Raw genomic sequence first — 56,625 nt, 5'->3', positions numbered from 1 at the left:
AAGCTGACATTATTATTTCGTCATAATATTTTCCATCTTTAAATATTTCATCTTTCAAAATTCCTTCTACTTCAAATCCACACTTCTCATAACTTTTTCTAGCTCTTACATTAAATGAAAATGTGCTTAATCTTATTTTGCGAATATTCATATTATTAAAGATAAAATTCATTAATACTTTCATTGCATCAGCACCATATCCTTTTCCCCAATATTCCTTATCTCCAATCATTATTCCAACCGTCGCCACACGAGATAACCAGCTGACTTCTTGAATACCACAGCCACCAATATATTTTTTTGTTTCTATATCTTCTATGGCAAAATTATAGCTACAATCTTGACTACTTTTCTGCGATCTTACCCATTCTTCCTCTTCCCATAGAGTCATTGGAAAAGGAATATTTGTAACTAAAAATTTTTTAAGTTCCTCATCATTTACAAATGATGTTGCTATTGGTATATCTTCTTCTCTATAAGCTCTCAAGCAGACTTTTTCTCCATAATACATTTACAATTCCCCCTTTATAAATTAGAGTTTTCTCATATCAGATCTATATTTACATTAAAGTAAATTCAACTTCCTCAATACTCTCAAGCTTTATATCATTAAATATAAAGCACAAGATATATGGCATTTTATCGACAATTCTCCAAAAATCAGCATGTCCAAAGTTAGGATTAAAATAGTTTATAATTGTACTTAATGCAGTGCCATGAGTTCCAATAACTACATTTTCCCCAAAATTATTTCTTATTACATCAAAAAGTGCAGCGATATTGCGTTCTTGGACTTCTCTTAAGGATTCTCCTCCTAAAAGTTTAAAATCAAAATCTTGCCACTGTTTTTCAGAAAATCCTCTAAAATCTTCTACCCATTCACCAACCTTACGTTCACAAAAATCATTGTTAGTTATTATTTCAAGCCCACTATTCTCTGCAAAATCTTTTATCGTATCAATAGCTCTTTTATATGGACTAGAATAGATAGCAGTAATATCCCTATTCATCAATGCATTCGTAACCTTTTTTGCATCTGCAACCCCTTGTTCTGTCAAAGGACGTGTCAAATCATCCTTAATAGAAAAATCCGGTTCAGCATGTCTAACAAAATATATATAAGTTTTCATTTTAATCCTATCTCCATTTCTATCATTGAATCCTCATTATCATCAATAATTCCCATATTACTAAACTCAGGAAAAAGCATTATACATCTCTCCTTGTTAATCTTAATAACCATAAAATATTTCTGTCTTATTTTGAGATTCTTTATTATTTTGTAATTCCATCAACAATGGTTTAACAAAACCGCCTAGTTCATAATTATCAATCTCACTTAAATCTACCCATTCATATTCTTCCGCTTCATCATTTAAAGTAACTTCATATGAATTTGTTTTACATATATAGTCAATAAATATAAAATGTTTTCCTTCATGAAAAGTATTACTAAAAACACTCTCTTTTAGGCTTATTAATCTAATATCATATATCTCCAGACCAGTTTCTTCAAATATCTCTCTTTTTAAGGCATCTTCCATCCTTTCGCCTAATTCAATATGTCCACCAGGTATTACATATTTGTTATTCCATTTATGAGACTTACATAGGAGTATTTTATTTTCTGGATTAAAAATAATAGCTCCAACAGTAGGTTCAGGATATTTCATATATATCATTCCTTTCTAATATCTTACAAGACTAGGTTAATACATCATTATTTCAAAAACTGCTTTTTCTCTTTAAGATAATTTTTTACTTCTTCATTATTTAATTTACGAATTTGAGCATTAGGGCTTTCAATGTATTGCTTAGATATATATATAGGGTTCTTGTGCTTACACTCTTTATCTTTATTTTTCAATAAGTAACTTTCCATTCTTTATCCTCGCAACCTTCATTTCTACATCCAACACAATTTTCATTTTCACTACATATACAACAAGCCAAACCACAATAAGCCAATCCTTTTTCCCGTTCCATTGCAAATTCTCCTCTCTTCAATTTACTCACTAATTTTACAATGCTTCTCTATTTTGGATTTTGAAACAATTATATCCTCTGAACTTTGTAGATTCCTAGAATTATTTTACCACCAAATGCATTCAATATATTATTAAAAAAATATACCTAAGACCTACAAAAGCTTATATTTTTACTATCTATTTCTTAAATAATACATACGATTTATAATATTAAATTGCTTAAAATTAATCTCTTCATATTTTTCAATAATAAAAAATGGATCTATAACTTTTTCTACCATTTCATTGCTTAGGTTCCATAAGTACAATCCTGTATTTTCTTTGTAAAATTCGTCAGAAATTTTTATAAACTTATACTCTTCTCTTTGTTCCCTAGTAATATATGGGTTTAACTTTAATAGAATTTTACCATTAGGTTTAACTATCCTATGTATATTTGTGATTAATTCTTTTGAGTCTTCAGGTATTAGATTATCTAAAATATTAAATAAAATAGCACTTTCATAGCTATTATCTTTAATTTCGTTCAATTTTTCTAATCCACCACAAATTACTTCAACTCTATCTTCATAATTGAATTTTTTTACAACACTTTTAGCTATCTCTATTGCATTATTACATATATCTATCCCATAAACATATTCCATCCCTTTATTTAAACAACGACATATTACTTTTCCATTACCACAACCAAAATCTATTGTAGATTCACTTTTATTTACAAGCCAGCTTAGTCCATTTTCAATTTCTTGCATTTGTATTTTTTCAGTAGGATTAAATTCTTGAGTCCGTCTAAAAACATTGTCCCAATATTTTATTGTATCTTTATATTTATTTGTCATTTTAACCCCTCCTTAAATTAGTTATCTATAAGTGAATCTTGATCTAATTATAATTCTATATTCTAATCAACCATTCCTGAAACTACTTGCAATAACGCAATAGTATAATCCCAAATGTTTTTCTCTTCTTCTAACAATTTCACTCTTTTGTCAAACCTTTCTACAATCAATTGTTTTAATTCTTTTTCTTCTTTATCTGATAGTCCATTTTTATTCTGATGCAAACCCATACTTACAACTTCTAATAATTGCTTTTTTTGTACCTCAACTATTGCAACTTTTTCATTATAGCTATTTCTTGCATCATCAACGGCTATAGGAATAGCTATTCCATCAACTTGAATTTCCTTAAAACCAAGTTTTTCAAACAATTCAGGTAATTCTAAAGGGTCAACCGCATATTTCCCAACATTATATTTTTTAAAAACGTCATCTGTTTCTTTAAACAATTTGTCCAAAAGTTCGATTTCACGTTCACTTTGTTTTGGTAATAACTCAGGTTCAGTTTTAATATATTTATCGGGTCTAGCATACATCACTGAAACTCGTCCCTTTGATTTACAAACTCTTTTTTGTTCTAATAAGAATTCCTTATTTGGAACATGTTCTATTACAGTATGTGATATACAAGCATCTACTGAATTATCTTCTAATGGGAGTTTTAGTACATCACCTTCTAGATAACTTACATTGTACATATTTTGCTTTCTTGCTTTTTCCTTTGCATAGTTTATAAATGTTGTATCTCTATCTATGCCTATTATTTTAGATTTATTACCTAACCAACTGGATAGTTTTCTAGTTATTGCACCAGGCCCACATCCAATATCAACTATAGTCATTCCTTCTTTAAGTCCAAGAATATTCAAAAATAAGTCTTTCCTATCATCTCTAAATCTCATTTCTCTGCTTAAATCAAGCATTAAAACACCTTGTATATTTTTTGACCAAATATTGTTTTCCATTACATACCTCCTTGTAATATTATGCATATAACTATCTAACTCGGGTATTTTTAAATTCAATTATGTCACACATTTCATTTCCTTCTAGTTGAAGCAAAAACTTTTTTATATATATTTTATCTCCAGCATATCCTACCAAATCTCCATTTTTACCTACAACTCTATGGCAAGGTATGATTATAGGAAGTGGATTGTCTCGGTTGGCTTGTCCTACTGCCCTTGTAGCTTTAGGATTTCCAATAGATTCTGCTATTTGTGAATAGCTCCTGATCTCTCCATAAGGAATATTTCTCAAGGCACTCCATACTCTTTTTCTAAACTCTGTACCTTCTATTGATAATGGTACTTGAAATTCTTTTCTCTTTTTTTTAAAGTATTCATCTAGCTCTTTTATGACATCACTACACAGTTTATTATTTCGTACAATATCATTATTTTTATTTGTATATTCTAACCATTCTTCTTCAAAAAGTATTATTCTCCTAACTCCTATTTCGTCTACTACTGCATATATCATTCCCAATGGAGAGTCATAGCTGTCATAGACAATTTTCATACTATACCTCCTTTGAGGAACTATTGAATTCTTCCCTCAATATAGCATAATTTAATCTATCCCATCTTCTTCCTGCAAAATATACAGCTTTTCGCTCTATCCCCTCTAGCACAAAACCTGCCTTTTCTAAAGATCTTTGTGCTCCTTTATTTTGTTCAAGAGTATCTGCAGCAATTCGTTCTAATCCAATATTGTTAAATCCATACTCTAAAATAATCTTTACCGCTTCTTGCCCATAACCTTTAGAACGATTTTCAATTTTTGAAATACCCAATCCAATAGTACAAGAACGATTGCTCCAATCAATGTCTTGTAATGCAATATCTCCTATTAGAGTTCCATCAGTCAAAAATACTCCTAAACGAATATGTTTACTTCCTTGATCATTTTGTATTTCATCAAACCACTTATCTGCCTTGACAATGGATTGACCAATATTCAAAGGTTCAGTCATTGCATTAAAATCATATTCAAAATCATTCCACAATTTTTGGCAATGTTCTCTTTCAAGTGTTGAAAGGTATACTCTATTTCCACTTAATTTCAGCATAAAAATCCTCCCTATTAATCCTTATTTTTAACATATTCCACGTTTTTTATAAATATCCTTTTTATTTGCTTATTTTATTTCAATAATTACTTTGTTATATTACAATTGTGTTACAAATGAAAATAATGGTTGACTATTACCAAAAATGTGAATATACTTATAGATATACTAAATAATAAAGGAGGTCGTGTTGATGATAATGATATGCAGTATACTAATCAAAGAGAATTTAAGTTCAAAATGTAAATCCACGACCTATGATCGTTTTTGATTAAATACATAATTTACTAGGAATATCAAAAACCATAGGTGTGGCTGCCTATGGTTTTTTTATGCAATTCTATACTGTTTATTTTTACCAAAACAGATATTGGTGTATTTTGCATATTTATAGCCATGGGCATAGTATTTTTATTTCAATAGCCCATGGCTATTTTGTTTTTGACAGGAGGGATAGAATGAAAGGATTAAAATCGATTTTTAAGTTCATGAGAGGCAGCAAATTTATTTATGCAATGAGTGTTGTAAGTATCGTCCTTGCTACATTTTTTACAGTAATAGGCCCTCTTTTAGTGAAAACTACTATTGACTCTATTATTGGAAACAAAGAAATAAGTTCTATGAGGATGCTTAAAACTATAAATTTTTTAGGAGGTAAAGAGTATTTAAGAAACAATCTGTGGATTATAGGCATAGCACTCATAATTTTAACTATTTTTAGAGGTTTATTTCTTTATTTGAAAAATACACTATCAAGTAAAGCTTCTGAAAACACTGCCAAAAATATGAGAGAGCAATTATATGATCATATACAGAGATTGCCTTATGAATATCATGTAAAAGCTGATACAGGAGATCTAATTCAAAGATGTAGTTCAGATGTGGAAACTATAAGACGATTTTTAGCAGTTCAATTGGTAGAAATAGGTGGTGCAATTTTTACTTTGGCTTTTGTTTCTTATATAATGTTCAATCTCCATGTAAAGATGGCCTTAGTTTCTATGGCTGTAGTACCTATAATATTTATATTTGCTTTTGTCTTTTTCTCAAAAGTTCAGAAAGTTTTTTTAGAAGCTGATGAAGCTGAAGGTGAGCTTTCTACAGTACTACAAGAAAACTTAACAGGTATAAGAGTAGTTAAAGCTTTTGCAAGACAAAAATATGAAATTGAAAAGTTTAATGAAAAAAATGAAAAATATAAAGATTTAGTTTATAAACTAATTAAGCTAATGGCCTGGTATTGGGCTATTTCAGACTTTATCTGTATGATGCAAATAGGTGCTGTATTGGTTGTAGGTAGCTTGTGGGCAGCAAAAGGTCAAATATCTTTAGGTACATTGGTGGTATTTACAACTTATGAAGGTATGCTTTTATGGCCTGTAAGGCAAATGGGAAGAATACTTACAGATATGGGAAAATCTATAGTTGCTGTAGGTCGTATAGAAGAAGTTTTGAATGAACCTATGGAAATACTTGAAGAGAATCATGAAAAACCTGAAATACAAGGAAATGTTTCTTTTAAAGATGTGTGTTTTGAATATGAAAAAGAAAAACCTGTATTAAATGGAATCTCCTTTGATATAAAAGCTGGTGAAACTGTGGCTATACTAGGACCTACTGGTTCTGGAAAGAGCTCATTGGTTCATCTTCTTCCGAGACTTTATGAATATAATAGTGGCTCTATAAAAATAGATGGAAAAGAATTAAATACTATTGATAAGAAGTGGATTAGAAAAAACGTAGGATTGGTACTACAGGAACCTTTTCTATTTGCTAAAACCATAAAAGAAAATATAAAAATCTCAAATCCAAGTATAGAAGATAAAAAAGTACTAGACGCTGCTGAAATAGCTAGTATTCATGAAGATATCATGTGCTTTGACAAAGGATATGATACAGCCGTTGGAGAAAGAGGTGTATCACTGTCAGGAGGTCAAAAACAACGTATAGCAATTGCGAGAACTATAATCAATGAATGCCCAATCGTTGTATTTGATGATTCACTAAGTGCTGTAGATACTGAAACTGATATTTCTATAAGAGAAGCTCTAAAGAAAAGAAAAAATAAATCTACTACCATAATTATTTCTCACAGAATTTCTACTGTAAAAGAAGCAGATTTGATTCTTGTACTGGATAAAGGAAAAATAGTTCAAAGAGGAAATCACGAAGAACTATTAAAAAAAGAAGGTTTATATAAAAGGGTATATGAAATACAAAATTCCCTTGAAGACAATTTAGAAAATATAAGTATTAACTAATGGGGGTGACATCGTGGAAGATATACAAGAAAAGGAATACAGTGAAAAAATAGATTTATCTTTTTGGAAAAACTTTTTAGTCTATGCAAAACCATATAAAAAATACTTTTTTATATTGGCATTAGTAATGGTGGGAGTAGGAGCAATAGATGCTATATTCCCACTGATGAATGGTAAAGCAATAGACGATTTTGTTATGAAAGGCACTACAAATGGATTAAAAGCTTTTGCTATAAAATATGGACTTCTAGTCCTTATTCAAGCAATAAATGCTTGGTTTCTCATATCTATTGCTGGTAGGATAGAAACAGGAATGGCCTATGATATAAGAAAGATAGGATTTGAAAAACTCCAAGTTCTTTCCCTATCCTACTATGACAATAGAGCAGTAGGATGGCTAATGGCGAGAATGACTTCAGATATAAATAGACTCAGTGAGACTCTATCTTGGGGATTGGTGGATTTTGTTTGGGGTGTAACTATGATGATAACTATAATAGTCATCATGTTTTCACTAAATGTGAAACTTGCACTTATAACTCTTTCTGTAATACCACCTTTGGCTATAATCAGTGTTTATTTTCAACAAAAAATACTTACTGCCTATAGAAAGGTAAGAAAGATAAACTCAAGAATAACTGGTGCTTTCAACGAGGACATTTCTGGAGCAAAGACTACTAAAACTCTTGTAAGAGAAGAACAAAATTTAGAAGAATTTAAAAATTTAACAGGAGAAATGAGAGATAGTTCTGTAAAAGCAGTGATTATATCTTCATTGTATTTACCTATAATTCTTCTTTTAGGAAGTATCGGTACCTCCCTTGCCCTAAATTTTGGAGGAAAAAGTGTTCTTTCAAATACATTAAGTTATGGAACTCTTGTTATATTTGTTAACTATACTATACAGTTTTTTGAACCAGTAAGAGAATTAGCTGCTATATTTGCTGAACTTCAGTCAGCTCAAGCTTCTGCCGAAAGAGTATTTTCCCTTATAAATGAAGATTTAGAAATTGAAGATAGTATAGAAGTTATAGAAAAATATGGGGACTTTATGAATCCCAAAAAAGAAAATTGGCCTAGTATCAATGGAGAAATTGAATTCAAAAATGTATCATTTGCATATAAAAATGGAGAAAAAGTCCTTGAAAACTTTAATCTTCATGTAAATCCTGGAGAAACTATAGCATTGGTGGGAGAAACGGGTTCAGGGAAAAGCACTATTGTAAACCTTCTCTGTAGATTTTATGAACCAACTAAAGGAGAAATTCTCATAGATGGCGTTGACTATAAAAAAAGGCCTCAAGTATGGCTTCATGAAAACCTAGGTTATGTACTTCAATCTCCTCATCTTTTTAGTGGTACTATTAAAGACAATATAAAATATGGAAATCTTGAAGCTAGTGAACTGGATATCATTAGAGCTAGTAAACTTGTAAATGCTCATGATTTCATTGTTGAACTTCATGATGGATATGATACGGAAGTAGGAGAGGGTGGAAACCTTCTATCAACAGGTCAAAAGCAACTTATATCCTTTGCAAGAGCAGTTTTAAGAAATCCTAAAATATTTGTACTTGATGAGGCAACTTCATCTATAGATACAGAAACAGAAAAAATAATACAAGATACAATCCACAAGGTACTAAAGGGAAGAACCAGTTTCATCATAGCTCATAGATTATCTACCATAAAAAATGCTGATAAGATTCTAGTTATCAGAAAAGGTCAAGTAATAGAAGCTGGAACTCATCATGAGTTATTAAACAAAAGAGGATACTATTATAGATTGTATACAAATCAATTCATAAAGGAACAAGAAAGAGAAATACTAAACTAGAGGGATAATTAAAATCCCTCTTTCTTTTTGTATCCAGATAAAAATATAGTAAAAAGGTACACTAAAAATCCCATCATATATCCTGCCAATACATCTGTAGGCCAATGGACTCCTAAATATATTCTACTAAAGCCAATGAGTCCTACTATTAAGAAGTTTAATATCCAAAATAAATAATTTTTGTTTTTATACTTTTTGTTTTTTACAACAAAGTAAGTCATAGTTGTATAAAAAGACATAGAAACCATAGCATGCCCACTTGGAAAGCTATATCCTCCTTGATGTATAAGAAAATACTCAATAGGTCTTGTTCTTGTGAATATATGTTTTAAAATAGCGTTTAAAGAAAAACTTCCTATAGTTGAAAATAATAATGGAAATATTCCTTCATAGTGTTTTGTTTTAATGAAATAAAATAAGAGCAATACTCCTACTATCATAAAAAAATATGTAGAACCTAAAAATGTAATTCCCTTCATAACTATAGTCATATTAGAATTTATATTTTTATGAACCCATTCCATCATGCTTTCATCAAATAATATACCTTTGTCAGCATCCTTTATTGAGAAAGCTAGACTCAAAAAAACGATGAAAAGAATTATTGATATAGTTGATATAATTGTTGTCATCTTCTTTTTCATATTCGACCTCCAAAGTTGTTTTAATCTTATCTTATCAAAAAAGTCTGAAATATAAAATGATATTTCAAAAGAAAAAGATAGCAGAAACCTGCTATCTTTTTCTAGGGGGAGCCATATGAATTGCTTGCCCTTCTAATCCTAGTGTAGCTTCATAAAAAGCTTCACTCAAAGTTGGATGAGCATGTATTGTCTTGGCTATATTTTCAACTTCTAATTCATTTGAAATAGCCAATGCTCCTTCATGAATTAAATCATTGGCATGAGGCCCTATTATATGAACTCCTATTATTTTATTCTTTTCATCTGCCATAACTTTAACAAATCCATCTGTTTCTCCTAATGTTAAAGCCTTTCCATTGGCACCAAATAAGAATTTACTAACCTTATAGTCGATATTCTTTTCCTTTGCTTCTTCTTCTGTCATTCCAACATGAGCTACCTCTGGTATACAGAATACACAATTTGGCCATACATCTAAATTGATTACAGGTTCAATACCCATTATTTTTTCCATCACATATACACCTTGATTGGAAGCTACATGAGCAAGTTGTACACCTACATCATTTACATCTCCTATAGCATAGATTCCATCAATATTAGTTTCAAAGTCTTCATTTACATGAATTCCTTTGTGACTATATTCTATCCCTACACCATCCAAGTTCAAATCTTCTACTACTGGCCCTCTTCCTGAAGCAATTAAAACCTTATCTCCTACAACTTCTATTTCCTTATCTTTAGTTTTATATTTTGCTATTACTCTTAATTTATCTCCTTCTTTGATTATCTCTTTAGCTCTAATATCTACATATGTTTCTATACCTTGTTTTTTCAAAAGAGGAGTTATTCTCTTTTGAATTTCTTTATCTGCATTTTTTAGCATTCTAGAAGCCAAAAGTATTACATGAGAACCTAAACCATTGTAGATACTAGCAAACTCAACTCCTATAACCCCTCCTCCTACAACTATTAGGGTTTCTGGAATTTCTTCCATAGAAAGAAGCTCATCACTAGTAATTACTCCTTCCAATTCTATACCCTTTGTCTCTGTCATAGTAGGTTTAGAGCCTGTAGCAATAACTATATTGTCTACTTTTATTTCTCGTTCTTCTCCACTACACAATTTAACTGAAACTGTGTTTTTATCTTTTAAATTAGCTTTCCCACTTATAAATTCTATATTTTTATAAGACTCAATTAACTTTTCAATACCACTTACCAATTGGCTGACAATTTCATTTTTTCTATTTTGAAGTTTTTTCCCGTCCAATTGATAATTATCTACACTTATTCCAAACTCTTCACTATTTTTTAAAGTAGTCATTATTTCAGCATTTCTAAAATAAGTTTTAGTAGGGATACAGCCTCTGTTGAGGCATGTTCCCCCTACTTCTCTATTTTCTATTAAATATACATTTGCTCCCAATTGTGCTCCTCTAATAGCTGCTACATAACCTCCAGGGCCTGCTCCTATAACTGCTATGTTTTTCTGCAAAGAAAACACCTACCCTTCGTATTTAAGTATTGGATTTCTCGCTGCCCTCGTTTCATCTATCCTCCTTACAGGAGTATCATGAGGTGCTTCTTTCAGTATCTCTGGATTTTCTCTAGCTTCCTTAGCTATTTCTTTCATAGCCTTTACAAATTCATCTAGTGTTTCTATACTTTCTGTCTCTGTAGGCTCAACCATTATGGCTTCATGAACAATAAGAGGGAAATATACTGTTGGTGGATGGAAACCAAAATCAAGTAGTCTCTTAGCCACATCTAAAGTAGCTACATCTAAAGTTTCTTCTTTTAAACCACCTAGTACAAATTCATGCTTACATGTTCTTTCTATTGGAAGATAATAATCTTCCTTCAATGCAGCTGCTAAATAGTTAGCATTCAATACAGCCATTTCACTAGCTTTCTTGAGTCCATCGCTACCCATAGTCAAAATATAAGTATAGGCTTTAACCAATACTCCAAAATGTCCATAGAAATCTTTAACTTTCCCTATAGTATTTGGTATATCATATTCAAGATAATATCTATCTCCATCTTTTTCTACAATAGGTACAGGTAAAAATTCAACCAATTGACTTTTGACTCCTACTGGCCCACTTCCTGGTCCTCCTCCACCATGAGGTGTAGAGAAAGTCTTGTGTAAATTCAAGTGCACTACATCAAAACCCATATCTCCAGGTCTTGTGATACCCATAATTGCATTGGCATTGGCTCCATCATAATATAATAGTCCTCCACAATCATGAACAAGTCTTGCAATTTCTTTTATATCTTTTTCAAATAAACCTAATGTATTTGGATTAGTAAGCATTAGACCTGCTACTTCATCACTTAAAGCTTCTTTTAAACTTTCTATATCTACCAATCCATTTTCATTGGATTTTATCTCTATCACTTCAAATCCTGCCATTACTGAACTTGCTGGATTTGTTCCATGAGCTGAATCTGGCACTATTATCTTAGTACGTTTAGTATCTCCTCTATTTTCATGATATGCTTTAATAAGCATCAAACCAGTAAGTTCCCCATGAGCACCTGCTGCTGGCTGAAGTGTAACTCTCTCCATTCCAGTGATTTCACATAAGGACTTTTCCAAATTGTACATAAGCTTTAATGCTCCCTGTACTGTTTCTTCTGGTTGATAAGGATGGATATTGGCAAATCCATCAAGTCTTGCCATATCTTCATTAATTTTAGGATTGTATTTCATTGTACAAGAACCTAATGGATAAAATCCTGTGTCAACTCCATAATTCTTATTTGACAAATTGGTATAATGCCTTATGATATCTACTTCACTTACTTCTGGAAAATTAAGTTCTTCACTTCTTAAATATTCGGTTGGAATAAATTCATTGATATCAGTTTCTTCTACATCCAATTCTGGTAGAGTATACCCTACTCTTCCTGGTGTTGAAAGTTCGAAAATTAACTTATCATACTTTTTCATTTTATCCCCTCCAATACATTTACTAATTTATCAATTTCGCCTTTGGTTCTCTTTTCTGTAACACAATAGAGAATTCCATTTTCATATTGGGGATAATATTTATTTAATAGGAAACCACCTAATATATCTTCTTTAAGTAATGTTTCATTTACCTTTTCTCCAGGTATTTCACTTGTTATAGCAAATTCCTTAAAGAAAGGTTTGTCAAATAATGGTTTGTATTTACCTGTGTTTATCATGCTCTTATATGCATAATGAGCTTTTGCTGTACTTTGAACAGCAACTTCTTTTAATCCTTTTTTGCCCATAGCAACCATATATACAGCACTTGCAAGAGTATTAAGTCCTTGATTAGAACAAATATTAGAAGATGCTTTCTCTCTTCTTATGTGCTGTTCTCTAGCTTGAAGTGTAAGTACAAAAGCTCTATTTCCATCTGCATCAACAGATTCTCCTACAATTCTTCCTGACAATTTCCTCATGTGCTTTTGTGTAGTTGCAATAAATCCTAAATAAGGTCCACCAAAACTAAGTGGTATTCCTAAAGACTGTCCTTCTCCAACAACAATATCTGCTCCCAATTCACCAGGAGATTTTAATATACCTAATGATATAGGATCTACACTTACAACAAGCATAGCTTTCTTTTGCTTATGAGTTATTTCTTCAATAGCTTTTACATCTTCTATTATTCCAAAGAAGTTTGGATTTTGAACCATAACTGCAGCTGTATTTTCACCTATATTTTTTTCTAATTCTTCTAAATTGGTAGCTCCATCTAAATCATCTATTTCAATGACTTTCATTCCTTGAACATGAGCATAAGTTTTAAGAACTCTTCTAGCATCTGGATTAACAGTTTTAGAAACAACTATTTCATTTTTTCTAGTAATACTAGTCGCCATAATAGCTGCTTCTCCTAAACCAGAACCTACATCATATAGTGAAGCATTTGAAACATCCATACCTGTCAAATTAGCTATGAGAGTCTGATATTCAAATATATATTGAAGAGTTCCTTGACTTATCTCTGCTTGATAAGGTGTATAAGATGTATAAAATTCGCTTCTAGATATAACATGATTAACTACTGATGGTATATAGTGGTCATAAGCTCCTGCCCCTAAAAAGCAAGTAAGATCATTTACAGTTTTATTTTCCTTTGACAATTTCGTAAGTATATTTCTAACCTCTAATTCAGATTTTGAACTTTCTAAATTTAAAGGTCTATTTAACTTTACATCATCTGGGATATCATTAAAAAGATCTTCTATAGACTTTGCTCCAATTGCATCAAGCATCTTCTTTTCATCATCGCTTGTATTAGGGATGTAAGGATACATATTATGCCTCCTCTTCAAGGTATTTCTCATAATCTTTCGCATTCATCAAATCATCTAATTGACTTGCATCACTTAATTCAATCAATATCATCCAATTTTCATAAGGATCTTGATTCAATAAACTTGGATCATCTTCCAACGCCTCATTTATTTCCAATACTTTTCCACTAACTGGCATATATATATCAGCAGCAGCCTTAACAGATTCAACTGCTCCAAAAGCTTCTTCAATTTCAAATTCATCATCTACATCAGGCAATTCTACATATACAATATCTCCTAATTGTTCTTGTGCATAATCTGCAACTCCTACATAAGCCTTGTTCCCATCAACCTTTATCCATTCATGATCTTTTGTGTACAATAAATCTTTTAAAACTCTCATTAAAATTACCTCCTTAAAATTTATTTTGTTTTTTAATTTATTTTCTTTTATAAAATCTTTTATCTATTACTTTGGCTTTAACAGGTTTATTCCTTATCATAACTTCAAATTCAGTTCCTTTTTTTGAATATTCAGCATCTACTAAAGCTGTCCCTATGTTTTTCTTTAGAGTTGGAGCAAAATATCCTGTTGCTACATATCCAATCTTTTTTCCATCTGCTACTACATCATATCCTTCTCTTGGAATACCTTTTCCTAACAATTCAAATCCCACTACTTTTTTTGTAATATTTTCATTTTGTGCAACCAATGCATCTTTTCCTATGAAATCATCTTTATCAAGCTTTACAAAGAATTTAAATCCTCCTTGTATTGGAGATATATCTTGAGATATTTCATGTCCATAAAGTGGAAGTCCTGCTTCAAACCTTAAAGTATCTCTACAGCCTAATCCAGCTGGTTTAATTCCATATTCTTCTCCAGCTTCTAATATGCTGTTCCAAACATTTACAATTCCATCCGTTGATGTGTAAATTTCAAATCCATCTTCACCTGTATATCCAGTTCTTGAAACTAAACATTTAGTACCGGCTACATTTATATCTTTTTTAAAGTGGAAAAATTTGATATCGGAAAGATTTTCATCTGTCAATTTAGAAAGTATCTTTTCAGCGTTTGGACCTTGAAGTGCAACTTCCCCAACTTTATCAGATATGTTTTCTACTACTACGTCAAAATCTTTTACATTGTCTTGCATCCATTTAAAGTCTTTATCTGTATTAGATGCATTAATAACCAATAGAAATTCTTCATCATTAATTTTATATGTCAATAAATCATCTACTACACCACCATCAGGATAGCACATAAAAGTATATACTACTTGATTATTTTCCAATACCCCAATATCATTTGTCAATAAATATTGTAAGTAGTTTAAAGCTTCTTTCCCTCTAACCATTACTTCACCCATATGAGACACATCAAATATACCTGCTTTAGTTCTTACTGCTTCGTGTTCAACCAAAATTCCTTCATATTGTACAGGAAGAAACCATCCTGCATAGTCAACAATCTTACCACCAAGTTTTACATGTTCATCATATAATGGGGTTTTCTTCGTTTCCACTTAAAACCAACTCCTTCCTAGATATTATTTATATTTTTACCCTTAAAGGGTTTTTTATAACCAAATAGAATAAAGGTCTTTCTTAAAAATTGCTAAATAAAAAAACCTAAAGATCTGAACTGTCAAAACCACATTTTAGCGAAATGACAGTTCAGCGTCTTGGCTTTATTATACACTAAAATATTAAATTTAACTATAAATTAAATAATATATAATTAAAATATTTATTTTCTATCTAAATTTATATCCTTAATTTCAAATATTCTTAAAGAACTATTTATATCTTCTTCAATAGCAAGTTTTCCATATTTATCTACTTCATTTTTATCTTTTGGTCCATGGTGTAAACTTGCAGGCCCTGCAATACATCCTCCAACACAAGCCATGCCCTCAATGAAGTTTCCATCTAATCTATTTACTTTTGCCATCTTAAGTGCCTTGTCACATTCTTTTATGCCATCACATTTAACTGGCCTAAAGTCAGTATCTATACCCTTTGTTTCAATTATATGTGCTACTGCTTCTGTCACTCCACCACTTCTTGCAAATATTCTTCCATAGTATGAAGCATTGTTTAATTCTCCATCGTTGCAATTTTCCAAATCAATTTCTGCCGCATCAAGCATAGCAGCTAATTCTTCAAAAGTTAATACATAATCTGTATCTCCTTTTAATTCTTCTTCCATTATTTCACCTTTTTTAGCTACACAAGGCCCTATAAAAACTATTTTAGCTTTAGAATCAATGTGTTTAATGAGTCTTGATATAGCAATCATAGGTGAAACTGTATTTGAAATTTTATCCTCCAATTCAGGATAGTTTTTCTTTATATAAGAAACAAATGCTGGGCAACAAGATGTAGTAACTATCCCTTTTTCCTCTACAGTTTCAGCAAATTCTTTAGCTTCATGAAGCCCTACCATATCTGCGCCCAATGCTACTTCAACTACATCATGAAAGCCTAATTTCTTAATTCCACAAACTACTTGTTCTATCTTTGCATAAGTAAATTGACTAGATATAGCTGGTGCTATAGCAGCATAAACATGAACATCATCATTTTCTTTAGCTTCTTTTAAAAGTTCAATTACATCTACTATAAAAGACTTATCCATTATTGCTCCAAAAGGACACTGAATAATACAAGCACCACATTGTATACACTTTTCATAATTGATAACTGCTTTTTTAGAATCATCAAAAGATATAGCCCCTGCAGGGCAAGCTCTTCTACAAGGCCTCATAACATCTGCTATAGCATTGTAAGGGCAAGCTTCTTTACATCTCCCGCATTCAATACATTTTTCCTGATCTATATAAGCTCTACCATTTATATGATGAATGGCTCCTCTTGGACAAGCTTCAGAACATCTATGAGCTAAACATCCTCTACAAGCTTCTGTAACAAAAAACCTATTTAAAGGACATTTATCACAAGCAACTTCTAATACTTCTACAATGCCCTTTATATCCCTATTCCCACCCATAGCTAACTTAACTCTTTCTTTGGTTATTTCCCTTTCTTTATAAATGCAACATCTAGTACGTGGTTCTGGTCCTGGATCTATTACATATTGAATATCATCTTTTTTTTCTTCAAGTGTACCTTCCATTGCCAATTTTGCTACTTCTTTCAATACTTCGTATTTGATCAATTGAACATCACTTTCGAATTTTCTTACTCTTTCCATTTCTCCACTCCTTTTCTATATATAAGTGAGACTGACCTTTGTCCCTAATTTTTCCATAGTTTTTATAAGTTCATTTACTACTTTTAACTTAATACTTAAATCTATAGGAAAGTCAGGATTCTGATGTGCTGGATTTACAGCCTTTCCAACCCACAAATTCAAATGAGTACAGTCTTCAATTAACAGTCTTGCCAATCTTGAAGCACCATCTTCTTTGTCAAAGCTCTCAAACAAATTGTCTTTATAAGGCGAATCAATATATCTATTCATTTTTTCTATGGTCTTGCTAAGAGTTAATACTCCCTCAGTTACTAAATCAATTCCATCTATTTCTGCTGTTGGGGGCACCTCTGGATCTATAAAATCCATATTTGGGATAACTTTTTTCCCTAGTTCCCTAGCAACTATTTTAGCAGCAGTGCCACCACAAACAACTTTTTTACCTGAACCTGACATGAATTTTTCAACAGCTTCTTTATCTTTTAATGGATCTTTGGGAGGTCCAGTAAATAAATCTACTACTTCCTTATCTCTTATTTTAATTGCCACCACTGTTGTATCATCTCCTGGTTTGTCCATATATAAATACTGACAAGTATCTATCAAATTTCTAGATATTTTTCTTGCACTTTTTTGATTCATAGCAGCTCTATTTAAGTATTCGCCTACGTTGTTCCACTGCCAACCCAAATTTAACACTCCTCCTACTCCGGCATGAACTACACCGTCACTTATTATGACAAATAAATCTCCTTTTTCTAATTGGAAATTACTTTCCTTAACTATAGTTCCATTTATGACTGTTTCTCTTCTCTCTAAGGGTACCAGTCTTCCTTCTCTAAGCAAATATACAGGAGGATTGTCGTATTCGGCTAAATAAGCTTCTCCATTTTCCTGTATCTCAGCTATAGTAAAGGTAGAATAAGCAAGTTTTCTTACCTTACACACAGGAAGAGTATTTATAATTGTATCAACAGTTTCATAAATACTTGCTCCCTCTTTAAGCATAGTAATTGCTATTTTAGATGTCAAAGTAGAAAGTATATTGGCTTTTACACCACTTCCCAGCCCATCTGCCATAACTACTATAGCAGATTTATCTCTTCTTATTACTTCTACTTTATCTCCACAAAGTTCCTCACCATCTTTATTTAAGCTATTATGGGCAATATCTATAAAATATGTCATTTTATATCACCATCTTTTAGAACTAGCTCTTTCAATTTTGTAAGAACTACCTTAGTTTCTGCAGTAGTCTCCCCAAGAAGCCCTGCAATTTCCTGTGCTACTCTCATTTGTTTTTCTATGACATCTTGAGCAGCATCCAATGTGTTTTTCTTTATTTTATCAAGCTCTTCCCTATCTTTTTCAGCTGATGTTATATCTGTCATAATGACAAGCATAGCATCTTCATTCTCAATATGAATAATATTTTGAATCAAAACTACTCCTTGTTTCTTATAAAATACTTTTTGTTGTATAACATCTTCTTTTGTTTGTTTTACTTTTTCGAATATACTGTCATCAATAACTGTAGAAATTGGATTTCCTATAACATCTTCAGCTTTTACATTGAACACTTTTTCACAAACTGGATTAAACTCAACAATATTTAAATCTCCATCTATAACAAATATAGCATTGGGGCTATTTTCAAATATATGATTTGAAAGTCTTTCAGCCTTACCCTTCATATAAGGAAGACACATACTTGTTTCTGCCATGCCTTCCAAAACTGCCCGAGCTTTTTCTCTACACGTCGCATATCCACAAGCACTACAATTTAATTCATCTGTTTCATTGTATTTATCTATAGATCTAAGTACTGTCAATATATCTTCTTCTCTAATCTCTGGTCTATAAAAAGACTTATCCATAAAAACTTTACTGAAATCAATATTTTGTGGCACTTCTATCTTTTCATAGGTAAAACTTCTATCTCTAGATTTTATATACTCTTTAACATTCTTTTCTCTTCTATATCTACTTAAATCATTTTTAGGCATTCCCGGTCCATTGACGCAGCCACCACGACATGCATTCATTTCTACACAAACACCTTCAATATTTTCACTAGATAGGGCTTGTAAAAAATCTATACATTCTTCTACTCCATCTATATTTATGACATCATATTTTATATTGTCTTTACCTTTAACAAAACTCTTCAACACCCCACCATCAATAGGATAGGCCCTACCTCGTTCAGTAGCTCTGTCATCAAATGGAGTAAATTTTTCTTTATATAAATTTATATTTTCATCTTTAAGCCACATTTCTAATTCCTCAAAAGTAAGAACAGCATCAACAATATCATCATGTTGCACTTCATTGGCCTCTACTTTTTTAGCTATACATGGCCCAATGAACACTACAAAACTATCTAATCCGTAAGCTTCTTTCATCATTTTCCCATGAGCTAACATTGGTGAAACTATTGGCAGCATATATTTAGTGAGAGATGAAAAATATTTTTCAATCAAAAGATTAACTGAAGGACAAGCAGTAGTTATCATATTTTTTCTCATTCCTTTAGTCAACTCTTCCTCATATAGTGACGATACTACATCAGCTCCTATAGCTGTTTCTTCTACATACATGAATCCTAGTTTTTTTAGTGCTGTGACTAATTGTTCTCCTCTTTCCATAGGAAAAGCCCCAATATAAGATGGTGCTACTGATGCAATTACCTTTTTACCATCTTGTATAGCAGATTTTATACTATTTAAATCACTTGCAACTTTCCTTGCGTTTTGTGGACAAGCTATAAAACAATGACCACAAGCAATACATCTTTCTTCAACAATACTTGCTTGGTCATTCTTAAATTTTATAGCCTTAACTGGGCAAACTCTCAAACATTTATAGCAATGTTTACAGTTCGCCTTGTTAAAATTTAATAGTTCCACATTTACAACCTCCCTAGTACATGGCGGTTAAAAAATTCTTCTGCATTTTTTTCATTAACTGAATAGATCTCTTCTTCCTCATCAATTTTTACTGATACTGCCTTTGTACATTCGCCTAAACAAAATGCTGCCTTTACAACTACTTTATCTTCTAAACCCCTATCTTTTATAATATCTTGAAACTTATTGATCACATTATATGATCCTTTCAGATGGCATGCACTGCCAATGCAAACATTTAAAACCATCATCTGACCCCCTCCTTATATTGTCCTCTAAAATAAGTATACAATTATGTTATTTTTTTATCAAGCTAGAAATAACTTTTATTTGTTAAATTATCTTTTTAATTGTATCCACATTATCCACATTATCCACATTATATAGTGGATAACTTATGTAAACTTTTTTTTTGCTATTTTATAGTATTAAAAAAGATTTAATTTACATAATATTTTATTGTCCACATCTTTTTTATGTATCCACAGAATTTATCCACATTAATTTGAATTTTCTACTTCTAACTCATTAAAATATCTTATTATTCCTATATATATAGCCCAAGCTATTTTCTCTTGATATTTCTCATCTGTTAGCAATTTTTCTTCTCTTGGATTTGATAAAAACCCGCATTCTACCAATATTGAAGGACTTTTAACCTCTCTAAGTAAATATACATTATCTCTTTTTTGTGGCAGCCTATTATTATTTTTATCTAATACATTTCTCAATTCTTCTTGTACAATTTCTGCTAACTTTTTACTTTTTTCACATCCATCTTTATAAAAAGTTTGTGCCCCATAATATTTAGATTGGGGAAAACTATTTAAATGAATTGTTAAAAATATATCGCAATCTCCTTCATCTATCACTTCTCTTCTTTTTCTTAAGTCTTCATTCTTTTTTTGTTTTGTGGTAATTGATTTTTCTGTATACAAACCATTAGGATTATCTCTAGTTATAACTACTATTCCTCCACTCTGTTCAATGAACCTCTTTAGTTTTAGTGCAATAGATAAATTAATTTCATTTTCACTTGTACCACCCCTTCCTACAGCCCCTGGATCTATTCCCCCATGCCCAGGGTCTATTCCTATAATCTTGTTATTTATAGGTAAATAAGTTGTAGTAACTTTTCCTTTGTGAAAAATAGCAAAAAAAATAATAAAGATAAAAGCAATGGCAATTATGTACAAATACCTCTTTTTAATATATAAAACCTTCATAAAAAAACCTCCCTAATACATTTATATAAAATAATATATTAAAGAGGTTTTTGTCCATATTACAAAAAAACACTGGAAAATCCAGTGCTTTTGTATTTCTATCTCTTTGAGAATTGTGGTGCTCTTCTTGCTTTTTTAAGACCATATTTCTTTCTTTCTTTCATTCTTGGGTCTCTAGTCAAATATCCAGCTTTTTTAAGTACTGGTCTTAATTCTCCATCAGCTTCAAGCAATGCTCTTGATATACCATGTCTAATTGCTCCTGCTTGACCAGTATACCCACCACCATGGACATTTACTACTACATCATATTTATCTAATGTTTCAGTTAATGTCAATGGTTCTCTTACAATAACTTTTAGTGTATCATAATCAAAATATTCATCTATATCTCTTTTATTTATAGTTATGTTTCCAGAGCCAGGAATCAATCTAACTCTAGCAACAGCTTTTTTTCTTCTACCTGTTCCAAGATATTGTACGTTTGCCACTTACAGTCCTCCTTTCCTCAAAAACTAGAACTCATAAACAACTGGTTTTTGAGCTTCATGATTGTGTTCAGGTCCACTATATACTTTCAATTTTCTATACATACTTCTACCTAAACTATTCTTTGGAAGCATACCTTTTACTGCCAATTCAATTGCCTTTTCAGGTTTTTCTTTCATCATTCTCTCATAAGATACTTCTTTAAGTCCTCCTGGATGTCCAGTATGATATTTATAGCTCTTTTGTTCCAATTTCTTTCCAGTCAAAACAACTTTATCTGCATTTATAATTATAACGAAATCGCCAGTATCCACATGAGGAGTATAAATAGGTTTATTTTTCCCACTTAAAATCTTTGCAACTTCACTTGCAAGTCTACCTAGAACTTTTCCTTCTGCGTCTATTACATACCATTTTCTTTCAACTTCGTTTGGTTTTGCCATGTAGCTTTTCATCTATTTCCCTCCTTACTACAGAGTTGTAAAGTAGTTTATATGCGAAAATCCGGGGCTAGTGGATTTTTCATTCAAACACTCTTATATATTGTAATACAATGAACCGTGTGTGTCAAGAACTATATTTCATTTCAATAATATACTTTTTCCAAGTACAATCCTTGAGGTTTAGCAGTGTGTCCTGCTCTTTTTCTATCTTTAGATTCTAATATGCTTGAAATGCTTTCTGGTTCTATTTTCCCACTTCCAATATCGATTAAAGTCCCTACCATTATTCGTACCATATTATATAAAAAACCATTTCCTTGTACTTTAAAGCATATTATATTATCCCTTAAAGATAAAGACACAGCATAAACTGTTCTCACAGTATCTTCTACACTACTTCCCGTAGACATAAATGCACTGAAATCATGAGTTCCTAGAAAAAAATCTTTAGCTATATCCATCTTTTTTAAATCTAATTTATATGGAACATGATATGTATAGTTTCTCAATAGGGAACTTCTAGTATAATTGTTATATATCAAATATCTATATTCTTTTCCTACGGCATCATATCTCGAGTGAAAATTTATATCTACTTCTTCCGATTTAACAATAGATATGTCTTGAGGTAAATATTTATTTATAGCATAAGAAAACTTTTCTGGAGGAATACTAGAATTGGTCATGAAATTTGCTACTTGTCCTCTTGCATGTACTCCTCTATCAGTTCTTCCTGCACCTATCAAATCAATATCTTCTTTAGTTAATTTTTTTATAGCTCTTTCTATTTCCTCTTGAATACTAGAAAACTCTGGTTGAACTTGCCAACCAAAATAATTGCTTCCATCATATTCAATAGTCAATTTTATATTTTTCATCTAAATCCCTCTTAAATGTACCTAGTAAGTACCAATACTCCAAAAAATATAACCATGATTGTAATAGCTATATAATCTCTTTTTTCCATTTTTATCTCATTGAGTCTAGTTCTATGTTCTCCACCTCTATAGCATCTTGCTTCCATTGCCATAGCTAATTCATCTGCTCTTCTAAAAGCATTTATGAATAATGGTACCAGTAATGGAACTAAATTTTTTGCTCTACTCATTATATTTCCACTTTCAAAATCAGCACCTCTTGCCATTTGAGCTTTCATGATTTTATCTGTTTCTTCTAATAGAGTTGGAATAAATCTAAGAGCTATAGTCATCATCATGGCTAATTCATGGGCTGGCAATCCTATTGCCTTTAGAGGTGAAAGAATTTTTTCTATACCATCTGTCAGTGAAATAGGTGATGTAGTCAAAGTAAGTATTGATGTACCCATTATAAGAAATATTAGTCTCAAGGCCATAAATAGTGATTGATATAATCCTTCTTCTGTAATAACCAATGGACCAATTTCAAACAACACTACACCCTTTGTCATAAATAGATTTATAAAAAAGGTAATAAGTATTATAAAAGTCAAAGGTTTTAAGCCTTTTAAAACGTATTTAATTGGTACCCCCGACAATTTTGTCACTGTCAATATATATGCTAGGATCAATATATAGGGATAAAACTTGTTTATAAAGAATAAAGATATTATGAATGCAAAAGATACTAATATTTTAACCCTTGGATCTAATTTATGAATGACTGTTTCTCCCGGAAAATATTGTCCTATAGTTATATCCTTAATCATTGCCATTTCTCCTTAAATATCTTAATAATTCTTCTTTGGCCTCATCTATAGTAAGAACATCACTTGATACATCGTTCCCACTTTCTTTATACTTTCTCATGAAATAGGTCACTTGTGGAATTCCAAGACCCATAGACTCTAATTCTTCTGCCCTTCTGAAAACCTCTCTTGGAGTCCCTTCCATAGCTATTTCTCCCTTGTGCATAACCACAATTTTGTTTACCAATCTAGCTACATCTTCCATGCTATGAGAAACTAGTATGATAGTTATATTTCCTTTATTGTACAAATCCTTTATTTCACCTAATATTTCATCTCTTCCTCTAGGATCAAGACCCGCTGTAGGTTCATCTAATATAAGAACTTTAGGTTCCATAGCAAGTACTCCTGCAATAGCTACTCTTCTTTTTTGACCTCCACTTAATTCAAAAGGTGATCTATCTTTTAAACTATCAAAATCCAATCCTACAAGTTCCATGGCCTTTTTCACTCTAGAATCTATTTCACTATCATCTAATCCCAAATTCTTAGGTCCAAATGCAATATCTTTATAGACCGTCTCTTCAAACAGCTGATATTCAGGATACTGGAATACCAATCCTACTTTCTGTCTTATAGATTTCAAATCAGCACCTTTTTCAGTTATATCCACACCATCAACTATTATGCTTCCACTTGTAGGTTTTATAAGCCCATTTAAATGCTGTATAAGAGTAGATTTCCCAGAACCAGTATGCCCTAAAAGTCCAATAAAATCGCCTTCATTTATTTCCAAATTTATATTGTTTAAAGCTTTAGTTTCAAAAGGACTATCTGGATTATATATAAAATTTAAATTTTCAATTTTTATCATCATAAAGCCCTCACCAGTTCTTCTACAGTCAAGATATCCTCTGGGATATCTATCCCTTCTTTTTTTAGTTCATGAGCAAGTTCTGTCACTTGGGGTACATCAAGACCTAATTCTTTCATCTTATCAACTTGACTAAATACTTGTCTTGGAGTTCCTTCCATGACAATTTGTCCTTCTTCCATAACTACTATCCTATCAGCTTCAACAGCCTCTTCCATATAGTGAGTTATGTGCACTATAGTCTTATTTTGTTCCTTATTTAATTTTCTAACCGTTTTCATTACTTCACTTCTTCCAGTTGGATCAAGCATGGCAGTAGGTTCGTCTAATATTATACACTCTGGATTCATTGCAAGTATTCCAGCTATTGCTATACGCTGTTTTTGTCCTCCAGAAAGCAAGTGAGGGGCATGTTTTTTGTACTTGGTCATTTCAACAATTTCAAGAGCTTTGTCTACTCTTTTTCTTATCTCTCTTGGCTCGATTCCTTGATTTTCTGGACCAAAAGCCACGTCTTCTTCTACAATAGTTGCAACAATTTGATTATCTGGATTTTGAAATACCATTCCTGCAGTGCGTCTTATATCCCAAATTTTTTCCTCATCTGTGGTATCCATCCCATTTACATATACCTTGCCACTCGTCGGCAATAAAAGTGCATTTATAAGTTTAGCTAGTGTAGATTTCCCAGAACCATTGTGCCCAAGTACTACTAAAAATTCTCCCTTTTTCACTTCTAAATTTATACCCTTAAGGGCCATAAATTCTCCTTCACTTGATTTATATTCATAATTTACATTTTCTAAATTTATCATCGTATCCGACATAATTACCCCTCATTTTTAATATATTTCCACTAATTAATGATAACATAAGGGTATTTAAGAATCAATTGTATTAACAATTTTTAAATAAGTTAAAAGGGACTAAGTATAAAACTTAATCCCCCACCTTCTAAACCAATTCTATTATTGCCATTTCCGCACCGTCTCCTCTACGTGGACCCATTTTTAATACTCTAGTGTATCCACCATTTCTTTCGGAATAGTTTGGTGCAATTTCGTCAAATAACTTTTTCACAACATCTTCATCATATATATAAGCCAATACTTGTCTTCTTGCGTGCAAATCGCCTCTCTTTGCAAGAGTAATCATCTTATCAGCCATTCTTTGAGTTTCTTTTGCTCTAGTATAAGTAGTTTCAATCCTACCATATTCAAATAAGTTAGTTACTTGATTTCTTAACATTGCTTTTCTATGATCAGTAGGGCGACCAAGTTTTCTTAATTGAGCCATGTATTATCCCTCCTTCATTCCTTGTTACTCATCGTTTTTCTTAAGACTTAATCCTAGTTCATCTAATTTTTTCTGAACTTCTTCAAGGGACTTCTTACCTAGATTTCTAACTTTCATCATGTCTTCTTCAGTCTTTTGAGTAAGCTCTTCTACTGTATTTATACCTGCTCTCTTTAAACAGTTATAGCTTCTTACAGATAAGTCTAATTCTTCAACAGTCATCTCTAATACCTTTTCTTTTTTATCTTCTTCTTTTTCAACCATTATTTCAACATCATTTACATGTTCAGTAAGTCCTATAAACAAGTTTAGATGTTCAGTCAATATTTTGGCACCAAGAGATGTTGCTTCATCTGGTTTCATAGTTCCATTTGTCCAAACTTCAAGTATCAATTTATCATAATCTGTTATTTGTCCTACCCTTGTATTTTCTACTACAAAATTGACTTTCTGTACGGGAGTGAATATAGAATCTACAGGAATAACCCCTATAGGTTGACCTTCCTTTTTGTTTCTTTCAGATACCACATATCCTCTCCCTCTTACCATTTCTAGTTCCATATAAAGTTTCCCATCACTATTTACAGTAGCAATATGAAGATCCTTATTTATTATTTCTACATCAGGGCCAGTAATGATATCTCCTGCTGTAACTTCACAAGGTCCTTCTGCTTCTATCTTGAGCATTACCGGTTCATCTGAATACATCTTAGCTGCTATATTCTTTATATTCAAAATTATTTCAGGTACATCTTCAAATACTCCTTCAACAGTAGTGAACTCATGAAGCACACCTTGTATTTTAATAGAAGATACAGCAGCTCCAGGCAACGAAGAAAGTAGCACTCTTCTAAGAGAGTTGCCCAATGTGGTTCCATAACCCCTCTCTAGAGGTTCCAATACAAATTTTCCATAAGTCTCTTCTTTATTCATTTCAACTATTTCAATTTTAGGTTTCTCAATCTCAAGCATTAACCATAACCCTCCTTATAATTAAATATGTTTTTATACTTTGAGGGCAACTGATTCTATATAATAAACTATTATTTAGAATATAACTCAACTATTAAGTGTTCTTCTATTGGTAAATCAATATCTTCTCTTGATGGTTCAGCTACAACTTTACCCTTTAAATCTTCTGGACTAACTTCAACCCACTTAACTGTTGTTCCTCTATGATTCTCAACTAATTCTTTAAATCTAGGACTATTTTTGCTTTTAGCCTTTACTTCAATCTCATCTCCAACTTTTATAAGCATTGAAGGTATATCAACTTTCTTACCATTTACTATAAAGTGTCCATGAGTAACAAGTTGTCTTGCTTCGTCTCTTGAAGCAGCAAATCCCATTCTATAAACTACATTATCTAGTCTTGATTCTAATATCTTTAAAAGATTTTCACCTGTGATACCCTTCATCTTATCAGCCATATTAAAGTATTTAAGCATTTGTGATTCTTGAATACCATAATATCTACGAACTTTTTGTTTTTCTCTTAACTGCAATCCATATTCAGTAAGTTTCTTTCTTGATTGTCCATGTTGCCCTGGAGCATAGTTTCTCTTTGAAACTGGACATTTATCTGTAAAACATTTATCTCCCTTTAAATACAACTTTTGTCCTTCTCTACGACATAACCTACAATCTGGTCCAGTATATCTTGCCATTTCCTATATACACCTCCTATTGATTAAACTCTTCTACGTTTTGGTGGTCTACAACCATTGTGTGGTATTGGAGTAACGTCCTTTATAAGACTTACTTCTAATCCTGCTGCTTGAAGTGATCTTATTGCAGCTTCTCTTCCTGCCCCAGGTCCTTTTACATATACCTCAACAGTTTTAAGACCATGTTCCATTGCCTTTTTTGCAGCTTCTTCTGCTGCTGATTGTGCTGCAAAAGGAGTAGATTTTCTTGAACCTCTAAACCCTAATTGTCCAGCACTAGCCCAAGAAAGCACATTGCCTTGAGCATCAGTTAATGTAACTATTGTATTGTTAAAAGTTGATTGAATATGAGCTTGACCTCTTTCAATGTTTTTACGTTCTCTTCGTTTAACACGAGTTTTTACACCTTTTTTTGCTGCCACTTATAAATCCCTCCTTCTCAACTTCCTACTTTTTCTTTCCTGCTAACTTTTTAGGGCCTTTTCTAGTTCTTGCATTAGTTTTTGTTCTTTGTCCTCTTACTGGTAGGCCTTTTTTATGTCTCATTCCTCTATAGCAGTTAATTTCTTTAAGTCTTTTGATATTCATTGCTACTTCTCTTCTTAAATCACCTTCAACATGGTAAGTATCAACAATTTCTCTTAATGTAGCAATTTCTGATTCAGTTAAATCTTTTACCTTTGTATCTGGATCTATACCTGCCTTTTTGAGTATTTCATTCGATCTTGATCTGCCTATACCATATATATAAGTTAAACCAATTTCCACTCTTTTATCTCTTGGTAAATCAATACCGGCAATTCTAGCCATTAGTTCTTACACCTCCTAAATATTAAACTCAAATATAAATTTACAAAAAGCAGCCGCGTTAAAGTATCTATAAAATTAATAATTTAACCTTGTCTTTGTTTATGCTTAGGATTTTCACAAATAACCATTACCTTGCCATTTCTTCTTATAATCTTGCATTTTTCACACATCTTCTTAACTGATGGCCTTACTTTCATTCTAATCCCTCCTATACTACTTGTTTCTCCATGTAATCCTGCCTCTTGTCAAATCATAAGGTGATAGCTCAACAGTCACTTTATCACCTGGAAGTATTTTTATATAATTCATCCTTAGTTTACCAGATATATGTGCAAGTATTTCATGCCCATTTTCTAGTTTTACTTTAAATATAGCATTTGGCAACGCATCAACTACGGTGCCCTCAACTTCTATAACATCTTTTTTAGACATCCAGTTATCGAACCTCCCGTTCAAACCAAAATTTATAACTCTATTTTAAAAGGTTCTAGCAATTTCCTTATATAAGCATTATTTATTTTGGCTCCATTCTCCAGTTTTTCTTTTAGTTCTGGAAAAACTGTGTTATAGACTATTACATGAGTGATTTTTTTCTTTTTGGGATTATCTAATTTTCTAACATCTCCATCTACAATATAGATATGCTTATCATCAATTATGTCCAAAACTAAAAATATATTTCCTTTATCTCGACCAGCTCTTGACTTAACCACCTGTCCAACGGTTATGTCGCTAGTTGAATTCATTCACTTCACCTCTTTATCGGTGTTTTAATTATTGAGCTATCTAGTATTGGAGAAAGGCTTTTAGCCTTTCTCAGCCCCATTATTCTAATGATTTGACAATATCTTCATATACTTTTTCAATGCTTTGTTTTCCATCAACATTTAATATTATACCTTTTTTTGTATAATATTCTATTAGAGGTTTAGTTTCTTTTAAATATACTTCAATACGTTTAGAAACAGTTTCTTCCGTATCATCATCTCTTTGGTAAAGTCCTTCACCACATACATCACATTTTCCACTTTGTTTTGGAGGGTTGAACTCTACATGATAAGTCGCACCACATTTTTTACAAATTCTTCTTCCTATAGCACGATTTATTAATTCATCTTTTTCTACATCTATATTTATAACCTTATCTAGCCTAAATCCCATTTTTTCAAGTTCAATATCTAATGCATCAGCTTGATTAACTGTTCTTGGAAATCCATCTAATAAAAACCCATTTTTGCAGTCCTCTTTGGTAAGTCTATCCTTTACAATAGAAACTACTATATCATCTGGTACTAGAAGACCCTTATCCATATATTCTTTAGCTTTCTTCCCAAGATCAGTACCTTCCTTAATATTTGCTCTAAATATATCTCCTGTAGATATATGGGGAATATTGTATCTCTTAGTTATAGCTGATGCTTGAGTGCCCTTACCTGCACCAGGAGGGCCTAATAATACTAACCTCAAGAATATCATCTCCTAATTTTTATAAGAAGCCTTTATAATGTCTCATTACCAATTGAGCTTCTATTTGTTTTACAGTTTCAAGCGCAACACCAACAACGATAATTAGTGCTGTTCCGCCAAAGTTTACATTTAGTTTAAATACTGATGAAATAATTATTGGTAGTGATGCTATTATTGCTAATGAAATAGCACCAACAAATGTTATTCTAGAAATAACTTTATTTAAATAATCAGCAGTTGGCTTTCCAGGTCTAATTCCTGGTATAAATCCTCCATACTGTTGTAAGTTTTTAGCATATTCTACTGTATTAAATTGAATTGCTGTATAAAAATAAGTGAAGAATATTATCAATAGGATATTTAATATTGAATATACCCAAACACCTACTGTACCTGAAGGAGTTAAATATTTAGTTATCCATTGAGATGGCTGCCCTTTAGCAAATAATGCTATTGTCTGTGGAAATGCCAACAGAGATGTTGAAAATATTACAGGTATTACTCCTGCCATTGATACTTTAACTGGAATATGTGTGCTTTGTCCACCATACATTTTTCTTCCAACAACTCTTTTTGCATATTGAACTGGAATCCTTCTTTCTCCTTCTTGTAATGCCACTACTACTGCAATGATAATTAAAGCAAAAATAGCAAATAATACAAGCCCAACTAAATGAACTGTTCCTGCTTTATATAAAGATAAGGTTTTTGCTATTTCATGAGGTATTCTTGATATTATACCAACAAATATTATCAATGAAATACCATTTCCAATTCCTTTATCAGTAATTTGTTCTCCCAACCACATTAAAAATGCAGTACCTGCTGTTAGAGTGATAACAACTATTGCTACAGGGAAAAACCCTTTTGAAATAAGGGCTCTGTTGAAAAATCCAATAGTTATACCTATTGCTTGAACTAAAGCTAGTATTATTGTACCATAGCGAGTCATCTTTGCTATTTTTTTTCTTCCTTCCTCACCCTCTTTAGCCATTTCTTCAAGACGAGGAATAGCAATAGTTAGCAATTGAATTATAATAGACGATGTTACATAAGGATAAATATTCAAGGCAAATATACTAAAATTACTGAATGTTCCACCTGCCATCAAGTCTAAAAACTCTAGTACTCCACCTTGAGCCATTTCAAATATCTCTTTTACAATTGCTTTGTTCATTCCAGGTACAGGAATACTAGACCCTAGTCTAAATACTAGTAGCATAAGTATTGTAAATATCATTCTCTTCCTTATATCAGGAACTTTCCATGCATTTCGTAGTGTCGAAAGCATCTAAATCACCTCTACCTTTCCCCCTGCAGCCTCTATCTTTTCAGCAGCAGCCTTGGTAAATTTATGAGCTCTTACTGTAAGCTTCTTCTCAATTTCTCCATCACCCAATATTTTAACCCCATCATTTATTTTCTTTATTAATCCTTCACTTAAAAGCAACTCTGGTGTAACAACTGTATCGTCATCAAATCTATTTAAATCTCTTATATTTACAGTTGAAAATTCTTTTGCAAATATATTTGTGAAGCCTCTCTTAGGCATTCTTCTATATAGAGGCATTTGGCCACCTTCAAAGCCTGGTCTAACTCCACCACCTGAACGAGAATTTTGTCCTGTTTGACCTCTTCCTGCAGTTTTGCCTTGACCTGAACCAGTACCTCTTCCTAATCTCTTTGGTGATTTACTTCCTCCACCTTCATTAGGTCTTAAATCTTGTAGTTTCATAGGTACACCTCCTCTTTTATCATAGCTAATTATTCTATTACTTCAACCATGTAATTTACTTTTTCAATCATACCTCTTATTTGAGGAGTATCTTCTTTTTCTACAACTTGACCAATCTTCCTTAGTCCAAGAGCTTCTATAGTTCTTCTATGCTTTTCAATTTTACCAATTGGGCTCTTGACAAGCTTTATTTTTATTTTAGCCATATTTACTCCCCCCTAACCAATTATTTCTTCTACTGATTTTCCTCTTAATTTAGCTACATCTTCTGCTCTCTTAAGTCCATTTAACGCTTCAATAGTTGCGTTTATAACATTTCTAGGATTATTTGAACCTAATGATTTAGTTCTTATATCCCTGATTCCTGCCAATTCACATACAGCACGAACTGGGCCACCTGCAATAACTCCAGTACCTTCTTTGGATGGTTTCATAAGAACTCTTCCAGCACCAAATTCTCCAATTATTTCATGTGGAATAGTAGTCCCTACAAGGGGAACTTCTATGATATGCTTCTTTGCATCATCAATAGCTTTTCTTATAGCTTCTGGTACTTCAAGAGCTTTTGCCATTCCAACTCCTACATGACCATTTTCATCACCAACAACTACAAGTGCACTAAATCTAAAGTTTCTACCGCCTTTAACAACTTTAGTTACACGATTTATACTTACAACTCTCTCTTTTAAATCTAACTCATTTGGATCTATAAATGAACGTTGCATTTATTCCCCTCCTTTTCTAAAATTTGAGTCCAGCCTCTCTTGCTGCTTCAGCAAGCTCTTTTACTCTTCCGTGATAAATATATCCGCCCCTATCAAAAACAACTTCTTCTATACCTTTTTCAAGAGCTCTTTTTGCTACTAGTTCTCCTACTGCTTTTGCAGCTTCTTTGTTTGACGTGCTTTCCAATTTCCCTTTTAATTCCTTGTCTAAAGTAGAAGCTGATACTATTGTATGACCTATTGTATCATCTATTACTTGCGCATATATGTGACTTGAACTTCTATACACATTAAGTCTTGGTCTTTCAGGAGTACCATTAATCTTTTGTCTTACTTTTTGATGCCTATTTTGTCTTTTTTCTTCTCTATTTATCTGTTTAAGCACTTCTCATCACTCCCTCCTACTTACCAGTCTTACCAACTTTGCGTCTTACATGTTCGTCTTCATATCTAATTCCTTTACCTTTATATGGTTCAGGTTCTCTTAATGATCTAATCACTGCTGCATAATTTCCTACTTTTTGCTTTTCAATTCCCTTTACTATGATTCTATTAGGTTGTGGTACTTCAACTTCAATTCCTTCTGGATCTTCCATTTCTACTGGATGAGAAAAACCAAGGTTTAATACCAATTTCTTTCCTTGTTTTTGTGCACGATATCCAGTTCCTTCTATCACTAATACTTTAGAATATCCGTTTTGTACTCCTTCAATCATATTTGCAATTAAAGTTCTAGTTAAACCATGCAATGATTTATGTTTTTTGTTTTCTGTTGGACGATTTACTGTAATAACATTATCTTCTATTTTTATATCCATTTCAGGACTTAATTGTTCAGTAAGAGTTCCTTTAGAACCCTTAACTTCCATGAAATTTTTGTCATTAATTTTAACTTCTACTCCTGCTGGAATAGTTATTGGCTTTAATCCTATCCTTGACATGAGTGCACCTCCTGTTCCTTTAGATTACACAATGTAAATTACCAAACGTAGCAAAGAACTTCTCCGCCTATTCCTTCTTTTCTAGCTTCTTTATCTGTCATAACTCCCTTGGAAGTTGAAAGAATTGCTATTCCAAGTCCCCCTAAAACTCTTGGTATTTCATCGTTTTTAACATAAACTCTCAATCCTGGTTTTGATATTCTCTTTATACCACTTATAACTTTTTCATTGTTTTGTCCATATTTCAATTCGATTCTTATAATTCCTTGCTTGCCATCATCTATAAGGTCAAAACTCTTTATAAACCCTTCATTTAATAGGATCTGAGCTACTTGTTTCTTCATATTTGAAGCAGGAACATCTACCGTTTCGTGTTTTGCATTGTTCCCATTCCTTATTCTTGTTAGCATATCTGCAATTGGGTCAGTCATCATATTTAGCTACCTCCTTTCAACAATCATGTACTACCAGCTAGCTTTTTTAACTCCTGGAATTTGTCCTTTATAGGCCAATTCTCTAAAACAAATACGGCAAACACCATATTTTCTCAAATATCCGTGAGGTCTTCCACAAATTTTACATCTATTGTATTGTCTAGAACTGTATTTTGGTTTTCTCTGTTGCTTAGCTATCATCGATTTCTTAGCCAAAATTTCTCCCTCCTTCTTTACTTTTTAAAGGGCATTCCCATAAGTGATAAGAACTCTTTAGCTTCTTCATCAGTCTTTGCAGTAGTCACTATTATTATATCAAGTCCTCTTATCGCTTCTACTTTGTCATATTCAATCTCTGGGAATATAAGTTGCTCTTTTATACCAAGTGCATAGTTTCCTCTTCCATCAAAAGATGTAGGACTTACACCTCTAAAGTCTCTAACTCTTGGAAGTGATATATTCATCAATTTATCTAAAAAATCATACATTCTTTCTCCTCTTAATGTTACTTTTGCACCAACAGGCATACCTTCACGAACTTTAAAGTTTGCTATTGATTTTTTAGCTTTAGTAACTATAGGCCTTTGACCTGAAATAATAGTCAATTCTTCAACTGCACTTTCTAACATTTTGGGATTTTCTCTAGCTTCACCAATTCCCATGTTTAGTACGATTTTTTCTAGTTTTGGTACTTCCATTACGCTGCTATATTGGAATTTTTCCATCAAAGCTGGAACAACTTCATTATCATATTTTTCTTTTAGTCTGGAAGTCATTTTTCGTTACCTCCTTTCAATGGTAAATTATTTGTCTAATACTTCTCCACATTTTTTACAAATTCTAACTTTATCACCGTTTTCTAAGAATTTATATCCAACTCTTACACCTTGTTTGTCTTTATCACAGTAATACATGACTTTTGAAACATTTATAGGACCTTCTTGATGAATGATACCACCTTGTTGCATTGGTCCTTGAGCTTTTTGATGTTTAGTCAACATATTTACACCTTGAACTATAACTTTATTTTCTTTAGGTAAAGCTGTAAGAACTTTGCCTTTTTTGCCTTTATCTTTACCAGATATAACTACTACTGTATCTCCACTTTTTATATTCATAATCTACACCTCCCCTTATAGTACTTCAGGTGCTAATGATATAATCTTCATATAGTTTCCTCTTCTTAGTTCCCTGGTTACAGGTCCAAATATACGAGTCCCTACTGGTTGCTTATCGTCTTTTATGATAACAGCTGCATTCTCATCAAATTTAATATAGCTGCCATCATTTCTTCTAACACCTTGTTTGGTTCTAACTATAACTGCTTTTACTACGTCTCCTTTTTTAACAACACCCCCAGGTGTTGCACTTTTAACAGAACAAACCACTATATCTCCAACATTAGCATATTTTCTGTTTGAGCCACCCAAGACTTTTATTACTAATAATTCTTTTGCTCCTGAGTTATCAGCAACTTTTAGACGGGTTTCACTTTGTATCATGAGATTACCTCCTTTCTTCGCCTAGGGATTATTTTGCTTTTTCTATAATATTAACAAGTCTCCAATTTTTATCTTTACTCAATGGTCTAGTTTCCATTATTCTAACTATATCTCCAACTCTACATTCATTGTTTTCATCATGAGCCTTAAATTTAGTAGTCCTTTTTATTTGTTTTTTGTATAAAGGGTGTGTAACAAATGTCTCTACTGCTACCACTATAGTCTTATCCATCTTGTCACTAACTACTTTACCTACTCTTACCTTACGATTTCCTCTTTCCATCTGAAACTAAACCTCCTTTCCTGTCCCTAGTTCTCGTTCTCTCATAATAGTCTTTACACGAGCTATATCTTTTCGAACAGCTTTTATTCTCATTGGATTATCAAGCTGACCTGTAGCTAATTGGAATCTTAAATTAAACAATTCGCTTTTCAATTCTAACAATCTACTATCAAGTTCTTGATTTGTTAATTGGCGAACTTCATTAGCCTTCATTAGCTTCACCACCCTTTTCCTCTGCATCTTCACGAGTGACAAATTTAGTCTTTATAGGTAATTTATATGATGCTAATCTCATAGCTTCTCTTGCAACATCTTCAGGAACTCCGCCCATTTCAAAAAGGATTCTTCCTGGTTTTACAACTGCTACCCAATATTCTGGTGAACCTTTACCAGAACCCATACGAGTTTCAGCAGGTTTTTCTGTTACTGGCTTATCTGGGAATACTTTAATCCAAATATTTCCGCCTCTTTTTACATATCTTGTCATAGCCCTTCTTGCAGCTTCTATCTGATTTGCAGTAATCCATGCTGGTTCTAGAGCTTGCAATCCGTATTCACCATAAGTTATTTTATTTCCGCGAGTAGCTTTGCCTTTCATTCTTCCTCTATGAACTCTACGGTATTTAACTCTTTTAGGCATTAACATTTTACCTTCCTCCTTCCTACAGTTACTATCCTACTAGTTTACTTCAATATTTGTTGCATTAGATTCTTTTTCTACTTTTTTAGTAGGAAGAACCTCACCTTTATATATCCATACTTTAACTCCTAATTTTCCATAAGTCGTATTTGCTTCAGCAAAACCATAATCAATATCAGCTCTAAGTGTTTGTAGTGGTATAGTTCCTTCACTATATCCTTCTGTTCTAGCCATATCTGCTCCACCAAGTCTACCTGATACTGAAGTTTTAATTCCCTTTGCACCGGATCTCATAGTTCTTTGAATCGCTTGTTTCATAGCTCTTCTAAAAGAAATTCTTCTTTCAAGTTGAGAAGCAATGTTTTCTGCTACAAGTTGTGCATCTAATTCAGGAACTTTTACCTCTTCTACATTAACTATTACATTTTTCTTTGTAAGTTTTTCAAGTTCTTTTCTTAATTCTTCAACACCTGATCCACCCTTACCTATTACCATACCTGGCTTAGCAGTGTAAATTGATATTTTAATCCTGTTTGCAGCTCTTTCTATTTCAATCTTAGAAATACCTGCGATATATAATTTTTGTTTTATATATTTACGTATTTTATGGTCCTCAATTAAATAATCACTAAAATTGTCACCATCAGCATACCATTTTGAGTCCCAATCTTTAATGATTCCAACCCTTTGGCCATGTGGGTTAACTTTTTGACCCATCAACTATCCCTCCTTTTTCTATTCTCTCTCCTCAACTACTACACCTATGTGACTACTTCTTTTTAATATAGGATAAGCTCTCCCTTGAGATCTAGGTCTCCATCTTTTCATAGTTGGGCCATCATTTGCATAAGCTTCTTTAACATAAAGATTATCTCTATCTAAATCGAAATTATTTTCTGCATTCGCAATGGCAGATTTTAAAACTTTTTCTAGTTCTTTTGCACCCTTCTTAGGCGTAAATTTCAATATTGCAAGGGCTTCATCTACATTTTTGCCTCTGATTTCTTTAGCAATATAATTAACCTTTAAAGGCGAAATTCTTACATACTTTGCTATTGCTCTAGCTTCCACCTTGAAATCCCTCCTTTACCCTTATTTTAACGCCGTTGACTTTTCAGCTTTGTCGCCGTGTCCTCTAAATGTTCTAGTTGGAACAAATTCTCCTAGTTTGTGACCAACCATATCCTCAGTTATATAAATAGGTACATGTTTTCTTCCATCATGAACAGCGATAGTGTGACCAATCATTTGAGGAAAAATTGTTGAACGACGTGACCATGTCTTTATTACTTTTTTCTCGTTTTTATCATTAAGCTCATCAACCTTCTTTAGCAAATGCTCATCGCAAAAAGGGCCTTTTTTCAAAGATCTACCCATGAGTTTTCCTCCTCTCTTTATACTGCCATCGAACTATCTAGTTCTTCTTCTAACAATATATTGATCTGATTTCTTATTTTTCTTTCTAGTCTTATATCCAAGTGCTGGTTTACCCCATGGTGTCAATGGACTTGGCATACCAATAGGAGCTTTACCTTCTCCACCACCGTGTGGATGGTCATTTGGATTCATTACACTACCTCTAACAGTAGGTCTGATACCCATATGTCTAGTTCTACCAGCTTTACCTATAGTGATATTTTCATGTTCTATATTTCCTACTTGACCAATAGTAGCTCTACATTCAAGTCTTATAAGTCTAAACTCTCCCGAAGGAAGTCTTACTGTTGCATAATTTCCTTCCTTACCCATTAATTGTGCTTCAGCTCCTGCAGATCTAACAAGCTGTGCGCCTTTACCTGCTTTTAATTCTATATTGTGAATATTTGTTCCAACTGGAATATTTCTTAATGGCAATGTGTTTCCAACTTTAATGTCCGCATCTTCACCTGATTCTATTACATCTCCAACTTTTAATCCCAATGGAGCTATTATATATCTTTTTTCTCCATCAGCATAATTAATAAGCGCTATATTTGATGTTCTATTTGGATCGTATTCTATAGCTGCAACTTTTCCTGGAATACCATCTTTATCTCTCTTGAAATCAATAATTCTATATTTTCTTTTAGCACCGCCACCTCTATGACGAACAGTAATCTTTCCATGAGCATTTCTTCCGCCTGTTCTATTTAAATCTACAAGCAATGATTTCTCAGGATCCTTTTTAGTGATTTCTTCGTTTGATAAAACGGTCATTTCTCTAATTGCTGGTGAAGTAGGTTTGTATTTTTTAACACCCATTGCTATTACCTCCTTCTTCTAATATTTTCTATTCCATACCTTCGAAGAACTCAATGCTCTTGCTATCATCAGTCAATGTTATGATAGCCTTTTTCCAACTTGGTCTTCTACCTACATGGACTCCCATTCTTTTTTCTTTTCCAAGCATATTCATAGTATTTACTTTTTCTACCTTCACATCGAATATCTTTTCAATTGCATACTTTATATCACTTTTAGTCGCTCTTTTATCTACAACAAAAGTATATTTGCCATCGCTCATAGCATCCATACTTTCTTCCGTAATAACAGGCTTAATAATTATATCGTGTGGAATACGCATTATGCATACACCTCCTCCACTTTTCTTACAGCATCTTTTGTTATGATGAATGAATTGTATTTCAATATATCATATACATTTAATGTATTGACTAATGTTGTTTCAACATTAGGAATGTTTCTTGCTGACTTAATTACATTTTCATTCTTTTCATCCATAACAATTAGAGCTTTTTTATCAGCTTTTATATTTTCTAGTATCTTTACCATTTCTTTAGTTTTTGGTTCACTTAAATTTAGTTCATCAAGTACTATTATTTCATTTTCCAATACTTTTGAACTAAGTGCACTCTTTAAAGCTACTCTCTTTACTTTCTTAGGTACACTATAGCTATAATCTCTTGGCTTTGGAGCAAATACCACTCCACCACCTGTCCAATGAGGAGCTCTTATACTACCTTGTCTTGCTCTACCAGTACCTTTTTGTCTCCAAGGTTTTCTTCCTCCACCTCTTACTTCAGCTCTAGTCTTAGCTGATTGTGTTCCTTGTCTCTTATTTGCAAGATGGTTTTTAACCACTTCATACATTGCATGCTCATTTATTTCTGCACCAAATATATCATCATTTAAGTCAATTTCACCAACTTGTTCACCTAGCAAGTTGTACACGCTAACTTTTGGCATATGGCTTCCTCCTTTCTATCCAATCTATTTAGATACTTTAACACTTTCTTTTATTGTAAGTAGTCCGCCTTTTGGTCCTGGAACCGCACCTTTTATCAACAATAAATTCTTTTCAGCATCTACTCTTACAATCTCTAAATTTTCAACTGTAACTCTTTGATTTCCCATATGTCCAGACATTTTCTTTCCTTTAAAAACTCTTCCTGGATAAGATGCTGCTGCCATAGCACCTACAGCTCTATGGTACTTAGAACCATGAGTTTCTGGTCCTCTTCCATGTCCATGTCTCTTTACAGGTCCTTGTGTTCCTTTACCTTTTGAAATTCCTACAACATCAACTCTATCTCCTGATTCAAATACATCTGCTTTAATTTCTTGACCTATTTCATATTTTTCAGGATTATCAACTCTAAATTCTCTTAAATATTTTTTATATTCAACTTGAGCCTTATCAAAATGCCCTTTTAATGGTTTGTTAATCTTCTTTTCTTTTATATCTACGTAGCCTATTTGAATTGAGTTGTATCCATCTTTTTCCATAGTTTTAATTTGAACAACTTTTAGTGGTCCAGCTTCGACTACTGTAACTGGAATCACTCTGCCATCTTCTTCGAAAATTTGAGTCATTCCTATTTTTTTACCTAAAATCTTCTTCATCTTTGCACCTCCTACAATCTTACAGCGGATTGCATATTGCAATCATACTAAGAAATTATAATTTTATTTCGATATCAACGCCAGCTGGTAGATTAAGCTTCATTAAAGAATCAACAGTCTTTTGATTTGGATTAGTAATATCAATTAGACGTTTGTGAGTTCTTTGTTCGAATTGTTCTCTTGAATCCTTGTATTTGTGAACTGCTCTTAAAATTGTAACCACTTCTTTCTCAGTTGGTAGTGGTACTGGACCAGAAACTACTGCTCCTGTTCTCTTTGCTGTTTCTACAATTTTTTGAGCTGAAGAATCCAAAAGCTCATGATCATAAGCTTTTAATCTAATTCTTATTTTTTGCTTTTCATTACCTTTGTTTGACATATAATTCCCTCCTTCTATCGCATGCTTTTTTACATGCGACAAGAATTGCCGATACACTTAACCGGGTGTGTTGTATTATTTTTTTTAAAAACCCCGCATATGACAATTCTAGTCGCCCGATTTTTAACCGGACATTCTCAGCAAAAATTCCCTGAATTCAAAATCAGCAACCTTTTGCCTCATCGCAATGTCAAAAATTACACACTTCTTTATTTTATAGCATATTTAACTAAAACTCAAGGGTTTTTTTATATTTTTTTCTTTTTTTCATATATTTTTAGATTAGATATTAAAAGAAGGGTTACCCCTTCCTTCAATATCTAATTCAATGTTTTCTACAAACTACTTAATAATCTTTGAAACAACTCCTGCTCCTACAGTTCTTCCACCTTCACGAATAGCAAATCTTAGTCCTTCTTCCATTGCTATTGGTGTGATTAATTCAATGAAGAATTTAGCATTGTCTCCTGGCATTACCATTTCTGTTCCTTCTTCTAGTTCTATGTTTCCTGTTACGTCTGTTGTTCTAAAGTAAAATTGTGGTCTATATCCATTAAAGAATGGTGTATGTCTTCCACCTTCTTCTTTTGTCAATACATATACTTCTGCTTCAAATTTTGTATGTGGTGTGATGCTTCCTGGCTTTGCTAGTACTTGCCCTCTCTCTATTTCTGTTCTTTGTACTCCTCTTAGTAGTGCTCCTATATTGTCTCCTGCTTGTGCTTCGTCTAGAATCTTTCTAAACATTTCTACTCCTGTTACTACTACTGTTCTTGATTCTTCTGATAGTCCTACTATTTCTACGTTGTCTCCTACTTTTAATACTCCTCTTTCTACTCTTCCTGTTGCTACTGTTCCTCTTCCTGTGATACTAAATACGTCTTCTACTGGCATTAAGAATGGTTTGTCTACGTCTCTTTCTGGTTCTGGTATTTCTGCATCTACTGCTTCCATTAGTTCTACTATCTTGTCTCCCCATGGTCCTTCTGGGTCTTCTATTGCTTTTAGTGCTGAGCCTACTATTATCTTTGTGTTGTCTCCATCAAATTCATATTCGTTTAATAGTTCTCTTACTTCCATTTCTACTAGTTCTATTAGTTCTTCGTCATCTACCATGTCTGCTTTGTTTAAGAATACTACTATCTTTGGTACTCCTACTTGTCTTGACAATAGTATATGTTCTCTTGTTTGTGGCATTGGTCCATCTGCTGCTGATACTACTAGTATTGCACCGTCCATTTGTGCTGCTCCTGTGATCATGTTCTTTACATAGTCAGCATGCCCTGGGCAGTCTACGTGTGCGTAGTGACGATTTGCTGTTTCGTATTCTACGTGTGATGTGGATATTGTTATTCCTCTTTCTCTTTCTTCTGGAGCTTTGTCTATATTGTCATAACTCATTACTTCTCCTGAGCCAAATCTCTTGTTTAATACTGTTGTGATTGCTGCTGTTAAAGTTGTTTTACCATGGTCTACGTGACCTATTGTTCCTATATTTACGTGTGGTTTGGTTCTCTCATAATGTGCTTTTCCCATTTTTTTATTCCTCCTTAATGAAAATTATTTATCTCCTATTATTTTCTCTGCAATACTATTTGGTACTGCTTCATAGTGGTCAAATTGCATAGTATAAGTTCCTCTACCTTGAGTTTTAGAACGAAGATCTGTTGCATATCCAAACATTTCTGCTAGTGGTACAAAACCTCTTATAACTTGTGCTCCGCTTCTTGTTTCCATTCCTTCAATTCTACCACGTCTACCATTTATGTCACCAATTACATCACCCATGTACTCTTCTGGCACTATTACTTCCACTTTCATAATAGGTTCCAATAGTACTGGTTTAGCTTTTTTAACTGTTTCTTTAAAGCCCATAGAACCAGCTATCTTGAAAGCCATTTCTGAAGAGTCTACTTCATGATATGAACCGTCATATAATGTAACCTTCACATCTAACATTGGGTAGCCTCCTAGAATTCCACTTTGCATAGCTTCTTGAATTCCACTATCTACTGCTGGAATATATTCCTTTGGAATAGCTCCCCCTACTATGGCATTTATAAACTCATAACCCTTGCCTGGCTCATTTGGTTCAATCTTAAGTTTAACGTGACCATATTGTCCACGTCCACCAGATTGTCTTACATATTTGCCTTCGCCTTCAGCTGGTATTGTAATAGACTCTTTATATGCTACTTGAGGACTTCCTACATTTGCCTCTACTTTAAATTCTCTAAGAAGTCTATCCACTATTATCTCAAGATGTAATTCTCCCATACCTGCAATAATAGTTTGACCTGTTTCTTCATCTGTATAAGTTCTAAATGTAGGGTCTTCTTCTGCCAATTTAGCCAATGCTACACTCATTTTTTCTTGACTAGCTTTTGTCTTTGGTTCTATAGCTACGTGTATTACTGGTTCTGGAAACTCCATAGATTCAAGAACAATTGGATTATTCTCATCACATAGAGTATCTCCCGTAGAAGTATCTTTTAATCCTACTGCTGCAGCTATTTCTCCAGCATATACTTCATCTACTTCTTCCCTTTTGTTGGCATGCATAAGAAGAATTCTTCCAATTCTTTCTTTTTTGCCTTTTGAAGAGTTCAATACATAACTTCCTGATTTTAAAGTTCCTGAATACACTCTAAAATATGCAAGTTTACCTACATATGGATCAGATACGATTTTAAAAGCTAATGCTGAAAATGGTTCATCATCTGATGATATTCTTTCTTGTTCTGTATCTGAATTCAAATCTAATCCCTTGATTGGTGGTATATCTGTTGGAGCTGGCATGTAATCTACTATAGCATCCAATAGTGGTTGAACTCCCTTGTTTTTGTAAGATGATCCACACAATACAGGAGTTATTTTAACATTTATTGTAGCAGCCCTTATGGCTTTCTTTATCTCTTCTGAAGTTATTTCTTCCCCTTCAAGATATTTAACCATAAGTTCATCATCATGCTCTGACAATGTTTCCAACATTTTTTCTCTATATTCTAAGGCTAAATCTTTCATATCCTCTGGTATATCAACTATTTCTATATTAGAACCTAATTCATCCTTGTAAACTCTAGCATTCATCTCTATAAGGTCTACAATTCCTACAAAGCTATCTTCTTTTCCTATTGGTAGCTGCAAGGGGACTGGGCAGGCATTTAGTCTATCTTTTATCATATCTACTGCTCTAAAAAAGTCTGCTCCTAATATATCCATTTTATTGATAAAAGCCATACGAGGTACATGATATTTATCTGCTTGACGCCATACCGTTTCAGATTGTGGTTCCACGCCGCCTTTAGCACAGAAAAGTGCCACTGCACCATCGAGAACACGAAGAGATCTTTCTACTTCAACAGTAAAATCCACGTGTCCTGGTGTGTCTATAATATTTATCCTATGGTCTCTCCAGTGACAAGTTGTAGCTGCAGATGTAATTGTAATTCCTCTTTCCTGCTCCTGCTCCATCCAATCCATTTGAGCTGCCCCTTCATGGGTTTCTCCTAATTTATGAATTTTTCCAGTGTAAAAAAGTATTCTTTCAGTAGTTGTAGTCTTCCCAGCATCTATATGAGCCATTATACCTATATTTCGAGTTTTTTCTAATGAAAAGTCTCTAGGCACAGTACTCCTCCTTTCTGTATATACGTCCCCAATTATTTATTTTAATAAAATTACCATCTATAATGTGCAAAAGCTTTGTTAGCTTCAGCCATTTTATGAGTTTCTTCTCTTTTCTTAACACTTGCACCAGTATTGTTAGCTGCATCCATTATTTCTTTAGCTAATCTTTCTTCCATTGTTTTTTCTCCTCTGGCTCTTGAATACTTAACAAGCCAACGAAGTCCCAAAGTTTCTCTTCTATCAGGTCTTACTTCAATTGGAACTTGATAAGTTGCTCCACCAATTCTTCTTGCCTTTACTTCTAATACAGGCATGATATTGTTCATAGCTTTATAGAACACTTCTAGTGGTTCTTCACCAGTTTTTTCAGCTACATAATCAAACGCTCCATACACAATACTCTGTGCAGTTCCTTTCTTTCCATCTAGCATTACTTGATTGATTAATTTCGTAACTATTTCCTCATTGTATATTGGATCTGGCATTACATATCTTTTAGATATATGTCCTTTTCTTGGCACTTTACTTCCCTCCTTAACCATTTAATAGTAGATTCATAGGTACTCGACAAATTAAATTGCCGTAGTGCACAAAAATGCATCTATAATAAATGGATTGTTTTTCCATGCATTTCTAGCACAAATTATTTTTTCTTAGGTCTTTTAGCACCATATTTAGATCTTGATTGCATTCTGTTTTCTACACCAGCTGCATCAAGTGTTCCTCTGACAATATGGTATCTAACACCAGGTAGGTCCTTTACTCTTCCACCCCTTACTAGTACAACACTATGTTCTTGTAAGTTGTGTCCAATTCCAGGAATATAAGCTGTAACTTCCATACCATTTGTAAGTCTAACTCTGGCAACTTTTCTAAGTGCTGAGTTTGGCTTTTTAGGAGTAACAGTCTTTACTGCTGTACAAACCCCTCTTTTTTGTGGGGAATTTACCTCAGTAGTTCTTTTTTTAAGTGAGTTGAAATTCACTCCTAATGCTGGTGATTTAGATTTGTATACAACTTCTTCTCTACCTTTTCTTATCAATTGGTTAATTGTTGGCATTTAGGCACCTCCCTCTATTTAGAGTATTTATTTTAATAATGCAGCATTTGCTGCATTTACATCGATACCACAAAGTTTACCCAATTCTTTCATTGTATCTACATAAACTATATCTATAGATTTCTCACTACATAGTTTTTTTATATCTCTAACTACTCTTTCTTCTGCATCTTTTGCTATAAATACTGTCTTCACACTATCGTTCAAAATAGCCCTTTTAACTTGTTTTGTACCGACAACTTTTTTGCATGTCTCTAATTGAGATAACATGAAAGTTTCCTCCTCCTTTTAAACATCTTAAAGATTATGTGGGAAATCCCACATAATCTTCAGTATAAAAGAGTCCACTTTAAATTACACACTTATACATTCTATCATCAGTTTTTTTCACTGTCAACAATATTTTTTTCATGTATTTCTTCAATTTCTTCTATATTAGGTACTACTTCAATACTCTTATATCTTCTCATTCCAGTACCTGCTGGAATCAATTTACCTATTATGACATTCTCCTTAAGTCCTAACAAGTTGTCTTCTTTTCCTTTTATAGCTGCATCTGTAAGAACTCTTGTCGTCTCTTGGAAAGATGCTGCTGAAAGGAAAGAGTCAGTAGCTAAACTTGCCTTTGTTATTCCTAAAAGTGCTCTTCTTCCAATTGCTGGCTTTCCACCAGATTTTTCTACTTCACTATTAGTATCTTCAAATTCAGCTAAGCTTACAAGACTTCCTGGTAAAAAATCTGTATCTCCTGGCTCTTCAATTTTCACTTTACTAAGCATTTGCTTTACAATTATTTCAATATGTTTATCATCTATATCAACGCCTTGCAATCTATATACTCTTTGAACTTCTTTTACAATATAATTTTGTACTCCAGTGACACCCTTAATCTTTAGTATATCATGTGGATTAACAGATCCTTCTGTTATCTCATCTCCAGCTTCAATGAAATCTCCAGTCCTAACTTTAAGCCTTGAACCATATGTTATACTGTAATTTCTGGTTTCTCCATCTTTTGCTGTAACTATTACTTCTTTTTTCTTTTTAGCTTCATTTACAGTAACTTCTCCAGAAATTTCAGCTATAACAGCAAGTCCTTTAGGTTTCCTTGCTTCAAATAGTTCTTCAACTCTAGGAAGACCTTGAGTGATATCTGCACCAGCTACTCCACCTGTATGGAACGTACGCATTGTAAGCTGTGTACCTGGTTCACCTATAGACTGAGCAGCTACTATACCTACAGACTCCCCAATATTTACTGTATCTCCAGTAGCTAAATTTCTACCATAGCATTTAGCACATACTCCATGACGAGTCTTGCAGCCTAGAACTGATCTTACCTTTACTTCTTCAATTCCTGCATTAGTTATTTTATCTGCAATATCCTCTGTTATCATTTCATTTTTTTGAACTATTGTTTCTCCTGTTTCAGGATGCACTATATCTTCAAAAGAATATCTTCCAATAATTCTATCTCTTAGCTCTTCAATGACCTCTTTGCCATCTTTGAAAGCCCTAGAAACTATATATTGATCTGTTCCACAGTCTTCTTCTCTAACTATTACATCTTGGCTAACATCTACAAGCCTTCTAGTCAAATACCCTGAGTCAGCAGTTCTTAGAGCTGTATCTGCTAGACCTTTTCTAGAACCATGGGTTGAGATAAAGAATTCCAACACGCTTAGCCCTTCTCGGAAATTAGATTTTATAGGGATCTCAACAGTTTGACCTGAGGCATTTGCCATAAGACCTCTCATACCAGCAAGTTGTCTAATTTGGTTTTTACTACCTCTAGCTCCTGAATGAGCCATTATAAATACGTTGTTTAAACTGTCAAGTCCATTCATCAAAGCATCTGTGACTTCTTCAGTAGTATTGTTCCAGATTTCTATTACTCTCTCATATCTTTCTTCATCAGAAATAAGCCCTCTCCTATAGGATTTTTCAAGCTTATCTACTTCTACCTCAGCTTTAGATATCAACTCTTCTTTTTCTACTGGAACTTCTATATCACCCATACTTATAGTTATAGCTCCAACTGTTGAATAATGAAAACCAGTAGATTTTATATAATCAAGCACCTGAGCTGTAATAGTATTCCCATGTTTTCTATAACATTTCTCTATGATTTTCCCAAGCATTTTCTTATCTACAAGAGTATTTATTTCAAGTGAATATTTATCTACACTTCTGTCAACAAAACCTAAATCTTGTGGAATACCTTCATTGAATATAAATCTTCCTACTGTACCTTCAACTATATGACTACCATCTTCACCAAAATCCATTCTTACCTTTACTTTTGCGTGAATTCCTACTTCCTTGTTGTAGTATGCCATCAACATTTCATCATAATCTTTAAACATCTTTCCTTCGCCTTTTTCTCCTGGATTTTCTACAGTTAAATAATAACTTCCAAGTACCATATCTTGAGTTGGCGTTGTGATTGGTTTTCCATCTTTCGGAGCCAATATATTGTTAATTGATAGCATAAGTAGCCTTGCTTCTGCTTGAGCTTCAGTAGATAGCGGAACATGGACTGCCATTTGATCCCCATCAAAGTCAGCATTGTAAGCTGTACAAACCAATGGATGAAGCTTTATAGCCTTTCCTTCAACCAATACTGGCTCAAAAGCTTGAATTCCTAATCTATGAAGGGTTGGAGCACGATTCAATAGTACGGGATGATCTTTTATGACATCATCCAATACATCCCATACAACTGGTTTTACTCTCTCAACCATTCTTTTTGCACTTTTTATATTATGTGCATATCCTTCTTCAACTAGCTTTTTCATGACAAAAGGTTTGAAAAGCTCAAGAGCCATTTTTTTAGGTAATCCACATTGATAAAATTTAAGCTCTGGACCCACAACTATTACAGATCTTCCAGAATAGTCAACCCTCTTTCCAAGTAAGTTCTGTCTAAATCTTCCTTGTTTCCCTTTAAGCATATCAGAAAGAGATTTAAGTGGCCTATTTCCAGGACCAGTTACAGGTCTTCCTCTTCTTCCATTGTCAATTAAAGCATCTACTGCTTCCTGAAGCATTCTCTTTTCATTTCTAACTATTATATCTGGTGCTCCTAAATCTAACAATCTCTTAAGTCTATTGTTTCTATTTATAACTCTTCTATACAAATCATTTAAATCAGAAGTTGCAAACCTGCCACCATCTAGCTGTACCATAGGTCTCAAATCAGGTGGAATAACTGGAATTACATCTAGTATCATCCATTCTGGTCTATTCCCTGATTTTCTAAAAGCTTCTACTACTTCCAATCTTCTTATGATCCTTATTCTTTTTTGTCCTGTAGAATCTTTTAATTGCATTCTCAAGTCTCTTGCTTCACTATCTAAATCAATTTTTAATAAAAGCTCTTTTATAGCTTCTGCCCCCATTAGAGCTTTGAAACTATTTCCATACTTTTCTTGAGCTTCTCTATATTCAGCCTCTGTTAATAATTGCTTTTCAGATAAAGGTGTATCCCCTGAATTGATTACTATATAAGAAGCAAAATACAGTACTTTTTCAAGGGCCCTTGGAGACATATCAAGCATAAGTCCCATTCTGCTAGGTATCCCTTTGAAATACCATATGTGAGATACTGGTGCTGCTAATTCAATATGTCCCATACGTTCTCTTCTAACTTTAGACTTTGTAACTTCTACACCACATCTGTCACAGACTACGCCCTTATATCTTACTCTCTTGTACTTTCCACAATGACATTCCCAGTCCTTTGTAGGCCCAAAGATCTTTTCACAAAATAATCCTTCCTTTTCAGGCTTTAAAGTTCTGTAATTTATTGTTTCTGGTTTTTTTACTTCTCCTTTAGACCATTGTCTAATCTTTTCTGGAGAAGCTAATCCAATCTTTATTGACTCAAAATTGTTTAATTCATACAAGGAGCTTTCTCTCCCTTCTATAATAAAGTTTCACATTTTTTGTAACCAATAGGAAAGTTCTAGCTTTCCTTAATATAAACTTTCCACAATGGGTTCAAAAAAATTTATTAAAAATCATAATCATCATAATTATCTTCTTCTAAATCTTCTTCCTCTTCTTCAACATCGTCATATTTTGTCTTATCAAATTTATCATCAATCACATCTTCTCCAATTAACTCTAAATCTGTTATATCATCATCTTCATCGATAGATTCTTTAATTTCTATTTCATTATCTTCCTCTGTCAATACTTTTACATCTAGTGCTAAACTCTGTAGTTCTTTTATCAATACTTTAAATGATTCTGGAACTCCAGGTTCAGGAATATTTTCACCTTTTACTATAGCTTCATAAGTTTTCACACGACCAACTACATCATCAGATTTAACAGTAAGTATTTCCTGAAGGGTATGAGAAGCACCATAAGCCTCTAATGCCCATACTTCCATTTCTCCAAACCTTTGACCACCAAATTGTGCTTTCCCACCAAGAGGTTGTTGTGTAACTAATGAATAAGGTCCTGTACTTCTTGCATGAATTTTATCATCTACCAAATGGTGAAGTTTCAACATATACATATAGCCTACTGTAACAGGATTGTTGAAACATTCTCCTGTCCTTCCGTCTCTTAACCAAATCTTCCCATTTTCAGGATATTCTGCTGCCTTTAATGCATCTATTATGTCTTGTTCATTTGCTCCATCAAATACTGGAGTTGCTACATGCCAACCTAGTTTTTTTGCTGCCAATCCCAAATGGACTTCCAATACTTGACCTAAATTCATACGTGAAGGAACTCCCAATGGGTTTAAAACTACATCTACAGGAGTACCATCAGGCAAATAAGGCATATCTTCTTCTGGAAGTATTCTTGATATAACACCTTTGTTTCCATGACGTCCGCACACCTTATCTCCTACATTTATCTTTCTTTTAGTAGCTATATATACTCTCACCATTTCATTTACGCCTGGTGGAAGTTCATCACCATTTTCTCTTGTAAATATCTTTACATCCAATATGATTCCAGCCTCTCCATGAGGAACCCTTAAAGATGTATCCCTTACTTCTCTAGCCTTTTCACCAAATATAGCTCTTAGTAGTCTTTCTTCTGCTGTAAGTTCAGTTTCACCTTTTGGTGTAACTTTCCCTACAAGAATATCTCCTGATTTAACTTCTGCTCCTATTCTTATGATGCCTCTTTCATCCAAATCTTTGAGCATATCCTCTCCTACATTTGGTATGTCTCTAGTTATTTCTTCTGGCCCCAGTTTAGTATCTCTTGCTTCTGATTCATATTCTTCTATATGAACAGAAGTAAGTACATCCTCTTTAACTAATCTTTCATTTACAAGAACAGCATCTTCATAGTTATAGCCTTCCCAAGTCATAAAAGCTATAAGTAAATTCTTGCCTAATGCTATTTCCCCTTTATCAGTACTTGGTCCATCAGCAATAACCTGACCTTTTTTTACTTTTTCATTTTCTTCAACAATAGGTCTTTGATTTATGCATGTTCCTTGGTTTGAACGCTTAAATTTTAAAAGTTTATATTTATCTATTTGTCCATCCTCATCTCTCTTGATGAGTATTTGATTTGACGAAACCTTTATAACAGTTCCACTATGTTTTGCAAGTACAACAACTCCTGAATCCATTGCAGCCTTATATTCAATACCCGTTCCTATGATTGGTGATTCTGTTTTTAGCAAAGGTACTGCTTGACGTTGCATATTGGAACCCATCAATGCTCTATTGGCATCATCATTTTCCAAAAAAGGAATCATAGCAGTTCCTACTGAAACTATTTGCTTTGGCGAAACATCCATATAGCTTACATCGCTACTTGAAAAAATATCTATGATTCCATTTTTCCCTCTAGCAATGATACGCTTATTTACAAATCTTCCTTCTTCATCTAATTCTTCATTGGATTGAGCAATTATAAATTCGTCTTCTACATCAGCAGTTAAATATTCTATTTCATTTGTTACAACTCCACGTTTTCTATCCACTTTTCTATATGGAACTTCTATAAACCCATATTCATTAATTCTCGCATATGTAGTTAAAGAAGTTATAAGACCAATATTAGGTCCTTCTGGTGTCTCTATAGGACACATTCTGCCATAGTGAGAATGGTGAACGTCTCTAACCTCAAATCCAGCCCTATCCCTACTAAGTCCTCCTGGTCCCAATGCAGACATTCTTCTTTTATGTGTAAGTTCTGCAAGTGGATTGGTCTGATCCATAAATTGAGACAACTGACTACTACCAAAAAATTCTTTTATGGATGCAACTACAGGACGTATATTTATAAGGGCTTGAGGAGTTGCCACATCTATATCTTGAATAGTCATTCTCTCTCTAACTACTCTTTCCATTCTTGAAAGGCCAATTCTAAATTGATTCTGAAGAAGTTCCCCAACTGATCTAAGTCTTCTATTTCCTAAATGATCGATATCATCTGTATTTCCTATTCCAAAAAACAAATTAAATTCATAATTTATACTTGCTATAATATCATCTTTTATAATATGTTTAGGAGAAAGTTCTCTAATTCTTTCTTTCATTGCTTCTTTCAACTCTAAAGGATCCTCATAGGTTTCTATAAGTTCATGCATCAGTGGATAATAGACTTTTTCTTTTATCCCTATATCTTCTGTAGAAAAAGGAAGATTAAATGAACGTATATCCACAAAATTGTTTCCTATTACTCTAACAATTTTCCCATCTTCTAAAACCAAGTCAACTTTATTTATTCCACTATTCTCTATTTCTATAGCTTTTTCTCTATCTATTTTTTCTCCACTTTCAACTAATATTTCGCCAGTAATAGGATTTACAATATCTTCGCTTGCTCTCCCTCCTACAATTCTGTTATATAGGGCTAATTTTTTGTTGAATTTATACCTACCCACTTTTGCTAAATCATATCTTTTAGGATCAAAGAATAAATTATTTATCAAAGTCTTAGCACTTTCAACAGTAGGAGGTTCTCCAGGTCTCAGCCTCTTATATATTTCTATTAAACCTTCTTCTTGAGTCTTAGTATTATCTTTTTCCAATGTCTTTAATACCTGTTCAGTTTCACCTAGCAACTCAACTATTTCTATATTGCTACTATAGCCTAGTGCTCTTAAAAGTGTAGTTACAGTTAACTTCCTTGTTCTATCTACTCTCACATATACAATATCATTGGAGTCAGTTTCATACTCCAACCACGCTCCTCTATTAGGAATTACCGTTCCAGAATAGAGCCTCTTACCTCCTTTATCAATTTCTTGCCCATAATAAACTCCAGGAGATCTAACTAACTGACTTACAACAACTCTCTCTGCACCATTGATGATAAAAGTACCTTTTTCAGTCATTAGAGGAAAATCCCCCATAAATACTTCTTGTTCTTTTACTTCACCAGTTTCCTTGTTTATAAGTCTAACTTTTACTTTGAGTGGAGCGGAATAATTTGCATCTCTTTCTCTTGCCTCATCTTCATCGTATTTGGGATCTTCTCCTATATAATAATCAACAAATTCCAGTATTAAATTTCCTGTATAATCTTGTATAGGAGAAATATCTTCAAAAACTTCTCTTAGCCCTTCCTTTAAAAACCAATCATAAGAGCTCCTTTGCACTTCAATTAAATCTGGCAAGTCTAATACTTCATTGATTCTTGAATAACTCATCCTAACATTTTTGCCGTATGTAACAGGATGCACCATGTAAAATTCACCCCTTATTAAAACTAAAATAGCCAAAAGCAATTGGTTGCTTTTGGTAATTCTCGCGAAAGTATATCTATTATAATATTGCCATTTTTAAAAATTTTTATTCATTCTGTCCATAACTTCGATTATTATGCATCTTATGATACTAGCACATTGATTTGAATATGTCAAGAAATATTTTCTACATAATGAATAAAATTATAATTAAATAAAAAAGGCTTTCTTTTTTGAAAGCCTTTTTTTAATTTACTACTTTAATTCTACACTTGCTCCTGCTTCTTCTAATTTAGCTTTGATTTGTTCTGCTTCTTCTTTAGCAGCTCCTTCTTTAATAGCTTTTGGAGCTCCATCTACTAAATCTTTAGCTTCTTTTAATCCTAATCCAGTAATTTCTCTTACAACTTTTATAACTTTAATCTTTTCAGCACCTGCACTTGTTAAAACAACATCAAATTCTGATTTTTCTTCTGCTGCTGGTGCTGCTGCACCTGCTACTGGTGCTGCTGCTACAGCTACTGGTGCTTGTGCACTAACTCCAAATTCTTCTTCTAATGCTTTAACTAATTCTGATAATTCTAAAACAGTAAGGTTTTTAACCTCTTCAATTAAGTTTTGAACTTTTTCGCTTGCCATTTCAAAATCCCTCCATATTTTTTTCGTTTTTTTATTTTTTAGGCTTCCTGTTGTTCTCTAATAGCATTTAATGCATATACAAGATTTCTAATGTTTCCTTGAAGGACATTGACAAATCCTGATATGGTTCCATTTAAGCCTCCAAGAACTTGGGCAATGAGTACTTCTCTTGATGGTAAACTAGCTAACTCTTTAACTTCATCAACACTAATTATTTTACCATCAACAATACCTGCCTTAATTTCTAAGTCCTTATGTTCTTTTGCAAAATCATTAGCTATTTTAGCTGCTTGAACTGGATCTTCAAGTCCAAAAGCTAATGCATTTGGTCCAGTTAAAAATTGATTAAACTCTTCATAACCTGCATCTTTGAAAGCAAATCTCATCAAAGTATTTTTATATACTTTATAGTCTACGCCTGCTTCTCTATACTTCTTTCTCAATTCTGTTAACTCTTCAACATCTAGTCCTCTATAGTCTACTAGTACTACAGCTTGAGAATTTGATATTTTTTCTTTTATTTCATCTACTACTTCTTGCTTTTTTTGAAGTACTTGTTCTTTCACAAGTTTCACCTCCTTAGGATGAACACACAAATAAAGGTCTCTCCGTAGACTTGGAGAGACCTTTTCTCTATAATTAATTTTATAAATTAACATATTAGAGTTTACTGCCTCACCTCGGTAGGAATATTTAAACCTTATAGGTTCCTACTGTCTACGGCGAATCTATTTAATTAACGAAAATCATTTTATCAATAAAAAATATCTTTGTCAATACTATTCCGCTAATTTTTGTGCATTTATTTTAATACCAGGTCCCATAGTACTTGAAAGTACTACACTCTTTAGGTATCTACCCTTTGCTGACGCTGGCTTAGCTTTAATTATAGCTCCCATTATAGTATCAAAGTTTTCTTTTAGCTTTTCAGTTCCAAAAGAAGCTTTTCCTATAGGAACGTGAATAATACTACTTTTATCTACTCTATATTCAACTTTACCTGCTTTAATATCCTTAATAGCTTTTTCTATTTCAAATGTAACTGTACCAGATTTAGGGTTTGGCATCAAACCTTTAGGTCCTAAAACTCTTCCTAATCTACCTACAACCCCCATCATATCTGGAGTAGCAACAACTACATCATAGTCAAACCAGTTTTCATTTTGAATCTTTGCAACTAATTCTTCTCCACCAACATAGTCTGCTCCAGCATTTTCAGCTTCTTTAGCTTTTTCGCCTTTTGCAAAAACTAGTACTTTTCTTGTTTTGCCAGTACCATGAGGTAATACTACTGCTCCTCTAACTTGTTGGTCTGCATGTCTTGGGTCAACGCCAAGTCTCACTGAAAGCTCAATTGTCTCATCAAACTTTGCTTTAGCTGTTTTTTGGACAAGTTCTATAGCTTCCAATGGATCATATAAATTAGTTCTATCTATTAACTTTAAACTATCTTGATAATTTTTACCTCTCTTTGTCATCTTTATACCTCCTTGTGGTTTTAGCGGAAACTCCTCCCACTTATTTCCTAATATTATTCTTCAACTACAATCCCCATACTTCTTGCAGTTCCAGCTACCATATTCATAGCAGCTTCTATACTCCCTGCATTTAAGTCAGGCATTTTTATTTCTGCAATTTCTCTAACTTTATCCTTTGAAATCTTAGCAACTTTTTTCTTGTTAGGTTCACCAGAACCTGATTCTACTCCAACTGCTTTTTTCAACAATATTGATACAGGTGGAGTCTTTGTAATAAATGTAAATGATCTATCTTGGTAAACTGTAAGAACAACTGGAATTATCATACCAGCTTGATCTGCAGTTCTAGCATTAAACTCTTTTGTAAATTGCATAATATTTACACCATGAGGTCCTAATGCTGTACCTACTGGTGGTGCTGGTGTTGCTTTTCCAGCTGGAATTTGTAACTTAACTACAGCTATAACTTTCTTTGCCATATATTTCCACCTCCTTGTTTCCTTTAAAACATCTATTTTAAAAAGCTTATTAGCTTTTATAAACTAAATTACATTTTCTCTACTTGTTCAAAATCTAATTCAACAAGAGTTTCTCTTCCAAACATGGAAACATAAACTTTTACTTTCTTCTTTTCTATATTGATACTATCTACTGTCCCCATAAAATTCTCAAATGGTCCTGATACAACTCTAACGGTATCTTTTTCTTTTAAATCAATATTTATCTCATTCATCTCTTGAACACCTAGTGCTTTAACTTCTGCATCTGTAAGAGGAATTGGTTTTGACCCAGGACCAACAAATCCGGTAACTCCTCTTGTATTTCTAACAAGATACCAGGATTCATCGTTTACTATCATTTTGACAATAACATATCCAGGGAACAGTTTTCTTTCCTTTACCTTTTTCTTTCCAGACTTAGTTTCAACATATTCTTCTGTAGGAACTATCACTTCAAATATATCATCAATCATTCCCCTGTTTTCAACCATCTTTTCTATATTAGCTTTTACCTTGTTTTCATGCCCAGAATAAGTATGAACTACATACCATTTAGCCTTTTTAGCTCTCTCCGCTCTGCTTTCGTCTTTATCCATCATAAGTATGGGGACCACAAACAGTCCTTCCCTCCTTCATATTACTTAATAATCAATGATAATAGGCGAGTGATTCCTAAGTCTAGTACCCAAACAATTAAACCTACTATAACACACATCAAAATAACAACACCAGTATAATTGACCAATTCTTTTTTTGAAGGCCAAATAACCTTTTTTGTTTCAGCTTTTACCCCTTTAAAATACGTACTCATCTTCCCTTTATTTGCACTGGTTTGAGTAGACACTTTTAACTCACATCCTTACCTTTAATCTTTTTTACTTTGTTTCTTTGTGTAATGTATGAGTTTTACAGAATTTGCAGTATTTTTTAAGTTCAATTCTTTCTGAATTATTTTTTTTGTTTTTAGATGTAGTATAATTCCTTTGTTTACATTCTGTACAAGCTAAAATAACCCTATCTCTCAATTGAGCCACCTCCTAGGAAAAAAATATATATATGAACCTTGAGTATATTTCGGGTACAAAAACCCAATCTAACTACATTACTTTATATAAACTATCATAAAATAAATATTATGTCAATAAAAAATTAATAAGCCCA

At 32.9% G+C, this 56,625-nt stretch carries 73 protein-coding genes and 1 other annotated feature (1 of these 74 running past the window's edge); of the genes, 2 read left to right on the top strand and 71 right to left on the bottom strand.

Features of this window, described 5'->3' with window-relative positions; all coding sequences use genetic code 11:
• From ACFWUA_RS07310 to ACFWUA_RS07270, 9 genes are all read right to left on the bottom strand, one after another.
• Positions 1-511, bottom strand: the 5' portion of a protein-coding gene (locus ACFWUA_RS07310) for a GNAT family N-acetyltransferase (protein ID WP_416197391.1). Its footprint begins 11 nt before the window's first position; only the first 511 of its 522 coding nucleotides appear in the window; the start codon lies at positions 509-511; its stop codon lies beyond the left edge, outside the window.
• 49 nt (positions 512-560) lie between these two features.
• Positions 561-1,130: a histidine phosphatase family protein gene (locus tag ACFWUA_RS07305; protein ID WP_416197390.1), complete on the bottom strand. Its 570-nt coding sequence runs from the start codon at positions 1,128-1,130 to the stop codon at positions 561-563.
• Positions 1,131-1,232: 102 nt separating this feature from the next.
• Positions 1,233-1,673: an NUDIX domain-containing protein gene (locus ACFWUA_RS07300; protein ID WP_416197389.1), complete on the bottom strand. Its 441-nt coding sequence runs from the start codon at positions 1,671-1,673 to the stop codon at positions 1,233-1,235.
• 47 nt (positions 1,674-1,720) lie between these two features.
• Positions 1,721-1,882, bottom strand: a complete 162-nt coding sequence (locus ACFWUA_RS07295; RefSeq protein WP_416197388.1) for a hypothetical protein — start codon at positions 1,880-1,882, stop codon at positions 1,721-1,723.
• Positions 1,864-1,986: a hypothetical protein gene (locus ACFWUA_RS07290; protein ID WP_416197387.1), complete on the bottom strand. Its 123-nt coding sequence runs from the start codon at positions 1,984-1,986 to the stop codon at positions 1,864-1,866. The genes ACFWUA_RS07295 and ACFWUA_RS07290 overlap by 19 nt, the downstream gene beginning before the upstream one ends.
• A 175-nt stretch (positions 1,987-2,161) precedes the next feature.
• Positions 2,162-2,830 carry a class I SAM-dependent methyltransferase gene (locus tag ACFWUA_RS07285; protein ID WP_416197386.1) on the bottom strand — a complete coding sequence of 223 codons (669 nt, stop codon included), beginning with the start codon at positions 2,828-2,830 and terminating at the stop codon, positions 2,162-2,164.
• A gap of 62 nt (positions 2,831-2,892) precedes the next feature.
• The gene (locus tag ACFWUA_RS07280; protein WP_416197385.1) at positions 2,893-3,795 is read right to left on the bottom strand and encodes a class I SAM-dependent methyltransferase; all 903 of its coding nucleotides are present in this window, start codon (positions 3,793-3,795) and stop codon (positions 2,893-2,895) included.
• Positions 3,796-3,826: 31 nt separating this feature from the next.
• Positions 3,827-4,351, bottom strand: a complete 525-nt coding sequence (locus tag ACFWUA_RS07275) for a methylated-DNA--[protein]-cysteine S-methyltransferase (protein ID WP_416197384.1) — start codon at positions 4,349-4,351, stop codon at positions 3,827-3,829.
• Position 4,352: 1 nt separating this feature from the next.
• The gene (locus ACFWUA_RS07270) at positions 4,353-4,901 is read right to left on the bottom strand and encodes a GNAT family N-acetyltransferase (protein WP_416197383.1); all 549 of its coding nucleotides are present in this window, start codon (positions 4,899-4,901) and stop codon (positions 4,353-4,355) included.
• A gap of 458 nt (positions 4,902-5,359) precedes the next feature.
• Here ACFWUA_RS07270 and ACFWUA_RS07265 point away from each other — a divergent pair, with 458 nt between their 5' ends.
• Positions 5,360-7,162 (top strand): ABC transporter ATP-binding protein, encoded by a 1,803-nt coding sequence (locus ACFWUA_RS07265; RefSeq protein ID WP_416197382.1) that lies wholly within the window; start codon positions 5,360-5,362, stop codon positions 7,160-7,162.
• A gap of 13 nt (positions 7,163-7,175) precedes the next feature.
• Positions 7,176-8,999, top strand: coding sequence for an ABC transporter ATP-binding protein (locus ACFWUA_RS07260; RefSeq protein WP_416197381.1), 1,824 nt, complete (start codon positions 7,176-7,178; stop codon positions 8,997-8,999).
• 8 nt (positions 9,000-9,007) lie between these two features.
• Here the strand turns inward: ACFWUA_RS07260 and ACFWUA_RS07255 are convergent, their stop codons facing one another.
• The 62 genes from ACFWUA_RS07255 to rpmG form a co-directional block, all read right to left on the bottom strand.
• Entirely contained in the window at positions 9,008-9,643 is a 636-nt protein-coding gene (locus ACFWUA_RS07255) for a phosphatase PAP2 family protein (RefSeq protein ID WP_416197380.1), read from the bottom strand.
• 91 nt (positions 9,644-9,734) lie between these two features.
• Positions 9,735-11,141 carry a dihydrolipoyl dehydrogenase gene (gene lpdA, locus ACFWUA_RS07250; protein WP_416197379.1) on the bottom strand — a complete coding sequence of 469 codons (1,407 nt, stop codon included), beginning with the start codon at positions 11,139-11,141 and terminating at the stop codon, positions 9,735-9,737.
• 9 nt (positions 11,142-11,150) lie between these two features.
• Entirely contained in the window at positions 11,151-12,605 is a 1,455-nt protein-coding gene (gcvPB, locus tag ACFWUA_RS07245; protein ID WP_416197378.1) for an aminomethyl-transferring glycine dehydrogenase subunit GcvPB, read from the bottom strand.
• Positions 12,602-13,948 carry an aminomethyl-transferring glycine dehydrogenase subunit GcvPA gene (gene gcvPA / locus ACFWUA_RS07240; RefSeq protein ID WP_416197377.1) on the bottom strand — a complete coding sequence of 449 codons (1,347 nt, stop codon included), beginning with the start codon at positions 13,946-13,948 and terminating at the stop codon, positions 12,602-12,604. Before gcvPA ends, gcvPB begins: the two co-directional genes overlap by 4 nt.
• A gap of 1 nt (position 13,949) precedes the next feature.
• Positions 13,950-14,333, bottom strand: a complete 384-nt coding sequence (gene gcvH, locus ACFWUA_RS07235) for a glycine cleavage system protein GcvH (protein WP_416197376.1) — start codon at positions 14,331-14,333, stop codon at positions 13,950-13,952.
• Between the two features lie 37 nt (positions 14,334-14,370).
• Positions 14,371-15,462 (bottom strand): glycine cleavage system aminomethyltransferase GcvT, encoded by a 1,092-nt coding sequence (gene gcvT, locus ACFWUA_RS07230; protein WP_416197375.1) that lies wholly within the window; start codon positions 15,460-15,462, stop codon positions 14,371-14,373.
• Positions 15,463-15,686: 224 nt separating this feature from the next.
• Entirely contained in the window at positions 15,687-17,153 is a 1,467-nt protein-coding gene (locus ACFWUA_RS07225; RefSeq protein ID WP_416197374.1) for a 4Fe-4S dicluster domain-containing protein, read from the bottom strand.
• 15 nt (positions 17,154-17,168) lie between these two features.
• Entirely contained in the window at positions 17,169-18,341 is a 1,173-nt protein-coding gene (locus tag ACFWUA_RS07220; protein ID WP_416197373.1) for a SpoIIE family protein phosphatase, read from the bottom strand.
• Positions 18,338-20,062 carry a [Fe-Fe] hydrogenase large subunit C-terminal domain-containing protein gene (locus tag ACFWUA_RS07215; protein WP_416197372.1) on the bottom strand — a complete coding sequence of 575 codons (1,725 nt, stop codon included), beginning with the start codon at positions 20,060-20,062 and terminating at the stop codon, positions 18,338-18,340. Before ACFWUA_RS07215 ends, ACFWUA_RS07220 begins: the two co-directional genes overlap by 4 nt.
• A gap of 2 nt (positions 20,063-20,064) precedes the next feature.
• Positions 20,065-20,313 (bottom strand): NAD(P)H-dependent oxidoreductase subunit E, encoded by a 249-nt coding sequence (locus ACFWUA_RS07210; protein WP_416197371.1) that lies wholly within the window; start codon positions 20,311-20,313, stop codon positions 20,065-20,067.
• Between the two features lie 249 nt (positions 20,314-20,562).
• Positions 20,563-21,288 (bottom strand): N-acetylmuramoyl-L-alanine amidase CwlD, encoded by a 726-nt coding sequence (cwlD, locus tag ACFWUA_RS07205; RefSeq protein ID WP_416197370.1) that lies wholly within the window; start codon positions 21,286-21,288, stop codon positions 20,563-20,565.
• 98 nt (positions 21,289-21,386) lie between these two features.
• Positions 21,387-21,779: a 30S ribosomal protein S9 gene (rpsI, locus tag ACFWUA_RS07200; protein WP_416197369.1), complete on the bottom strand. Its 393-nt coding sequence runs from the start codon at positions 21,777-21,779 to the stop codon at positions 21,387-21,389.
• 24 nt (positions 21,780-21,803) lie between these two features.
• Positions 21,804-22,232, bottom strand: coding sequence for a 50S ribosomal protein L13 (gene rplM, locus ACFWUA_RS07195; RefSeq protein WP_416197368.1), 429 nt, complete (start codon positions 22,230-22,232; stop codon positions 21,804-21,806).
• Between the two features lie 131 nt (positions 22,233-22,363).
• Positions 22,364-23,098, bottom strand: coding sequence for a tRNA pseudouridine(38-40) synthase TruA (truA, locus tag ACFWUA_RS07190; protein ID WP_416197367.1), 735 nt, complete (start codon positions 23,096-23,098; stop codon positions 22,364-22,366).
• Between the two features lie 11 nt (positions 23,099-23,109).
• Positions 23,110-23,907: an energy-coupling factor transporter transmembrane component T family protein gene (locus tag ACFWUA_RS07185; protein ID WP_416197366.1), complete on the bottom strand. Its 798-nt coding sequence runs from the start codon at positions 23,905-23,907 to the stop codon at positions 23,110-23,112.
• Complete coding sequence (locus ACFWUA_RS07180; RefSeq protein ID WP_416197365.1) at positions 23,900-24,763, bottom strand: energy-coupling factor transporter ATPase; 864 nt, start codon at positions 24,761-24,763, stop codon at positions 23,900-23,902. Before ACFWUA_RS07180 ends, ACFWUA_RS07185 begins: the two co-directional genes overlap by 8 nt.
• A complete protein-coding gene (locus ACFWUA_RS07175; protein WP_416197364.1) occupies positions 24,760-25,587 on the bottom strand; it encodes an energy-coupling factor transporter ATPase in 828 nt (275 codons plus the stop codon). The genes ACFWUA_RS07180 and ACFWUA_RS07175 overlap by 4 nt, the downstream gene beginning before the upstream one ends.
• 127 nt (positions 25,588-25,714) lie before the next feature.
• Positions 25,715-26,056: a 50S ribosomal protein L17 gene (gene rplQ / locus ACFWUA_RS07170; protein WP_072745328.1), complete on the bottom strand. Its 342-nt coding sequence runs from the start codon at positions 26,054-26,056 to the stop codon at positions 25,715-25,717.
• A 24-nt stretch (positions 26,057-26,080) separates the two neighbouring features.
• Complete coding sequence (locus tag ACFWUA_RS07165) at positions 26,081-27,028, bottom strand: DNA-directed RNA polymerase subunit alpha (protein WP_416197363.1); 948 nt, start codon at positions 27,026-27,028, stop codon at positions 26,081-26,083.
• A gap of 71 nt (positions 27,029-27,099) precedes the next feature.
• Positions 27,100-27,723 (bottom strand): 30S ribosomal protein S4, encoded by a 624-nt coding sequence (gene rpsD / locus ACFWUA_RS07160; RefSeq protein WP_416197362.1) that lies wholly within the window; start codon positions 27,721-27,723, stop codon positions 27,100-27,102.
• Between the two features lie 23 nt (positions 27,724-27,746).
• Positions 27,747-28,145: a 30S ribosomal protein S11 gene (rpsK, locus tag ACFWUA_RS07155; RefSeq protein ID WP_072745325.1), complete on the bottom strand. Its 399-nt coding sequence runs from the start codon at positions 28,143-28,145 to the stop codon at positions 27,747-27,749.
• A 25-nt stretch (positions 28,146-28,170) separates the two neighbouring features.
• A complete protein-coding gene (gene rpsM / locus ACFWUA_RS07150; RefSeq protein WP_416197361.1) occupies positions 28,171-28,533 on the bottom strand; it encodes a 30S ribosomal protein S13 in 363 nt (120 codons plus the stop codon).
• Positions 28,534-28,616: 83 nt separating this feature from the next.
• Positions 28,617-28,730, bottom strand: coding sequence for a 50S ribosomal protein L36 (rpmJ, locus tag ACFWUA_RS07145; RefSeq protein ID WP_072745323.1), 114 nt, complete (start codon positions 28,728-28,730; stop codon positions 28,617-28,619).
• 16 nt (positions 28,731-28,746) lie between these two features.
• Complete coding sequence (gene infA, locus ACFWUA_RS07140; protein WP_072745322.1) at positions 28,747-28,965, bottom strand: translation initiation factor IF-1; 219 nt, start codon at positions 28,963-28,965, stop codon at positions 28,747-28,749.
• A 32-nt stretch (positions 28,966-28,997) separates the two neighbouring features.
• Positions 28,998-29,279 carry a hypothetical protein gene (locus tag ACFWUA_RS07135; protein WP_416197360.1) on the bottom strand — a complete coding sequence of 94 codons (282 nt, stop codon included), beginning with the start codon at positions 29,277-29,279 and terminating at the stop codon, positions 28,998-29,000.
• 79 nt (positions 29,280-29,358) lie between these two features.
• Positions 29,359-30,000: an adenylate kinase gene (locus ACFWUA_RS07130; protein ID WP_416197359.1), complete on the bottom strand. Its 642-nt coding sequence runs from the start codon at positions 29,998-30,000 to the stop codon at positions 29,359-29,361.
• Positions 30,001-30,019: 19 nt separating this feature from the next.
• Positions 30,020-31,291, bottom strand: coding sequence for a preprotein translocase subunit SecY (gene secY, locus ACFWUA_RS07125; RefSeq protein ID WP_416197358.1), 1,272 nt, complete (start codon positions 31,289-31,291; stop codon positions 30,020-30,022).
• Positions 31,292-31,735, bottom strand: coding sequence for a 50S ribosomal protein L15 (gene rplO, locus ACFWUA_RS07120; protein ID WP_416197357.1), 444 nt, complete (start codon positions 31,733-31,735; stop codon positions 31,292-31,294).
• A 29-nt stretch (positions 31,736-31,764) separates the two neighbouring features.
• Positions 31,765-31,941 (bottom strand): 50S ribosomal protein L30, encoded by a 177-nt coding sequence (gene rpmD, locus ACFWUA_RS07115; RefSeq protein WP_072745317.1) that lies wholly within the window; start codon positions 31,939-31,941, stop codon positions 31,765-31,767.
• 12 nt (positions 31,942-31,953) lie between these two features.
• Positions 31,954-32,460 carry a 30S ribosomal protein S5 gene (gene rpsE, locus ACFWUA_RS07110; RefSeq protein WP_416197356.1) on the bottom strand — a complete coding sequence of 169 codons (507 nt, stop codon included), beginning with the start codon at positions 32,458-32,460 and terminating at the stop codon, positions 31,954-31,956.
• A gap of 16 nt (positions 32,461-32,476) precedes the next feature.
• Positions 32,477-32,845 carry a 50S ribosomal protein L18 gene (rplR, locus tag ACFWUA_RS07105; protein ID WP_416197355.1) on the bottom strand — a complete coding sequence of 123 codons (369 nt, stop codon included), beginning with the start codon at positions 32,843-32,845 and terminating at the stop codon, positions 32,477-32,479.
• Positions 32,846-32,861: 16 nt separating this feature from the next.
• Positions 32,862-33,401: a 50S ribosomal protein L6 gene (gene rplF, locus ACFWUA_RS07100; protein WP_416197354.1), complete on the bottom strand. Its 540-nt coding sequence runs from the start codon at positions 33,399-33,401 to the stop codon at positions 32,862-32,864.
• 38 nt (positions 33,402-33,439) lie between these two features.
• A complete protein-coding gene (gene rpsH, locus ACFWUA_RS07095) occupies positions 33,440-33,835 on the bottom strand; it encodes a 30S ribosomal protein S8 (protein ID WP_416197353.1) in 396 nt (131 codons plus the stop codon).
• Positions 33,836-33,865: 30 nt separating this feature from the next.
• Entirely contained in the window at positions 33,866-34,051 is a 186-nt protein-coding gene (locus ACFWUA_RS07090) for a type Z 30S ribosomal protein S14 (protein WP_416197352.1), read from the bottom strand.
• 17 nt (positions 34,052-34,068) lie between these two features.
• Positions 34,069-34,611, bottom strand: a complete 543-nt coding sequence (gene rplE, locus ACFWUA_RS07085) for a 50S ribosomal protein L5 (protein WP_416197351.1) — start codon at positions 34,609-34,611, stop codon at positions 34,069-34,071.
• Between the two features lie 27 nt (positions 34,612-34,638).
• Positions 34,639-34,953, bottom strand: a complete 315-nt coding sequence (gene rplX, locus ACFWUA_RS07080) for a 50S ribosomal protein L24 (protein WP_416197350.1) — start codon at positions 34,951-34,953, stop codon at positions 34,639-34,641.
• Positions 34,954-34,968: 15 nt separating this feature from the next.
• Positions 34,969-35,337, bottom strand: a complete 369-nt coding sequence (gene rplN, locus ACFWUA_RS07075) for a 50S ribosomal protein L14 (protein ID WP_416197349.1) — start codon at positions 35,335-35,337, stop codon at positions 34,969-34,971.
• A 28-nt stretch (positions 35,338-35,365) separates the two neighbouring features.
• A complete protein-coding gene (gene rpsQ / locus ACFWUA_RS07070) occupies positions 35,366-35,620 on the bottom strand; it encodes a 30S ribosomal protein S17 (protein ID WP_416197348.1) in 255 nt (84 codons plus the stop codon).
• Positions 35,621-35,626: 6 nt separating this feature from the next.
• Positions 35,627-35,833 (bottom strand): 50S ribosomal protein L29, encoded by a 207-nt coding sequence (gene rpmC, locus ACFWUA_RS07065; protein WP_416197347.1) that lies wholly within the window; start codon positions 35,831-35,833, stop codon positions 35,627-35,629.
• A complete protein-coding gene (gene rplP / locus ACFWUA_RS07060) occupies positions 35,823-36,266 on the bottom strand; it encodes a 50S ribosomal protein L16 (protein WP_072745306.1) in 444 nt (147 codons plus the stop codon). Before rplP ends, rpmC begins: the two co-directional genes overlap by 11 nt.
• Positions 36,267-36,299: 33 nt before the next feature.
• On the bottom strand, positions 36,300-36,977 hold the full coding sequence (gene rpsC, locus ACFWUA_RS07055) for a 30S ribosomal protein S3 (protein ID WP_416197346.1): 678 nt from the start codon (positions 36,975-36,977) through the stop codon (positions 36,300-36,302).
• A gap of 18 nt (positions 36,978-36,995) precedes the next feature.
• Positions 36,996-37,331 carry a 50S ribosomal protein L22 gene (gene rplV / locus ACFWUA_RS07050; protein WP_416197345.1) on the bottom strand — a complete coding sequence of 112 codons (336 nt, stop codon included), beginning with the start codon at positions 37,329-37,331 and terminating at the stop codon, positions 36,996-36,998.
• 21 nt (positions 37,332-37,352) lie between these two features.
• A complete protein-coding gene (gene rpsS, locus ACFWUA_RS07045) occupies positions 37,353-37,637 on the bottom strand; it encodes a 30S ribosomal protein S19 (RefSeq protein ID WP_072745303.1) in 285 nt (94 codons plus the stop codon).
• Positions 37,638-37,670: 33 nt separating this feature from the next.
• The gene (gene rplB, locus ACFWUA_RS07040) at positions 37,671-38,501 is read right to left on the bottom strand and encodes a 50S ribosomal protein L2 (RefSeq protein WP_416197344.1); all 831 of its coding nucleotides are present in this window, start codon (positions 38,499-38,501) and stop codon (positions 37,671-37,673) included.
• A gap of 28 nt (positions 38,502-38,529) precedes the next feature.
• Positions 38,530-38,823, bottom strand: coding sequence for a 50S ribosomal protein L23 (gene rplW, locus ACFWUA_RS07035; RefSeq protein ID WP_416197343.1), 294 nt, complete (start codon positions 38,821-38,823; stop codon positions 38,530-38,532).
• Complete coding sequence (gene rplD / locus ACFWUA_RS07030) at positions 38,823-39,446, bottom strand: 50S ribosomal protein L4 (RefSeq protein ID WP_416197342.1); 624 nt, start codon at positions 39,444-39,446, stop codon at positions 38,823-38,825. The genes rplW and rplD overlap by 1 nt, the downstream gene beginning before the upstream one ends.
• A gap of 24 nt (positions 39,447-39,470) precedes the next feature.
• Positions 39,471-40,103, bottom strand: a complete 633-nt coding sequence (rplC, locus tag ACFWUA_RS07025) for a 50S ribosomal protein L3 (protein WP_416197341.1) — start codon at positions 40,101-40,103, stop codon at positions 39,471-39,473.
• Positions 40,104-40,158: 55 nt separating this feature from the next.
• Positions 40,159-40,482, bottom strand: coding sequence for a 30S ribosomal protein S10 (rpsJ, locus tag ACFWUA_RS07020; RefSeq protein ID WP_072745298.1), 324 nt, complete (start codon positions 40,480-40,482; stop codon positions 40,159-40,161).
• Positions 40,483-40,824: 342 nt separating this feature from the next.
• Positions 40,825-42,018 (bottom strand): elongation factor Tu, encoded by a 1,194-nt coding sequence (gene tuf, locus ACFWUA_RS07015; RefSeq protein ID WP_416197330.1) that lies wholly within the window; start codon positions 42,016-42,018, stop codon positions 40,825-40,827.
• Between the two features lie 24 nt (positions 42,019-42,042).
• Positions 42,043-44,112 carry an elongation factor G gene (gene fusA / locus ACFWUA_RS07010; protein WP_416197340.1) on the bottom strand — a complete coding sequence of 690 codons (2,070 nt, stop codon included), beginning with the start codon at positions 44,110-44,112 and terminating at the stop codon, positions 42,043-42,045.
• Positions 44,113-44,162: 50 nt separating this feature from the next.
• Positions 44,163-44,633: a 30S ribosomal protein S7 gene (rpsG, locus tag ACFWUA_RS07005; protein ID WP_416197339.1), complete on the bottom strand. Its 471-nt coding sequence runs from the start codon at positions 44,631-44,633 to the stop codon at positions 44,163-44,165.
• A gap of 122 nt (positions 44,634-44,755) precedes the next feature.
• Positions 44,756-45,172 (bottom strand): 30S ribosomal protein S12, encoded by a 417-nt coding sequence (rpsL, locus tag ACFWUA_RS07000; RefSeq protein ID WP_416197338.1) that lies wholly within the window; start codon positions 45,170-45,172, stop codon positions 44,756-44,758.
• A 27-nt stretch (positions 45,173-45,199) separates the two neighbouring features.
• The gene (locus tag ACFWUA_RS06995) at positions 45,200-45,442 is read right to left on the bottom strand and encodes a ribosomal L7Ae/L30e/S12e/Gadd45 family protein (protein WP_416197337.1); all 243 of its coding nucleotides are present in this window, start codon (positions 45,440-45,442) and stop codon (positions 45,200-45,202) included.
• A gap of 107 nt (positions 45,443-45,549) precedes the next feature.
• The gene (rpoC, locus tag ACFWUA_RS06990) at positions 45,550-49,080 is read right to left on the bottom strand and encodes a DNA-directed RNA polymerase subunit beta' (RefSeq protein WP_416197336.1); all 3,531 of its coding nucleotides are present in this window, start codon (positions 49,078-49,080) and stop codon (positions 45,550-45,552) included.
• A 107-nt stretch (positions 49,081-49,187) separates the two neighbouring features.
• Positions 49,188-52,847, bottom strand: coding sequence for a DNA-directed RNA polymerase subunit beta (gene rpoB / locus ACFWUA_RS06985; protein ID WP_416197335.1), 3,660 nt, complete (start codon positions 52,845-52,847; stop codon positions 49,188-49,190).
• Positions 52,848-53,102: 255 nt separating this feature from the next.
• Positions 53,103-53,486 (bottom strand): 50S ribosomal protein L7/L12, encoded by a 384-nt coding sequence (gene rplL, locus ACFWUA_RS06980; protein WP_416197334.1) that lies wholly within the window; start codon positions 53,484-53,486, stop codon positions 53,103-53,105.
• A gap of 38 nt (positions 53,487-53,524) precedes the next feature.
• Entirely contained in the window at positions 53,525-54,052 is a 528-nt protein-coding gene (gene rplJ / locus ACFWUA_RS06975) for a 50S ribosomal protein L10 (RefSeq protein WP_416197333.1), read from the bottom strand.
• A gap of 20 nt (positions 54,053-54,072) precedes the next feature.
• Positions 54,073-54,227: a sequence feature (ribosomal protein L10 leader region), on the bottom strand.
• A gap of 38 nt (positions 54,228-54,265) precedes the next feature.
• Positions 54,266-54,964: a 50S ribosomal protein L1 gene (gene rplA / locus ACFWUA_RS06970; protein ID WP_416197332.1), complete on the bottom strand. Its 699-nt coding sequence runs from the start codon at positions 54,962-54,964 to the stop codon at positions 54,266-54,268.
• 53 nt (positions 54,965-55,017) lie between these two features.
• Positions 55,018-55,443, bottom strand: a complete 426-nt coding sequence (rplK, locus tag ACFWUA_RS06965) for a 50S ribosomal protein L11 (RefSeq protein ID WP_416197331.1) — start codon at positions 55,441-55,443, stop codon at positions 55,018-55,020.
• Positions 55,444-55,511: 68 nt separating this feature from the next.
• The gene (gene nusG / locus ACFWUA_RS06960) at positions 55,512-56,060 is read right to left on the bottom strand and encodes a transcription termination/antitermination protein NusG (RefSeq protein ID WP_416199186.1); all 549 of its coding nucleotides are present in this window, start codon (positions 56,058-56,060) and stop codon (positions 55,512-55,514) included.
• 41 nt (positions 56,061-56,101) lie between these two features.
• A complete protein-coding gene (secE, locus tag ACFWUA_RS06955; RefSeq protein WP_072745448.1) occupies positions 56,102-56,275 on the bottom strand; it encodes a preprotein translocase subunit SecE in 174 nt (57 codons plus the stop codon).
• A 64-nt stretch (positions 56,276-56,339) separates the two neighbouring features.
• On the bottom strand, positions 56,340-56,489 hold the full coding sequence (gene rpmG, locus ACFWUA_RS06950) for a 50S ribosomal protein L33 (RefSeq protein ID WP_072745437.1): 150 nt from the start codon (positions 56,487-56,489) through the stop codon (positions 56,340-56,342).
• Positions 56,490-56,625: the final 136 nt, after the last annotated feature.

Origin of the sequence: Sporanaerobacter sp., from assembly GCF_047830725.1 — a bacterium.
GTDB lineage: Bacteria > Bacillota > Clostridia > Tissierellales > Sporanaerobacteraceae > Sporanaerobacter.
The sequence above is the reverse complement of the archived record's forward strand: the minus strand, read 5'-3'. Positions and strand labels throughout refer to the sequence as shown.

Excerpts from the sequence above, each read along its gene's own strand:
- rplD (WP_416197342.1), bottom strand. The coding sequence starts at position 39,446 with ATGCCAAAAGTTAGCGTGTACAACTTGCTAGGTGAACAAGTTGGTGAA.
- rplA (WP_416197332.1), bottom strand. The coding sequence starts at position 54,964 with ATGACAAAGAGAGGTAAAAATTATCAAGATAGTTTAAAGTTAATAGAT.
- truA (WP_416197367.1), bottom strand. The coding sequence starts at position 23,098 with ATGAAAAATATAAAATTGACTATTGAATATGATGGAAGCAATTATTTT.
- rpmJ (WP_072745323.1), bottom strand. The coding sequence starts at position 28,730 with ATGAAAGTAAGGCCATCAGTTAAGAAGATGTGTGAAAAATGCAAGATT.
- rplM (WP_416197368.1), bottom strand. The coding sequence starts at position 22,232 with ATGAAAAGCTACATGGCAAAACCAAACGAAGTTGAAAGAAAATGGTAT.
- ACFWUA_RS07280 (WP_416197385.1), bottom strand. The coding sequence starts at position 3,795 with ATGGAAAACAATATTTGGTCAAAAAATATACAAGGTGTTTTAATGCTT.
- ACFWUA_RS07180 (WP_416197365.1), bottom strand. The coding sequence starts at position 24,763 with ATGATGATAAAAATTGAAAATTTAAATTTTATATATAATCCAGATAGT.
- ACFWUA_RS07295 (WP_416197388.1), bottom strand. The coding sequence starts at position 1,882 with ATGGAAAGTTACTTATTGAAAAATAAAGATAAAGAGTGTAAGCACAAG.
- rplX (WP_416197350.1), bottom strand. The coding sequence starts at position 34,953 with ATGAATATAAAAAGTGGAGATACAGTAGTAGTTATATCTGGTAAAGAT.
- ACFWUA_RS07225 (WP_416197374.1), bottom strand. The coding sequence starts at position 17,153 with ATGGAAAGAGTAAGAAAATTCGAAAGTGATGTTCAATTGATCAAATAC.
- gcvH (WP_416197376.1), bottom strand. The coding sequence starts at position 14,333 with ATGAGAGTTTTAAAAGATTTATTGTACACAAAAGATCATGAATGGATA.
- secY (WP_416197358.1), bottom strand. The coding sequence starts at position 31,291 with ATGCTTTCGACACTACGAAATGCATGGAAAGTTCCTGATATAAGGAAG.
- rplL (WP_416197334.1), bottom strand. The coding sequence starts at position 53,486 with ATGGCAAGCGAAAAAGTTCAAAACTTAATTGAAGAGGTTAAAAACCTT.
- gcvPA (WP_416197377.1), bottom strand. The coding sequence starts at position 13,948 with ATGTATCCTTACATCCCTAATACAAGCGATGATGAAAAGAAGATGCTT.
- rplB (WP_416197344.1), bottom strand. The coding sequence starts at position 38,501 with ATGGGTGTTAAAAAATACAAACCTACTTCACCAGCAATTAGAGAAATG.
- rpmD (WP_072745317.1), bottom strand. The coding sequence starts at position 31,941 with ATGGCTAAAATAAAAATAAAGCTTGTCAAGAGCCCAATTGGTAAAATT.
- cwlD (WP_416197370.1), bottom strand. The coding sequence starts at position 21,288 with ATGAAGGTTTTATATATTAAAAAGAGGTATTTGTACATAATTGCCATT.
- rplE (WP_416197351.1), bottom strand. The coding sequence starts at position 34,611 with ATGACTTCCAGACTAAAAGAAAAATATGATAATGAAGTTGTTCCAGCT.
- ACFWUA_RS07300 (WP_416197389.1), bottom strand. The coding sequence starts at position 1,673 with ATGAAATATCCTGAACCTACTGTTGGAGCTATTATTTTTAATCCAGAA.
- rpsH (WP_416197353.1), bottom strand. The coding sequence starts at position 33,835 with ATGATGACTGACCCAATTGCAGATATGCTAACAAGAATAAGGAATGGG.
- rpsJ (WP_072745298.1), bottom strand. The coding sequence starts at position 40,482 with ATGTCAAACAAAGGTAATGAAAAGCAAAAAATAAGAATTAGATTAAAA.
- secE (WP_072745448.1), bottom strand. The coding sequence starts at position 56,275 with ATGAGTACGTATTTTAAAGGGGTAAAAGCTGAAACAAAAAAGGTTATT.
- rplF (WP_416197354.1), bottom strand. The coding sequence starts at position 33,401 with ATGTCAAGGATAGGATTAAAGCCAATAACTATTCCAGCAGGAGTAGAA.
- rplC (WP_416197341.1), bottom strand. The coding sequence starts at position 40,103 with ATGAAGAAGATTTTAGGTAAAAAAATAGGAATGACTCAAATTTTCGAA.
- rpsS (WP_072745303.1), bottom strand. The coding sequence starts at position 37,637 with ATGGGTAGATCTTTGAAAAAAGGCCCTTTTTGCGATGAGCATTTGCTA.
- ACFWUA_RS07265 (WP_416197382.1), top strand. The coding sequence starts at position 5,360 with ATGAAAGGATTAAAATCGATTTTTAAGTTCATGAGAGGCAGCAAATTT.
- ACFWUA_RS06995 (WP_416197337.1), bottom strand. The coding sequence starts at position 45,442 with ATGTTATCTCAATTAGAGACATGCAAAAAAGTTGTCGGTACAAAACAA.
- ACFWUA_RS07165 (WP_416197363.1), bottom strand. The coding sequence starts at position 27,028 with ATGCTTGAGATTGAGAAACCTAAAATTGAAATAGTTGAAATGAATAAA.
- rplO (WP_416197357.1), bottom strand. The coding sequence starts at position 31,735 with ATGAAACTACAAGATTTAAGACCTAATGAAGGTGGAGGAAGTAAATCA.
- ACFWUA_RS07285 (WP_416197386.1), bottom strand. The coding sequence starts at position 2,830 with ATGACAAATAAATATAAAGATACAATAAAATATTGGGACAATGTTTTT.
- rpsE (WP_416197356.1), bottom strand. The coding sequence starts at position 32,460 with ATGCAACGTTCATTTATAGATCCAAATGAGTTAGATTTAAAAGAGAGA.
- tuf (WP_416197330.1), bottom strand. The coding sequence starts at position 42,018 with ATGGGAAAAGCACATTATGAGAGAACCAAACCACACGTAAATATAGGA.
- ACFWUA_RS07270 (WP_416197383.1), bottom strand. The coding sequence starts at position 4,901 with ATGCTGAAATTAAGTGGAAATAGAGTATACCTTTCAACACTTGAAAGA.
- rplQ (WP_072745328.1), bottom strand. The coding sequence starts at position 26,056 with ATGGCTCAATTAAGAAAACTTGGTCGCCCTACTGATCATAGAAAAGCA.
- rplP (WP_072745306.1), bottom strand. The coding sequence starts at position 36,266 with ATGTTAATGCCTAAAAGAGTTAAATACCGTAGAGTTCATAGAGGAAGA.
- infA (WP_072745322.1), bottom strand. The coding sequence starts at position 28,965 with ATGTCTAAAAAAGATGTTATAGAAGTTGAGGGCACCGTAGTTGATGCG.
- rpoB (WP_416197335.1), bottom strand. The coding sequence starts at position 52,847 with ATGGTGCATCCTGTTACATACGGCAAAAATGTTAGGATGAGTTATTCA.
- gcvPB (WP_416197378.1), bottom strand. The coding sequence starts at position 12,605 with ATGAAAAAGTATGATAAGTTAATTTTCGAACTTTCAACACCAGGAAGA.
- ACFWUA_RS07275 (WP_416197384.1), bottom strand. The coding sequence starts at position 4,351 with ATGAAAATTGTCTATGACAGCTATGACTCTCCATTGGGAATGATATAT.
- rplN (WP_416197349.1), bottom strand. The coding sequence starts at position 35,337 with ATGATACAAAGTGAAACCCGTCTAAAAGTTGCTGATAACTCAGGAGCA.
- rpsM (WP_416197361.1), bottom strand. The coding sequence starts at position 28,533 with ATGGCTAGAATTGCCGGTATTGATTTACCAAGAGATAAAAGAGTGGAA.
- ACFWUA_RS07220 (WP_416197373.1), bottom strand. The coding sequence starts at position 18,341 with ATGACATATTTTATAGATATTGCCCATAATAGCTTAAATAAAGATGGT.
- rpsD (WP_416197362.1), bottom strand. The coding sequence starts at position 27,723 with ATGGCAAGATATACTGGACCAGATTGTAGGTTATGTCGTAGAGAAGGA.
- rplW (WP_416197343.1), bottom strand. The coding sequence starts at position 38,823 with ATGCGTATTCCACACGATATAATTATTAAGCCTGTTATTACGGAAGAA.
- rpsC (WP_416197346.1), bottom strand. The coding sequence starts at position 36,977 with ATGGGTCAAAAAGTTAACCCACATGGCCAAAGGGTTGGAATCATTAAA.
- rpsL (WP_416197338.1), bottom strand. The coding sequence starts at position 45,172 with ATGCCAACAATTAACCAATTGATAAGAAAAGGTAGAGAAGAAGTTGTA.
- rpsQ (WP_416197348.1), bottom strand. The coding sequence starts at position 35,620 with ATGGAAAGAGGAAATCGTAAGGTAAGAGTAGGTAAAGTAGTTAGTGAC.
- ACFWUA_RS07305 (WP_416197390.1), bottom strand. The coding sequence starts at position 1,130 with ATGAAAACTTATATATATTTTGTTAGACATGCTGAACCGGATTTTTCT.
- ACFWUA_RS07290 (WP_416197387.1), bottom strand. The coding sequence starts at position 1,986 with ATGGAACGGGAAAAAGGATTGGCTTATTGTGGTTTGGCTTGTTGTATA.
- rplK (WP_416197331.1), bottom strand. The coding sequence starts at position 55,443 with ATGGCAAAGAAAGTTATAGCTGTAGTTAAGTTACAAATTCCAGCTGGA.
- ACFWUA_RS07210 (WP_416197371.1), bottom strand. The coding sequence starts at position 20,313 with ATGATGGTTTTAAATGTTTGCATTGGCAGTGCATGCCATCTGAAAGGA.
- ACFWUA_RS07135 (WP_416197360.1), bottom strand. The coding sequence starts at position 29,279 with ATGAATTCAACTAGCGACATAACCGTTGGACAGGTGGTTAAGTCAAGA.
- ACFWUA_RS07175 (WP_416197364.1), bottom strand. The coding sequence starts at position 25,587 with ATGTCGGATACGATGATAAATTTAGAAAATGTAAATTATGAATATAAA.
- ACFWUA_RS07255 (WP_416197380.1), bottom strand. The coding sequence starts at position 9,643 with ATGAAAAAGAAGATGACAACAATTATATCAACTATATCAATAATTCTT.
- nusG (WP_416199186.1), bottom strand. The coding sequence starts at position 56,060 with ATGGATAAAGACGAAAGCAGAGCGGAGAGAGCTAAAAAGGCTAAATGG.
- rpmC (WP_416197347.1), bottom strand. The coding sequence starts at position 35,833 with ATGAAGGCTAATGAAGTTCGCCAATTAACAAATCAAGAACTTGATAGT.
- ACFWUA_RS07185 (WP_416197366.1), bottom strand. The coding sequence starts at position 23,907 with ATGATTAAGGATATAACTATAGGACAATATTTTCCGGGAGAAACAGTC.